At 61.0% G+C, this 55,307-nt stretch carries 62 protein-coding genes (2 of these 62 running past the window's edge); 9 read left to right on the top strand and 53 right to left on the bottom strand.

The window, feature by feature from the left end; translation table 11 throughout:
• The 25 genes from QMO82_RS26645 to QMO82_RS26525 form a co-directional block, all read right to left on the bottom strand.
• On the bottom strand, nt 1-458 hold the beginning of the coding sequence (locus QMO82_RS26645; RefSeq protein ID WP_183605718.1) for a succinoglycan biosynthesis protein exop. 1,306 nt of this gene lie to the left of the window's left edge; 458 of the gene's 1,764 nt are visible here — the first part of the coding sequence; it begins with the start codon at nt 456-458; its stop codon lies beyond the left edge, outside the window.
• Nucleotides 459-678: 220 nt separating this feature from the next.
• Nucleotides 679-1,518, bottom strand: coding sequence for a WecB/TagA/CpsF family glycosyltransferase (locus QMO82_RS26640; protein WP_183605717.1), 840 nt, complete (start codon nt 1,516-1,518; stop codon nt 679-681).
• Nucleotides 1,519-1,805: 287 nt separating this feature from the next.
• Nucleotides 1,806-2,345: a hypothetical protein gene (locus QMO82_RS26635; protein ID WP_183605716.1), complete on the bottom strand. Its 540-nt coding sequence runs from the start codon at nt 2,343-2,345 to the stop codon at nt 1,806-1,808.
• The gene (locus tag QMO82_RS26630; protein WP_049733063.1) at nt 2,345-2,710 is read right to left on the bottom strand and encodes a hypothetical protein; all 366 of its coding nucleotides are present in this window, start codon (nt 2,708-2,710) and stop codon (nt 2,345-2,347) included. Before QMO82_RS26630 ends, QMO82_RS26635 begins: the two co-directional genes overlap by 1 nt.
• Nucleotides 2,711-2,835: 125 nt before the next feature.
• A complete protein-coding gene (locus tag QMO82_RS26625; protein ID WP_183605715.1) occupies nt 2,836-3,399 on the bottom strand; it encodes a rod-binding protein in 564 nt (187 codons plus the stop codon).
• Nucleotides 3,400-3,430: 31 nt separating this feature from the next.
• Nucleotides 3,431-3,844: a hypothetical protein gene (locus QMO82_RS26620; protein ID WP_183605714.1), complete on the bottom strand. Its 414-nt coding sequence runs from the start codon at nt 3,842-3,844 to the stop codon at nt 3,431-3,433.
• 7 nt (nt 3,845-3,851) lie between these two features.
• Nucleotides 3,852-4,604: a flagellar biosynthetic protein FliR gene (locus QMO82_RS26615; protein WP_183605713.1), complete on the bottom strand. Its 753-nt coding sequence runs from the start codon at nt 4,602-4,604 to the stop codon at nt 3,852-3,854.
• Nucleotides 4,601-6,688, bottom strand: coding sequence for a flagellar biosynthesis protein FlhA (gene flhA / locus QMO82_RS26610; RefSeq protein WP_183605712.1), 2,088 nt, complete (start codon nt 6,686-6,688; stop codon nt 4,601-4,603). Before flhA ends, QMO82_RS26615 begins: the two co-directional genes overlap by 4 nt.
• 190 nt (nt 6,689-6,878) lie before the next feature.
• Complete coding sequence (fliQ, locus tag QMO82_RS26605; RefSeq protein WP_003570287.1) at nt 6,879-7,145, bottom strand: flagellar biosynthesis protein FliQ; 267 nt, start codon at nt 7,143-7,145, stop codon at nt 6,879-6,881.
• 89 nt (nt 7,146-7,234) lie between these two features.
• A complete protein-coding gene (flgD, locus tag QMO82_RS26600) occupies nt 7,235-7,675 on the bottom strand; it encodes a flagellar hook assembly protein FlgD (RefSeq protein WP_183605711.1) in 441 nt (146 codons plus the stop codon).
• A complete protein-coding gene (gene flbT, locus QMO82_RS26595; protein ID WP_003570292.1) occupies nt 7,666-8,115 on the bottom strand; it encodes a flagellar biosynthesis repressor FlbT in 450 nt (149 codons plus the stop codon). The genes flgD and flbT overlap by 10 nt, the downstream gene beginning before the upstream one ends.
• Entirely contained in the window at nt 8,112-8,459 is a 348-nt protein-coding gene (gene flaF / locus QMO82_RS26590; protein ID WP_183605710.1) for a flagellar biosynthesis regulator FlaF, read from the bottom strand. The genes flbT and flaF overlap by 4 nt, the downstream gene beginning before the upstream one ends.
• Before the next feature lie 31 nt (nt 8,460-8,490).
• On the bottom strand, nt 8,491-9,537 hold the full coding sequence (locus tag QMO82_RS26585) for a flagellar hook-associated family protein (protein ID WP_183605709.1): 1,047 nt from the start codon (nt 9,535-9,537) through the stop codon (nt 8,491-8,493).
• 3 nt (nt 9,538-9,540) lie between these two features.
• On the bottom strand, nt 9,541-11,028 hold the full coding sequence (flgK, locus tag QMO82_RS26580) for a flagellar hook-associated protein FlgK (RefSeq protein WP_183605708.1): 1,488 nt from the start codon (nt 11,026-11,028) through the stop codon (nt 9,541-9,543).
• A gap of 19 nt (nt 11,029-11,047) precedes the next feature.
• Complete coding sequence (locus QMO82_RS26575) at nt 11,048-12,355, bottom strand: flagellar hook protein FlgE (RefSeq protein WP_126908745.1); 1,308 nt, start codon at nt 12,353-12,355, stop codon at nt 11,048-11,050.
• A gap of 125 nt (nt 12,356-12,480) precedes the next feature.
• Nucleotides 12,481-13,152 (bottom strand): transcriptional activator Rem, encoded by a 672-nt coding sequence (locus tag QMO82_RS26570; RefSeq protein ID WP_003584277.1) that lies wholly within the window; start codon nt 13,150-13,152, stop codon nt 12,481-12,483.
• Nucleotides 13,153-13,432: 280 nt separating this feature from the next.
• Nucleotides 13,433-13,990: a lytic transglycosylase domain-containing protein gene (locus tag QMO82_RS26565; RefSeq protein ID WP_183605707.1), complete on the bottom strand. Its 558-nt coding sequence runs from the start codon at nt 13,988-13,990 to the stop codon at nt 13,433-13,435.
• Complete coding sequence (locus tag QMO82_RS26560) at nt 13,938-15,365, bottom strand: flagellar hook-length control protein FliK (RefSeq protein ID WP_183605706.1); 1,428 nt, start codon at nt 15,363-15,365, stop codon at nt 13,938-13,940. Before QMO82_RS26560 ends, QMO82_RS26565 begins: the two co-directional genes overlap by 53 nt.
• Complete coding sequence (gene motC / locus QMO82_RS26555; protein ID WP_183605705.1) at nt 15,362-16,657, bottom strand: chemotaxis protein MotC; 1,296 nt, start codon at nt 16,655-16,657, stop codon at nt 15,362-15,364. Before motC ends, QMO82_RS26560 begins: the two co-directional genes overlap by 4 nt.
• A 4-nt stretch (nt 16,658-16,661) precedes the next feature.
• Nucleotides 16,662-18,005 carry a MotB family protein gene (locus QMO82_RS26550; RefSeq protein ID WP_183605704.1) on the bottom strand — a complete coding sequence of 448 codons (1,344 nt, stop codon included), beginning with the start codon at nt 18,003-18,005 and terminating at the stop codon, nt 16,662-16,664.
• A complete protein-coding gene (locus QMO82_RS26545) occupies nt 18,002-18,631 on the bottom strand; it encodes a hypothetical protein (RefSeq protein ID WP_183605703.1) in 630 nt (209 codons plus the stop codon). The genes QMO82_RS26550 and QMO82_RS26545 overlap by 4 nt, the downstream gene beginning before the upstream one ends.
• 198 nt (nt 18,632-18,829) lie before the next feature.
• On the bottom strand, nt 18,830-19,792 hold the full coding sequence (locus QMO82_RS26540; protein WP_183605702.1) for a flagellin: 963 nt from the start codon (nt 19,790-19,792) through the stop codon (nt 18,830-18,832).
• A 299-nt stretch (nt 19,793-20,091) separates the two neighbouring features.
• Nucleotides 20,092-21,003, bottom strand: coding sequence for a flagellin (locus QMO82_RS26535; RefSeq protein ID WP_183605701.1), 912 nt, complete (start codon nt 21,001-21,003; stop codon nt 20,092-20,094).
• A 247-nt stretch (nt 21,004-21,250) separates the two neighbouring features.
• The gene (locus tag QMO82_RS26530; protein WP_183605700.1) at nt 21,251-22,159 is read right to left on the bottom strand and encodes a flagellin; all 909 of its coding nucleotides are present in this window, start codon (nt 22,157-22,159) and stop codon (nt 21,251-21,253) included.
• Nucleotides 22,160-22,440: 281 nt separating this feature from the next.
• Nucleotides 22,441-23,346 (bottom strand): flagellin, encoded by a 906-nt coding sequence (locus tag QMO82_RS26525; RefSeq protein ID WP_183605699.1) that lies wholly within the window; start codon nt 23,344-23,346, stop codon nt 22,441-22,443.
• A gap of 448 nt (nt 23,347-23,794) precedes the next feature.
• Here QMO82_RS26525 and QMO82_RS26520 point away from each other — a divergent pair, with 448 nt between their 5' ends.
• Entirely contained in the window at nt 23,795-25,711 is a 1,917-nt protein-coding gene (locus tag QMO82_RS26520) for a glycosyl transferase (protein WP_183605698.1), read from the top strand.
• An 81-nt stretch (nt 25,712-25,792) separates the two neighbouring features.
• On the opposite strand, the gene fliP is transcribed toward QMO82_RS26520, so the two are convergent.
• The 14 genes from fliP to flgF all read right to left on the bottom strand — a co-directional run bounded on the left by fliP (nt 25,793) and on the right by flgF (nt 34,830).
• A complete protein-coding gene (fliP, locus tag QMO82_RS26515) occupies nt 25,793-26,530 on the bottom strand; it encodes a flagellar type III secretion system pore protein FliP (protein ID WP_097619906.1) in 738 nt (245 codons plus the stop codon).
• Nucleotides 26,527-27,030 carry a flagellar basal body-associated FliL family protein gene (locus tag QMO82_RS26510; protein ID WP_183605697.1) on the bottom strand — a complete coding sequence of 168 codons (504 nt, stop codon included), beginning with the start codon at nt 27,028-27,030 and terminating at the stop codon, nt 26,527-26,529. Before QMO82_RS26510 ends, fliP begins: the two co-directional genes overlap by 4 nt.
• A gap of 12 nt (nt 27,031-27,042) precedes the next feature.
• Nucleotides 27,043-27,759 carry a flagellar basal body L-ring protein FlgH gene (gene flgH, locus QMO82_RS26505; protein WP_097619908.1) on the bottom strand — a complete coding sequence of 239 codons (717 nt, stop codon included), beginning with the start codon at nt 27,757-27,759 and terminating at the stop codon, nt 27,043-27,045.
• Nucleotides 27,756-28,298: a MotE family protein gene (locus QMO82_RS26500; RefSeq protein WP_097619909.1), complete on the bottom strand. Its 543-nt coding sequence runs from the start codon at nt 28,296-28,298 to the stop codon at nt 27,756-27,758. The genes flgH and QMO82_RS26500 overlap by 4 nt, the downstream gene beginning before the upstream one ends.
• Nucleotides 28,295-29,416: a flagellar basal body P-ring protein FlgI gene (locus tag QMO82_RS26495; protein WP_183605696.1), complete on the bottom strand. Its 1,122-nt coding sequence runs from the start codon at nt 29,414-29,416 to the stop codon at nt 28,295-28,297. Before QMO82_RS26495 ends, QMO82_RS26500 begins: the two co-directional genes overlap by 4 nt.
• The gene (gene flgA / locus QMO82_RS26490; protein WP_183605695.1) at nt 29,413-29,895 is read right to left on the bottom strand and encodes a flagellar basal body P-ring formation chaperone FlgA; all 483 of its coding nucleotides are present in this window, start codon (nt 29,893-29,895) and stop codon (nt 29,413-29,415) included. Before flgA ends, QMO82_RS26495 begins: the two co-directional genes overlap by 4 nt.
• 16 nt (nt 29,896-29,911) lie before the next feature.
• Nucleotides 29,912-30,700, bottom strand: coding sequence for a flagellar basal-body rod protein FlgG (gene flgG, locus QMO82_RS26485; protein WP_183605694.1), 789 nt, complete (start codon nt 30,698-30,700; stop codon nt 29,912-29,914).
• 19 nt (nt 30,701-30,719) lie between these two features.
• Entirely contained in the window at nt 30,720-31,061 is a 342-nt protein-coding gene (locus tag QMO82_RS26480) for a flagellar hook-basal body complex protein FliE (RefSeq protein WP_183605693.1), read from the bottom strand.
• 2 nt (nt 31,062-31,063) lie between these two features.
• Complete coding sequence (flgC, locus tag QMO82_RS26475; protein WP_183605692.1) at nt 31,064-31,480, bottom strand: flagellar basal body rod protein FlgC; 417 nt, start codon at nt 31,478-31,480, stop codon at nt 31,064-31,066.
• A gap of 5 nt (nt 31,481-31,485) precedes the next feature.
• Nucleotides 31,486-31,878, bottom strand: coding sequence for a flagellar basal body rod protein FlgB (gene flgB / locus QMO82_RS26470; protein WP_183605691.1), 393 nt, complete (start codon nt 31,876-31,878; stop codon nt 31,486-31,488).
• A gap of 71 nt (nt 31,879-31,949) precedes the next feature.
• Nucleotides 31,950-32,087, bottom strand: coding sequence for a hypothetical protein (locus tag QMO82_RS26465; protein WP_183606685.1), 138 nt, complete (start codon nt 32,085-32,087; stop codon nt 31,950-31,952).
• Between the two features lie 63 nt (nt 32,088-32,150).
• The gene (locus QMO82_RS26460) at nt 32,151-32,693 is read right to left on the bottom strand and encodes a flagellar protein (protein WP_183605690.1); all 543 of its coding nucleotides are present in this window, start codon (nt 32,691-32,693) and stop codon (nt 32,151-32,153) included.
• A 2-nt stretch (nt 32,694-32,695) separates the two neighbouring features.
• Entirely contained in the window at nt 32,696-34,093 is a 1,398-nt protein-coding gene (fliI, locus tag QMO82_RS26455; protein WP_183605689.1) for a flagellar protein export ATPase FliI, read from the bottom strand.
• A 2-nt stretch (nt 34,094-34,095) separates the two neighbouring features.
• The gene (gene flgF / locus QMO82_RS26450; protein WP_183605688.1) at nt 34,096-34,830 is read right to left on the bottom strand and encodes a flagellar basal-body rod protein FlgF; all 735 of its coding nucleotides are present in this window, start codon (nt 34,828-34,830) and stop codon (nt 34,096-34,098) included.
• 253 nt (nt 34,831-35,083) lie between these two features.
• Here flgF and motA point away from each other — a divergent pair, with 253 nt between their 5' ends.
• From motA to QMO82_RS26420, 6 genes are all read left to right on the top strand, one after another.
• Entirely contained in the window at nt 35,084-35,956 is an 873-nt protein-coding gene (gene motA, locus QMO82_RS26445) for a flagellar motor stator protein MotA (RefSeq protein WP_183605687.1), read from the top strand.
• Entirely contained in the window at nt 35,957-36,907 is a 951-nt protein-coding gene (locus QMO82_RS26440) for a FliM/FliN family flagellar motor switch protein (protein ID WP_183605686.1), read from the top strand.
• 65 nt (nt 36,908-36,972) lie between these two features.
• Nucleotides 36,973-37,560: a flagellar motor switch protein FliN gene (gene fliN, locus QMO82_RS26435; protein ID WP_183605685.1), complete on the top strand. Its 588-nt coding sequence runs from the start codon at nt 36,973-36,975 to the stop codon at nt 37,558-37,560.
• Between the two features lie 28 nt (nt 37,561-37,588).
• Entirely contained in the window at nt 37,589-38,629 is a 1,041-nt protein-coding gene (gene fliG / locus QMO82_RS26430; protein WP_183605684.1) for a flagellar motor switch protein FliG, read from the top strand.
• Between the two features lie 231 nt (nt 38,630-38,860).
• On the top strand, nt 38,861-39,940 hold the full coding sequence (gene flhB / locus QMO82_RS26425; RefSeq protein WP_183605683.1) for a flagellar biosynthesis protein FlhB: 1,080 nt from the start codon (nt 38,861-38,863) through the stop codon (nt 39,938-39,940).
• 5 nt (nt 39,941-39,945) lie between these two features.
• Nucleotides 39,946-40,389 (top strand): hypothetical protein, encoded by a 444-nt coding sequence (locus QMO82_RS26420; protein WP_183605682.1) that lies wholly within the window; start codon nt 39,946-39,948, stop codon nt 40,387-40,389.
• 37 nt (nt 40,390-40,426) lie between these two features.
• Here the strand turns inward: QMO82_RS26420 and QMO82_RS26415 are convergent, their stop codons facing one another.
• The 13 genes from QMO82_RS26415 to QMO82_RS26355 form a co-directional block, all read right to left on the bottom strand.
• Nucleotides 40,427-41,173 carry a transcriptional regulator VisR gene (locus tag QMO82_RS26415; RefSeq protein WP_183605681.1) on the bottom strand — a complete coding sequence of 249 codons (747 nt, stop codon included), beginning with the start codon at nt 41,171-41,173 and terminating at the stop codon, nt 40,427-40,429.
• An 8-nt stretch (nt 41,174-41,181) separates the two neighbouring features.
• Nucleotides 41,182-41,928, bottom strand: a complete 747-nt coding sequence (locus QMO82_RS26410) for a transcriptional regulator VisN (RefSeq protein ID WP_183605680.1) — start codon at nt 41,926-41,928, stop codon at nt 41,182-41,184.
• A gap of 364 nt (nt 41,929-42,292) precedes the next feature.
• On the bottom strand, nt 42,293-43,984 hold the full coding sequence (gene fliF, locus QMO82_RS26405) for a flagellar basal-body MS-ring/collar protein FliF (RefSeq protein WP_183605679.1): 1,692 nt from the start codon (nt 43,982-43,984) through the stop codon (nt 42,293-42,295).
• Between the two features lie 167 nt (nt 43,985-44,151).
• Nucleotides 44,152-44,541 carry a hypothetical protein gene (locus QMO82_RS26400; RefSeq protein ID WP_183605678.1) on the bottom strand — a complete coding sequence of 130 codons (390 nt, stop codon included), beginning with the start codon at nt 44,539-44,541 and terminating at the stop codon, nt 44,152-44,154.
• A gap of 16 nt (nt 44,542-44,557) precedes the next feature.
• Nucleotides 44,558-45,112, bottom strand: a complete 555-nt coding sequence (gene cheD, locus QMO82_RS26395; protein WP_003570356.1) for a chemoreceptor glutamine deamidase CheD — start codon at nt 45,110-45,112, stop codon at nt 44,558-44,560.
• Nucleotides 45,109-45,498: a response regulator gene (locus QMO82_RS26390; RefSeq protein ID WP_003556488.1), complete on the bottom strand. Its 390-nt coding sequence runs from the start codon at nt 45,496-45,498 to the stop codon at nt 45,109-45,111. Before QMO82_RS26390 ends, cheD begins: the two co-directional genes overlap by 4 nt.
• Complete coding sequence (cheB, locus tag QMO82_RS26385; protein ID WP_183605677.1) at nt 45,499-46,542, bottom strand: protein-glutamate O-methylesterase CheB; 1,044 nt, start codon at nt 46,540-46,542, stop codon at nt 45,499-45,501.
• A complete protein-coding gene (cheR, locus tag QMO82_RS26380) occupies nt 46,539-47,447 on the bottom strand; it encodes a protein-glutamate O-methyltransferase CheR (protein WP_097619928.1) in 909 nt (302 codons plus the stop codon). Before cheR ends, cheB begins: the two co-directional genes overlap by 4 nt.
• Nucleotides 47,444-47,911: a chemotaxis protein CheW gene (locus QMO82_RS26375; RefSeq protein WP_164006521.1), complete on the bottom strand. Its 468-nt coding sequence runs from the start codon at nt 47,909-47,911 to the stop codon at nt 47,444-47,446. The genes cheR and QMO82_RS26375 overlap by 4 nt, the downstream gene beginning before the upstream one ends.
• Before the next feature lie 4 nt (nt 47,912-47,915).
• Nucleotides 47,916-50,216 carry a chemotaxis protein CheA gene (locus QMO82_RS26370; protein WP_183605676.1) on the bottom strand — a complete coding sequence of 767 codons (2,301 nt, stop codon included), beginning with the start codon at nt 50,214-50,216 and terminating at the stop codon, nt 47,916-47,918.
• A gap of 17 nt (nt 50,217-50,233) precedes the next feature.
• Complete coding sequence (gene cheY1 / locus QMO82_RS26365; RefSeq protein ID WP_003570362.1) at nt 50,234-50,599, bottom strand: chemotaxis response regulator CheY1; 366 nt, start codon at nt 50,597-50,599, stop codon at nt 50,234-50,236.
• Entirely contained in the window at nt 50,596-50,892 is a 297-nt protein-coding gene (locus tag QMO82_RS26360; RefSeq protein WP_003588585.1) for an STAS domain-containing protein, read from the bottom strand. Before QMO82_RS26360 ends, cheY1 begins: the two co-directional genes overlap by 4 nt.
• A gap of 63 nt (nt 50,893-50,955) precedes the next feature.
• A complete protein-coding gene (locus tag QMO82_RS26355) occupies nt 50,956-52,584 on the bottom strand; it encodes a globin-coupled sensor protein (RefSeq protein WP_183605675.1) in 1,629 nt (542 codons plus the stop codon).
• Nucleotides 52,585-53,204: 620 nt separating this feature from the next.
• Here QMO82_RS26355 and QMO82_RS26350 point away from each other — a divergent pair.
• Nucleotides 53,205-54,626, top strand: coding sequence for a glycosyltransferase family 39 protein (locus QMO82_RS26350; protein WP_183605674.1), 1,422 nt, complete (start codon nt 53,205-53,207; stop codon nt 54,624-54,626).
• A 6-nt stretch (nt 54,627-54,632) separates the two neighbouring features.
• On the opposite strand, the gene QMO82_RS26345 is transcribed toward QMO82_RS26350, so the two are convergent.
• Nucleotides 54,633-54,893, bottom strand: a complete 261-nt coding sequence (locus QMO82_RS26345; RefSeq protein ID WP_183605673.1) for a DNA-binding transcriptional regulator — start codon at nt 54,891-54,893, stop codon at nt 54,633-54,635.
• 79 nt (nt 54,894-54,972) lie between these two features.
• Between QMO82_RS26345 and ybaL the strand changes: the two genes are divergently transcribed.
• Nucleotides 54,973-55,307 carry the 5' end (the start) of a YbaL family putative K(+) efflux transporter gene (gene ybaL / locus QMO82_RS26340; protein WP_183605672.1) on the top strand. The gene runs 1,483 nt beyond the window's last position, so the window shows 335 of its 1,818 coding nt (coding positions 1-335); it begins with the start codon at nt 54,973-54,975; the stop codon falls past the right edge of the window.

Raw genomic sequence — 55,307 nt, 5'->3', positions numbered from 1 at the left:
GGCGAAGTCGGCATCAATGCCGGCAGGCCCGCGCCGATGATCGTCGCAGCCGCGACCATTGTCAGAAGACCAATGCCGCCGACGCGCCGCAGTGGCGCCGCCGGCAGGGTCTCGGCCGGTTCCTCACGAATCGCGGCCAGCGGTTCATGCAAGATCATCGGCTCGCTGGCCGGAGCGGCCAGCTGTTCATGACGCGCCCGTTCCCGAGGAAGCGGAAGGCCGACATCATTGGCGGCCCGCAGGCGATTGCCGAGGATGGTTTCGATGCGGTCGACCAGCGGCGGCGTGGGCGCCGCTTTTGCGCGCTGCTCTTCCAGCGCACGGCCGATGACGCGCAGCAGTTCGGCCTCCGGCGGGGCGATATCAGGCCGGTTCGGCCGAGGCGATCCATAGCGGTCGTCACGCAGCCCTGCGGCTGCGCGATCGTGGAAACTGCTTCTGGCCCTGATATCGTACATTTGCGCCACATCTCATGCACAGGATGGCCGAATTCGCTCATCCGCACGGGCGCAGATGATTAAACCAGTCTAAATATTCATGGCAAAGAAATGGTTAACCGCAGCGTGTAAGAACTATGCATCTATCGTTAAATCGGCATCAACTTAAGGACAGATCATACGCCATTCCAAGGGCTGCAACGTCCTTTGCGCGTCTGAAAAGACGCGCGGCGCTGTCGGCTCAGCTCGCCTTCTTATGCTCCGACCGCGGCTGCAGCGTGGTGGCGTGCTCTTCCGGATGGCTGAGGATCCTTTCGCGCCGGCGGAAGCGGTAGCGCAGGACATGGAAGAGGAAGACCGGAATGCCGATGATGTAACGGCGCCAGAGGCGCGTCGGCTCCTGCAGCAGGCGATAGGCCCATTCCAGGCGCATCATCCGCACCGTCTTCGGCGCACGCGGCACGGCGCCGGAGACAAAGTCGAAAAGAGCGCCGACCGTCAGCACCAGGCGCGCATGATCGGCACGGATATTGTCGTGAACCCATTTCTCCTGCAGCGGCGTTCCCATGCCGACGATCAGGATATCAACCTTCTGACGCTCAAGGTCCTCGGTGACGGCGGAGGAATCGACCTTGTCGAAATAACCGTCGGAAATGACGGTGAATTCATGCCAGGGCGTATGCCTGCGGAAATTTTCCGCCGCCGCCTCGACGACCGAACGCGTGCCGCCGATGAGGCCGATGCGACGCGGGGCTTCCATGAAGGTGAGGAAGGCTGGCACGAAATCGGTGCCGTTCAGATTGGCGGGAAACGGCGCACCATGGGCGATCTGCGATGCGATGTTGAGGCCGATGCCATCCGGCAGCACCAGATTGTGCGACATGATCCGATAATATTCGTCGTCGCGAAGCGCGGTCAGCATGTTGTGGGCATTGACGAAGCAAACCACGGTCTGGCCGACGGGAATGGAGGCCAGCTCGTTGATGAAAACGAGAGCGTCGTCCCAGCCGAGGTCGCAGACCGGCAGATCGAAGATCGTCCGCCGCGATGCGAGCACCGCGAAGTTTGCAATCAGATTCATTCCAACCTCCTGCCGAGGATGCTTCATCCGCCCGACATCCCGGAAAACAAGCCCAAACTTCCCGCATCGGCGCTCAAAAGGCCGGTCGCGTCCCGCCGGGACGGCGTCGCCCCGACCCCGGAAGCGGCCCATGCCAAGCTGTGGCACCTGATATAACAGGACGGTTTCAAACAACCCTTAGGAAAATTCCTTGAATTTCCATGCTCGTATAAGTGGTTTATTAACCACACGCGCCAACGACAAACGGCGCCCTGCGGCGCCGTTTGTCGTCGATGATTGGACGGTCTTTAGTGGGCGGCCGGTGCCGGCGTTTCGCCGGCCGGTGCGGTCTCGACGATCTTGACGGGCGTGCCCACCTTCTTCGGCTGGCCGGCGGAGCTTTGCTTGACATCGTCCTTGGAGAGATAGTCGAGCTGCTCCAGCATCACGTCGGCGACATATTCGCCGCCGAGGCGCTCGTTCATGCCATTCCTGATCTCTTCGCGGAAGGCCTTCGGATCGAAAGATTTGATATGGGCGATATCGACCATCTTGTTGCCGACGAGCAGGCTGAAAAGCTCGTCCGTCGTCATCTCGGCCAGCGGCAGCGTCACACCCTTCAACATTTCCTTGTTCATCATGAACGACACGCGGCCGAGGAAGTAACCGGTGATCGCGCCGTCACCGATGATCGGTACCGTGATCGTTTCACCCTTCACCAGTTCGAGCGCGCTCTGCTTGGAATCCGTTGCCGCGGGTGCCGGCGCGGTCGCCAGATACACCGAGAAATAGACCGATGCCAAGGTGATGGCGCAAACCCAGACACCGGTGAGGACGAGCTTGATCATCAGTTACCACGCGTGGCGAATTGTTCCTGGGAATAGGTGCCGTCGGCATCGGCGTCCTGAACGGCGTTCTTCAGCAGGTCGGCGACAGCGCGAACCGCTTCGAGATGCGCCTCGACCCGGCGGGCATTGAGAACCAGCTTCTTCTTCAGGCCGTGCAGCTGATCGAGATGGGCAGCCGCGAGCTCGGCCGGATCGGTGTCGCGGAAAAGCATCGACAGCTCGTAGAGGCAGCGACTCTTATGCGCATTGGAGACCTTGAGATCGAATTGCGGATCGCTGCCGATCCGGGTGTTCTCATTGTCGATGATCATTTCGAGGCGTCCGAGAACGGATTTGATCCTGTATTCGTTCGAAACTATTTCCATTGTACCCTCGGTTATGCGTCGCTTAGAGCATGATGCCGAAAAGTGTGCGCGGTTTTCGGACGGCAGCATGCTCTAACTCTTTCATTGAGAACAGGATTCAGATTTCAGGCCGCACGGGCCTGAGATCACCCTGTTCCATCGGACTTGGCGTCGGCGGTCGGCGTGCCGAATGTCTTGCGCTGGAAGTCGTCGATCATGCTGATCGCAGTGTTGCGGTCACGATCATCGGTCGAGGCATTGACGATTTTGCCTTCCTGCCGGTGCAGCTGCTCGCTGTACATCTGCTTGGCGATGCCGATGCCGTCACCCTTGGCCATGGTGTTGCCGAGCTGTTCGGCCATCATGCCTTTCCAGATATCGCCGGTCGCGCCCTTGCCGTAGACGTCTTCGCTTTCGCTCGGCAGCATGGACTTGACGAAATTCTGCAGAACCATGGCCTCGAATTTCCGGTAGCTCTCCGGCACTTCCTCGGCCTTGGTGCGGTTCTGAATGTTATTAAGGCCGCTCTTCTGGCCGACATGATCGAGAACATCGACCGTATTGGAGAAGCCCTTGCCGTTTTCGGCGAGGCTCGTTGCGGCAAAGGCCGCACGATTTGCCTTCAATTTTTCCTGGGCCGCCTGAACCTCCATGGGGTCGGCAGCTTTGACAACGTCCAGGACCAGATCACTGGGGGGCGAAATAGCCACGTTACAATCCTCTAAATTAAGATCGTAACGACTATGGGTTTTGAAGCTTGCTGGAGGCTGGCGTTGCGAATTGCTGATCGATGACATCGTAGACGGCATTGTCATCGGCCTCGCGGCGTTCGGCCTCGAGGGCGTTATTCATGCCCTCTTCGAAACGATCGCCCTTGGCGCGCTCGCGCGCCAGCCGCATCTCGTGGACCTCCTGCATGCCGGTCAGTTGCTTGTCCTTGATGGAAAGCCGGCCGAATCGGTCGGCGTAATTCTGCGAGAAGGCGTGGTGGACCGGGTCCATCGAGCCGAGGGCGAGGATGACGTCGTCCATCGCCGCATTGACCTCGACGCGCTGGCGGCTGGTTTCGGCCAGGTCGTTCTCGGCCATTCTTTCGATATGCCGCTGCACCAAGAGCAGTCGCTTGAGCTTCTGGGAGCGGTTCTTTTCGATCATATCAGCCTCATCGCCCGATATAGATCGAGCCGAAGGACTGGCCGAACTGGCTGACCATCGCCGCGATCGAGAAGTAGATCAGGAAGAGCCCGCCCATCAGCAGATAGGGCGTTGAGATGAAGTAGACGGGGATCTGCGGCGCCAGCTTGTTGATGAAGCCGATCGAGACGTTGAAGATCAGGCCGTAGATCAAAAACGGGCTCGACAGCCGCAGCATGATGTAGGTGGTCTGCTCCAGCGTATCGGTAAAGGAGATCAGCGTCGCGCGCATCTGCATCAGGCCGCCGAAGGGCATGGTGGTGTAGGAATCGATCAGCGCGCGGAAGACGATGTGATGGAAATCCATGATGAAGAGAATCATGATGCCGGCGAAGGTGACAAAGCCCGAAAGGCTGGTCTCCGGCGTGTCTTCGAGAATGTCGGCTGAACCCGGCTGGGTGTAGCCGACCATCGTGGCGAGGATCGAAGCGGCGAACTGCATGCCGAGCGTGTAGATTCGCGCCAGCATGCCGTACATCACGCCGATCAGCGATTCGCTGAAGATCAGGCCGATATAGGTGCCGGAGCCGGTGTGGACGGCGGGATAGACCGTGTCCCAGAGCAGCGGCATGACGGCGATCGAGAGCGCGCCGGCGATGAAGACGCGCAACTGCTCGGGCACACGCGCCGAGGAAAAACCCGGAAGAGCCAGCACACAGCCACCGATCCGGCAGAAAACCAGAAACAGCGCGAGAACGGTCCCTTGCGGGTCTGTTATCATGAAATAGAGCCCAAAATCTTTATCTCGATGCCCTTGGCCAGTTCGACATGCGACAGGACCGGCAGCGTGGCGAACAGCCGTTCGATGATCATGCGCACATAGGAGCGTGTTTCCGGCGACGTGACAAGGGCGAATGGCAGGCCGCGATCCATGAACTCACGGATAACTTGGGTGGCCTGTTCGCTGAACTCCTCAAGGCTGCGCGGATCGATGTCGAATTCGATCACCTCGCCCTTTGCGTCGCGCTTCAGCGCCTGGTGGAAGGCGAGATCCCATTTGCTGCCCAGTCTGAGCACGCGCAGCACGCCGTTGTCGGCGAGGTCGCCACAAAGCTGCTGGGCCATACGGATGCGGACATGCTCGACGATCTGCTCCGTCTTCCTGACATGCGGCGCTAGCTCGGCCACCGCTTCGAGAATGAGGTGCAGGTTGCGGATCGAGACGCGTTCGGCAAGCAGAAGCTTGAGCACCGCCTGCAGACCGGAATAGGACATGTGCGACGAGCAGATCTCGTCGGCGAGCTTCTTGTATTCTGGGTCGAGCCGGTCGATCAGCACCTTGACGTCCTTGTAGGACAGGAGCTGCGGCAGGTTGTTGCGGATGACCTCGCTCATATGGGTCAGCACGACGGACACGTTGTCGATCGGCTGGAAGCCCTCGCGCTTCAGATCGTCGGCGAAGTTTTCGAGGATCGAGACGGCAGGCATGCCGAAAGCAGGTTCGCGGATTTCGTCGCCCGGAATGCTCGGCCGGCGGCCGGCGCCGGTGACGACGAGGACTTCGCCGACGCGCAAGAGGTTGGAGGCGACCGTCGTGCCGTGGATGCGGATCTGGTAGGACTTTTCGGCGATGGCGATATCGTCCGTCACCTTGATCTCGGGCACGACGAAGCCGTATTGCGTGGCAAATTTCTTGCGCATCTTGCCGACGCGGAAGGCAAGCTCCTGGTGGGCGCCGAGCAGACGCGTCGAGACCATCTTGCCGAGCGCGAGCTCGATCTCCGAGGTGCGCAGCACCGACTTGACCGAATCCTTTTCCAGTTCCTTGTTCTGGACGACCTTCTTTTCCTCCTGCTCGCGACGAAGCTTGTTTTCAGCCTCGACCTGACGCGGGATGAACCATGCGCCGAAGGCAAGAAGACTGCCGAGGATCACGAAGGGGACAAACGGCAGGCCCGGCATGAGGGCGAGGACAAACATCAGCACGGCGGAAACGGACAGCGCGCGGGGATAGCCGCTCAGTTGATTGACGACCGCCTGGTCGGTGGAGCCGGTGGTGCCGCCGCGCGAGACGAGCAGGCCGGCGGCAAGCGAGACGATGAGGGCCGGCATCTGCGAGACGAGGCCGTCGCCGACGGACAGCTTGACGAAGACGTCGGCCGCTTCGCCGATCGGCATGCCGTGGCGGAAATAGCCGATGATGATGCCGCCGAAGACGTTGATGGCGGTGATAATGAGGCCGGCGACGGCATCGCCGCGCACGAATTTCGAGGCACCGTCCATCGCACCGAAGAAGGAACTTTCCTCTTCGAGCTCCCTGCGCCGGCGCTGGGCTTCCTTCTCGTCGATGATGCCGGCCGAAAGGTCGGCGTCGATCGACATCTGCTTGCCGGGGATGGCATCGAGAGTGAAACGCGCGCCGACTTCGGCGATACGCGTGGCGCCCTTGGTGATGACGATGAAGTTGATGGTGATGAGGATCAGGAAGACGATCAGACCGATGACGAAGTCGCCGGACATCACCAGGCTTGCGAAACCGGCAATGACGCCGCCGGCCGCGTCGTGACCTTCATTGCCGTGGGACAGGATGACGCGCGTCGTCGCGATGTTCAGCGCCAGCCGGGTCATCGTCGCGATCAGCAGAATGGTCGGGAAAGACGAGAAATCGAGCGGTTTCTGGATCCACAGCGCGACCATCAGGATCAGCACCGAGAAGGCGATCGAGAAGGCCAGTCCCATATCGATCAGGAATGGCGGGATCGGCAGGAAGAGAATGCAGATGATGCCGATGATGCCGAGGGCGAAACCGACATCGCGCAGACTCGGGACGACTTTCGGAAGGGGTATTGCAGGTGGTTGCGCCATAACGATTCCGTCTCTTCATGAGAGGAGCGGACATGAGGTCCGCCAATTCGGATCGAGAATTAAATGGCGAAGCTTGCGCGAAGGTGGCTCCGAGCGGTTCAGCTTTTCGCGGAAGCGTAGAACCGCTCTAATCTTTTGTTTTTACGCAATTCCGGACGGAAAACCGTTTCGCACTTTTCCTGGAATTGCTCTAGAAGCCGGACTGGATACGCGAGAAGACCAGATTGGTGAAAATCGAGATCTGCGAGCCGACGAAAGGCGCGGTAACGCCGACCACGACCAGCACGGCGACGATCTTCGGCACGAAGGTCAGTGTCGCTTCCTGCACCTGGGTCAAAGCCTGGATCAAGGCGATGACGAGACCCACCACCATCGCGGCAAGGACGGCGGGACCGGAGGCAATCAGCACGGTCCAGATCGCCGCCTGGAACAGATCCAATGCATCAGCTTCATTCATCGAAAGGCAACCTCATATCGCCTCGAAGCAGCCCCGCCGTGGCCGGGCCGCTGTTAATTGGTATCACTTGACGCGTCGGCGCCGCGGTATCAGGTATCGTTGCTGGTCGTCGTCGTGGTCGGCGCCTGGTTGGCAACAGTGATTCCCGCCTGCACGAGTATCTTACCGCCATCCTTGGTCGTCGCAATGATGCCGTCGGAATAAACTTTGACGGAATCGACGATGCCTTTGACGGTGCCGTCGGCGCTTTCCATGTATTTGCCGACATAGCTGCCGGCCTGGGTGAGGCTGGAGCTCGCCAGAAGCGTGTCCAGCTTGGTGTTGGTCTGGATCGTCTGCTCGACCTGCGAGAAGGTTGCAAGCTGTGCGACCTGTTCGCTGGCATCCATCGGATCGGTCGGATCCTGGTTCTTCATCTGCGCGATCAGCAGTTGAAGGAAATTGTCGTAGTTGAGCGTCGCCTTCTGGGAAGAACTCGACGTGCTCGTCGAGGTCGACTTGCTCACGCTTGATGTTGCATCTACCGCCATGGTGCAATCTCCCTGCGAATCTGCTCGACCATCGTCGGCGGCATTTCGTGGTTGTTGAGGATATTGTCTTCGATCGCGTAGAGGCCGCGGATCGCCTTCAGCGCGTCGAAAGCGCGGCCGGTCGACACGAGCGCATCGATGCGCTTCAGTTCGGCGAGGATTTCCTCGTTCTTGAAGCATGTGAGCAGCATGGTGATCGACTTGCGGAACATCGCCGTCGAATGGTCCTTGCCCTCGGGATTGATCAGGATCATCTGCGCGATGAAATAGAGCTGGCGCAGCGGCGTCGTGGCGCCTTCCGGCTGGAGGACGTGGTTTTCGAGAAGGAACGTCACATCATTCAGGAATTCCAGCGCGACCTTGCGGTCGACGCGCAGGACGGCGCCGTTGATGAAGATTCTTTCTCCGGCTTTCAGAGAAATGCGAAGTGTACTTTTCATTTAAGTCCATCCCTGATGATGGTGGTAACGTCGATGATGCCCTGGTAGTTATTAGACAGACGTTTTCGTATCCTGTCGCATTCCTTCAATATCCAGATCGCAATCGAGATGAGGTTGGCCCTCAGCTCGATCTCCAGCTGGTTGTCGGGATGTTTCAGATCCTCGATGAAGCTGATCCACACCCGGCGGGTATAAAACAGGGCTTCGATCGCTTCCCGGCCGTATTTTTCCTTTTCGCGCGCCAACGACAGCAGCTCTATGGACCGGTCAAGGACCTGCCATTCCCGCTCTTTCGCGTCGGCCACCGAGTCCTGCATGACTTCGGCATATGAGAACTGATACATTCATGCATCCTTCTTTGCGCGCCTTTGATCATCAAAGGTAGTTTACGAGACTCAACTGCTGGATCTTCGAAACGATCGTGTAAGCTGTTTCTAGCTGCGTTTCCAAAGTCTTGACGAGGGTCGACGCTTCGTAGGGATCGACGCCCTGGAGATCGACGAGCTTGTTCTTGATGATATTAGACTGGGCGTCGAGGGCGTCGTTGGACTTCTTGACGCGCTCCTGGGAAAGGCCGAGCTGGCTTGCCTGCGTCACGAGGCCGCTGGTCGCCTTCGTCGTGTAGCTGATCGCCTGCTTGGACACCGTGCTCATCGCATCGCTGCTGAGGCCCTGGCCGAGCAGCGCCGAGGTCATGACCGAGGCAAGCGCGAAGTAACGCATGCCTTCGGAATTGGCGTTGGTCGAGGATTCGATCACTTCCGAGTTGCTGATGCGGCTCGTCATGTTCTGGCTCGATGCCTGCGACCAGCCGGTCGTCGCATCGGTCCAGGCCGTCTCGCTGAACATCGGCTCGACGGTCGAGGTTATGAAGGTCTCCATTTCAGCGCCGGTCAAATCGCTGACCGGCTTGCCGAGGCCGGTCGCATAGGTGTTCAGCGCCGTGACGATGTCCGCGCTCGCGGCGGCCGTCTTGTCGGTCACCGGCTGTACATCGGTATTGATGCCGGAGAACAGATATTCGCCGTTCACCATGGTATTGGCCGTGTCCATCATGGTGGAGAGCGCGCTGGTCGCCGACTGGATGGCGACGGTAATGCTGCCGGGATCGTGGCTGCCCTGGAGCGCCGTCAGCTTCGAAACGAGGCCGTCGCCGACGTCCTTCATCTTGGAAAGACCGAGCTGCGAGGATTCCATGCGCGCGGTGACCAGCGAATTGCTCGATTTGATCGAATCGATCCTGTCGACCTCGCGGCTGAAATCCACGCTTCTCGCGGCATTGCCGCCGAGCGAGACACCGATATCCGCATAGACTCCCGTCGTTGCTTCCATCGTCGCCTTCGTCATCTGGTTCTGCCCCTGACGAATCGTCAAGCGCATCGCATTCTGAATGGCCGAACTTGAAATAAATGAGCTCTTCATGGCTTAACTCGCAATATCCAGCAGTGACTTCAACATTTCGTCAACGGCGTTCAGGATTTTGGTCGCAGCCTTGTAGGACTGCTCGATGTCGAGGAGCAGCGTCAGTTCCTCGTCGAGGTTGACGCCGGTCTCGTTGGAATAGGCTTCGTCGGAGCGTGACAGCGCCGCCGAGGTGTTCTCCGCCGCCGTCGTGGCGTTGCTGCGGTACTGCTCGAGCCAGCCGAGGGAATTCGTGGCATATTCCATGATGCTGACGTTCGAATCGATGCCCGTCGCGTCGTCGAAACCGACCGTCGTTCCCGCTGCCGGGTCGAAATCCATGTCGGACCCCAAGGCATTATAGAGACGATCGAGGTCCGTCGTATAGCCGCTGAGGTGGGTAGGATTGTTGACCACGCCGTCGGCGTTGACGCCGCCATCGCGCAGGCGCATCGGGTCGCCGCCCTGCGAGGTGATGACGGTGCTGCTGACGGTGATGGTCGACGCCATGCCGGCAACCGCGCTGCTGCCGGCCTCGACCGTGCCGCCGCTCCAGGTGAAGAGACCGGGCACATAGGCCGGGGTGCCCGAAATGCTCTGCTCCTTGAAGAGCGAAACCAGGCCGCGGGCGATTTCATCGAGCTGCTTCTGGAAGTTGGGAGCGATCTCGTCACGGACCTGCAGGAGTGACTGAAGGCTCCCCTGCCCCGTCGCCGTCGATCCGCTGCCACGCGGAAGCGCGACACCGTCGATATAGACCGAATTGCCGGTGATGGTGGCGTTATAGGCATCCTTCGCCTGGAACGTCACCGTACGCGGGATCGTCTCGAAGAGAATCGTCCCGTCAGAGGTGCTCAGCACCATGTCGTTGTTGTCGCGCGTCGTCGCGTTGACGCCGACGATCTGCGAAATCTGCTTGAGGGCCTTCTCGCGCTCGTCAAGAGCGCCGGATGCATCCGCACCCGAGGCCGTGGCGGTCTTCACCGCATTGTTGGCCTTCTCGAACTGGCTCAGCAGCGTATTCAGCGTATCGACATCGGTGGCGACCTGCTTGTCGGCGTTGGCGCGAACGTCCTGAACGGATTGCGAGGAATTGTTCAGCGAGTTGGCGACGTCCTGGGCGGCGGTGATGGCGCCCTGGGCGGCGACGGTGCTGCCCGGCGTCGTGCGGAAGGCCTGAAGCTTCTGCTGGAAAACACCGAGATAGGTGGATGGCGACGTTTCGTAGTCGTTGCCACCGACGATCGACTTGAGGTCCTCGAGACCGCTGAGCAGGGTCTGCTGGGCGCTGTCCTGAGAGGACGACTTCAGATATTGGCGCAGCAGGGCATCTTCCTGCGCCCGGTCGATCTTGACGACCTGTGCGCCGTTCAGTGACGTGGTGAGCATTGCCTGCCGGCGCACGTAATCTTTGTTGCCGGCATTCGAAATATTGTTCGATACGACACTGCTCTGGGTGCCGGTATTGTTGAATATTCCCTGCGCGGAATTCAGTGCTGACGTGAGCGACATGGCTTACCCGTTACCCTGCTTATCTCTTGAGGTTGACGAGAACGTCCATGATGTCGGACCCCGTCTGGAATACCTTGGAATTGGCGGTATAGCTGCGCTGCGCCTCGATCATTTCGGTCAGTTCACCGGCAAGGTCGACGTTCGAACCTTCGAGAGCGCCTGCCTTGATCGTGCCGAGGCCGTTGGTCTGCGGGAAGCCGGTGACGGTGACGCCCGACTGGCCGTTGGCGCTGTAGACGTTGCCGCTCATCAGCGTCAGCTTGTCCGGGCTCGCGACGTTGGCGAGCGGAATGCGATAGAGCGGCTTGGTGCTGCCGTCTTCAAACTTGGCGTAGACGATGCCGTCGCCGTCGATCGTGACGTCCTTGACCGGGCTTGCGGCCTGGCCATTGGGCGTGCCGGTGCCGGCAAAGGCGGCGCCGAGCTGCGTGAAACCGGAGAGGTCCATGGCGATCGTCTGGCCTGTCACCGGATCGACGATGTTAACGGAGCCTGTCGAGTTGGTTATTTTGCCGTTGGCATCGAAATCGAGCTGGGTCTGGCCAACGGTGCCGCCGGTGTAAGGGAAGGAAGTCGTGCCACCTACCGCCGCATCGGCGTTGCGGAAGATCGCAACTTCCCAGCTGCTGGCGGTCGCAGGAGTTGCCGGCGGCGGTGTCGTGACCGCGGTCTTCGTGAAGTAGAAGTCGTACATCACCTTGTTGCCGAGAGTATCAAAGGCGACCATCGAGAACTTCTTGGTGTCGGTTGTCGGGGTGCCGGTAGCGCCGTTGTCGCTCGGGAGCGTCGCAGGAGCGACCGGAGCGATCTTGGCGCCGGAATCGAGGTTGCCCTTGAAGACACCCGATGTCGAAGCGATGGCGGTCAGCCCTTCCTGGTTGACATTGACGGGAACGAGACCGTCGAAACCATTGACGACGACGGCGGGAGAGCCGGCGTCGAAGGAGTAACCCATCAGCTGGAAGCCGGCGGCATTGACGAGATTGCCTTCATCGTCCTTTTGGAAGTCGCCGGCGCGGGTCAGAACCGGCGTGCCGTCCGCACCCTGGACGATGAAGAAGCCGTCGCCCGAAATCGCAAGGTCGGTGGTCGAGGTGGTGAAGGAAATATCGCCCTGGTCGGAGACGGCCTGGCGGACGGAGGTCTGAACGCCGCCGGAATTGTAATTGCCGCCTGAGGAGGGCAGAACCAGCGACGAGAAGCTCGTCGACACAGCCTTGTAACCGGTCGTGTTAACGTTGGCGATGTTATCGGAGACGGTGCTGAGGCGGTTCGCCTGCGCATTCATTCCCGATACTGCCGTCTTCATGCTGCCGAAAATGCTCATCTGAAAACCTCTTTTTACCTGTTAAGCTCGAGAGTATTTGTCGGGCCTTGCGTGAAGCTGTCTGCCATGCAGGCTGCGAGGCCAATATCGAGGTTCAGCCGGGCGCCGCCGCCCGGCCAAAAAAATCAGGCCCAATCAATGCAGTAACCAAGGAAGCGCTTGGAATCGACCGGATCGACACCGAGCTTCTTGCGCAGCTTCTTGCGCAGCTTCGAGATGTGGCTTTCAACGACGTTCTCCTCGACCTCTTCATCGAAGATGCCGTAGATGGCGTTGAAGATCTGGGTCTTGGTGACCCGGCGACCGCGATTGGCGATCAAATATTCGAGGATGCGGCGCTCGCGCCTGGGAAGCGCGAAGACTTCACCGTTGATCTCGGGGTCACGGCCATCCGAGAAGACGCGGATCCCGCCGATCTCGGTGTAATTGGCGATCGCCTTCAGCCGGCGCCGGATCGCAGCCGCCCTTGCGAGGATTTCGCGGGGATGCACCGGTTTGCGCACCACATCGTCGACGCCGCAATCGAACAGCGCAAGGGTGTTTTCGAGCGAGTGCTGGTCGCTGACCGCAATCACCGGCGCCATCGAGCGATCCCGGATCGCCCGGGGCAGTTCGTAGTTGCGCTGGCCCTGACCGATCAGGAACGCCTCGACTGCCGCAATATCGGAATCGGCGGCGGTTTGCACCCACTCGCCGAATTCGGTTGGATCAAAGCCGGTGGAGGGAATGCCCTCACGGCCGAACAGAGATGTATATCCATCTTTCACGAGCTCACGCTCATCAACCACGACGATCATTCGTCCGCCTCCGAATCAGTGTGGCACTTCAATGATCTATGGGTACGAATCGTGCGAATCGGCGACAACTCGTTAAAGTTAATGGCAGAAACTAATAATTGATTAAGATCCGGGTGGCGATTTGATCTATATCTAGTAGGCGCGGCTGTTTATGCACACAAAAAATTCGTGGAAAAGTTAACAGTCCCTTAATTATGACTTGCGCGGGGGATTCATGCCGGATTCCTGCCATATTGTGACACAGTTTCGTCACAATATGCATATTCTATCTTTGGTTGAATCAATTTTGGCAAAAGTTACTCGCATTGGGAGTCCACTTGCCGTAGCCCGTGGCGACCAGATTGGCGATAACGCGGCAGACATATTGCTTCTGCGCGGGGTCGTTGTTAGGCCCTGCATGGTATCTGGCTACCGCCATCGTCCATGTCTCGTGACGGTCGTGCAGGTTGCGGAGGAATTTTGCCGCATACTCCACATTGCGATGCGGGTCGAACATGTCCTCGGCCGAGGCGAAATTTTCGCCATGATAATAGTGGTTGATCTGCATGCAGCCGATGTCGATGAGCTTGGCGCCGCTGCTGCGGGCGACATCGAACTGCCTCATCGCGTCCTGCTCGGAGGGCGGGAAGATCGCCTTGCCTTCGACGTTCATGGCATAGGGATAGAGCGAACCCTTGCGGCCGGTCTCCGTCAGACCGACCGAATAGAGGATGCCGACCGGGATGCCGTATTTGGCAGCTGCCGACTGGATTTCGCGTTCGCAGGCCCCGGTAGAGGCCATAGCCTCAGAGGTAAACGCCGCCAGTGCCGCCGCTGCGGCCAGCAGAAACGTCTTCAATACCGGTCTCGCCTGCGCCATTGAAGCCTCCACCCGTCCGCTGTGCCGTCTGATTGTGGCGCTCACGCGCCTCGCCGCCCTGGCCCTGCTGGGGGAGCGACTGCTGCTGGGAGGCCTGGCCCTGGCTGCCTGCCTGGTTGCCGGAGTCGGTACGCGCGACCGGCGCCATGCTGATGGTGACGTTGTCGACGGCGTAGCCCTGGCTGCGCAGAGCTTCAAGGATCTTGCCGTGATCTTCCTTCATCTGACGATAGGCCGTCCCGGTTTCGACCTTGAGGTCGACGTTCAGGGCGTCGCCGGACAGGCGCATGGTCGCCGTCACCAGGCCGAGATCGAGCGGGTTCATCTGGATCTTCAGCGTATTGACCACCTTGCCGGTGCTCGTCCATTCCGCCGCGTTTGATAGTGCCGAGCTCGGCTGCATGGCGGCTGCCCATTCGGAATCGCCCGAGAGAGCGGCGGTGACGGCAGCGGAGTTCGCATTCTGCATCAGGCCGATATAGCGGCGCGATTCGAGGACCGAGACGTTTTCGACATCGGTCTTCTTCGCGCCATCCTTTGGCCCTGCTTGGTCGGTGCCGAGGTGCACATCCATCGACACGCCGCGGCCATCGGCGCGGCTGATCCTGAACGTCCTGCCGTCGGCGGCATTCTCCGATCCAGGAACATCCGTCTTACCGCTTTCGACGTTGCCGCTGACGGCTGCCAGGGCGTCGGACGCGTGACCGCCTGTCTTGGCTTCGATACCGTCGATCTGCGTGTCGGCGGGCTTGACGTCATCGGCTTTGGTGGATGCATGATGCGCGCCGACCGCCGGCAGAGCCACCGCACCGTCGGCAGATTCCTGCTTCAGCAGGCCGAGGACATCGGAAATGCTGCCGTCATCTTCCTCGCCGTCCTTGTCCGTATCGGTTTTCAGCGCGTCAGCCTTGGCGTGCTTGCCGCCTTTGGCCGCCTGAACGATTTCGTCGGCCGAGCGGTCCTTGGCGTCGAGCTTGCCGAAGGCGAGATCCGTCGGCATTTTAACCTCGGCCTTTGCAGGCTTTGCCGCGGGTTTTTCGACATTGGCGATCTCAGGCTGCACGTCCGCCTGCGCCTTCAGCGCGGCGTCGCCGAGATCGATCAACGGCTTTGCGCCGCTGCGGCCGCGGATCGTCCGGGCCACTTTCTCGGCGCGGCCATCGGCTACGAGGCCCTGATCCGGTTGCGCATCGTCGGACTCGTCACCGACGGCATTGCCGCTTGCTTTGGCAAGCAGGTCGGAGAAGCCGTTTTTTTGGCCGGCGGCATGGTCTTTCCCGGCGGGCCGCGCGGATTTCGCAACGGCGGCGGACTCCGCACCCGCGGCTCCGCCCGAGACGCTCATATCCATCATTGTTCGTTGCCTTCCTGCGCCAGAAGACCGTCGATCTCGTCGAGCTTGGACCGATTGGTCGTCACAAATGCGTTGAATGAGGGGTCGGTACCCTGGCTCTGGCCAGTCGATGCCACACCTCCCGGAACAGGCTCCGGAAGCACGCCTGGCGCTCCCGGTTGCGGAGCTATAGCCGCAGCCTTTTCAGAAGTGATTTCTTGATGGTCAGTGTTAGGGTTCGAGGCTTGCGTCAGGCTTGCCGGATCGGGAGCGCGCAGGATCTGGTCGGCAACCGATCGCGCCGCTTCCTGCAGTGCCTGATCGCGCGGCGATAGCGCGTCGCCGGCGATCCCGCTGACATTCTTCGCCGCCCGGTCGATATCCTCGGTGGGGAGGCCGGCCATGCCGCCATAGAAATCCGCCAGCGGACCGAAGGCATTGTCGGTGCCGGCTCCAAGCGACTGCACACGCTCGACCGCCATGTGCGCCAACTCCGGCTTGCCTGATATCGCAGCGGCCCGGGCGATGCGCAGATAGACCTCGCGCTGGCGCGGTGCGTCCATGAAGGAGAGGATGTCGATGACATCCTGCGGTTTCACGTCGTGATCGTGGCCAACGACGAGCGTGACGAAAAGGTCGGCAAACTGGCTGGCATAGGGCGAATGCAGAAAGCGCCTGATATAACGCTGCGAATAGGCCATCCCCCTGTCGAGCATGCCCTTGTCGACGCAGATGGCGACGGAGCGGCGCAACGCCGCTTCCTCGACGATCGTACCGGGTGCGGCGAGGCGCGCCTGGTCGTAGAGATCCAGCGCCTCTGTCGGCTTCGTCGCGATCAGCACGTTGCCGCCGATCAACGCAAGGTAAGGGCCGATCTTCTTGTCGCGGTATTCCCTGGCCGTCTCCTCCAGCGTCTTGGCGACGAGCAGCCCCTTGCCGCTCAGATATTTTCTGAGCACATCGGTGACGCGGTTATCGAAATAGCCGTTGACGTCGTGGGCGATCAGATATTCGAGCGTCTGTGGATTGCCGCCGCTCATCGTGTAGATCAGCGCTGCGTCGACATTGCGGTCGTCATCGAAGACCGACGTGTCGACGGTGCGCAGCCGCTCGTCGATCGTGCCCAGCATGAAGCGCTGCATCTCACCGGCCGAATGATCGCCGGCGACAACGGAATCCTGCACGAATTGCAGCGATCGCAGCATCTTGTACGGCGCAAGATCGTCCGGATCCTGCGCCTTGCCTGCGGCCGGCGAAAGCATCGCCAGGCCGAGAGCCACAAATCCGATATAGCGATGCTGCCGACGCGCCATCCGACTATCCCTCATCCGCCTGCACCAGAATCTCGATCCGGCGGTTGGTCGCGTTGAACGGGTCGTCCGGCAATTTCAGCCGACGGTCGGCAAAGCCGGAGACCTGGGAGATGCGCTTCTCGTCGAGCCCGCCGCGCACCAGCATGTAGTAGGCGCTCTGGGCTCGGTCCATCGAAAGCCGCCAATTCTCGTTCTGCGCGCCCTTATATTGGCGCCCGTCGGTGTGGCCGCGGATGGCGACCGCGCCACCCCTCTCCTTCAGGATCGCACCGATCTTTTGCATCGCGAGCACCATCTCCTGGCGCGGAACCGCGGAACCGACATTGAACATCGAATCGTCGCTCTGATCGGAGATGCTGACCAGCAATCCGCCTTCGGATGCCGTCACGGTCAGACCTTCGGCAAGCTTGCCGGCAACGCCGCCGATCTGCTGGGCGATCTCAGCCTGCAGCTGCTCGGCGTCCTTCTGCTGCCGCTCGGTCTCATCAGCGCTCCTGTCCGCATCCTTCTGATGCTCGGCGTCCTTTTGCGCCTCGGCCTTCTCGTCCTCAGCCTTCTTGCCGTCGGCCTTCTTATCCTCCGGCGCCTTGCCGTCCTTGGCCCCGACCGCGCCCTTGGTTTCCTTAGTTTCCTTGGTTTCCGAGGTGGCCTTCTGGTCGGTGGTCAGCGGTATCGGCTTCATATCCTCGACCTTGGCGATCTCGGTTGTGCCGTTCTCAGCCGCCTGCTGGTCGCTCTTGCCCGGAGGCGCGGACTTGCCGGCTGTCGTGACCTCGACCTGCTTCGTCCAGAAATCCGGATCGAAGGGATCACGATAGGCCTCGCCGCCATCGGCGCCGGTGGCCGGGCCGGAATCGGCGGCGCCGCCATCGCCCTTGGCGCTGACATTGGCCTGCTGGCCGACTTCCTGGGCGATCTCGGCGAGAACCGAGTAAGGATTTTCAAAGAAATCGGCCTCGGAATAATTGGTCTGGTCGCCTGATGTCGATGTCTGGTCGTCACCATCCGCCGAGGCCTTGCCGTCGTTCGGATTTTCTTCCTTCTGCTTCGACTTCTCCTGCTTCTCCTCGCCCTCGGCGTTGTCGACGGGCTTCTTCAGCCCCTTTTCGGTCGGCTTTTCGTCGGAGAGCTTGATCGGATTGAAATAGGTCGCGACCGAGGCCTTGGTCTCCTCGTTGGCGGCATTGACCAGCCACATGACCAGGAAGAACGCCATCATCGCCGTCATGAAGTCGGCATAGGCAATTTTCCACGCGCCGCCATGGGCGCCGTCGTGATCGCCGCCGCCATGCCTCTTGACGATGATGATCTCGTTCTTGCCGTGGTGATGGTTTTCGCCTTCGCTCATTCGAGAACTTTCTTCAAGCTGGTCGCCCAGGCGGACATACGGGTGACAATAACGGATTCACCGAATTCGACGGCGAGATCGATATCGTCGGTCTCAAAGTGGCGAACCGCCTCGGCATGCTCGCCGAGTCCGGCCTTCAATACCTCGAAGAGTCGGGCCGGTCCCTTGACAACGATCGGTCCGGCCGCACCTTCAAGGATCGCGTCGCGCAGCAGGACGGCGAGGTTTTCGGCAGCCCTGGCGGCGAGCGCTTCCGTCATGACCGGGGCGATTGCCACGGCGGCGGCGGCGCTGACCATCTGCGCGACCTCTTCGGCGATATCGCGGATGCGGGAGGCAATGATCGCCGCCGCCTCGACTTCGTAACGAAGCTTCAGTTCCTCGAGCTGGCGCGCATGGGTCTCAGCCAGCGTCCGCGCCTCCCGTTCGTATGTCTCGATCAAATCAGCCGTCGCTGCGGCATGACCTTGCGCATAGGCATCGCGGCGCTCCGCCTCGACGTCGATCGCCGGTTCGCTCGGTATTTCGGCGAAACCATCGCTGGCGAAATCATCCATGTCGATGATCGGCGCTGACGGTTCCGGTTCACCGAAATCCTTCAAATACCGGGAAAGCGTAATGCTCATAAAAACCCATCCCATTCGGGAGGCGGCAGCATACTCGCTCCGCTCAAAATGACCTTGCGCGCCGGCATGTCCCGTTCGAAGCGGGCAAGGGCTTGACCTTGCGCCGGCACGGATTCGGACGATGCCCTCATGCCGGAAACTAGGAAGTCAAACTTGCGCGAGGATGAATGGGGCCGCCATCCGCGATCGCGCCCAGCTCTATTCAAGCAGGATCAGAATCTTGCTCGAAGCCGTGTTGAGGATCGAGATCGCTTCGACGGCCATCTGCTTCTGGGTTTCGATCGCCTTCTGCCGGATCGAAGCCTCGTCCATGTCGGTGTCGACGAGCGCGCCGACGCTCTTGTCGATCGAATCGGAGAGATCGGCGGTATAATCTATCTGATCGTCGATACGCGTCTTCATCACGCCGATGGAAGCGGCCGTCGTCGTCAGCGAGGAGAGCAGCGAGTCGGTCACATCGAGCATGTCGGTGAGTTGCGCATCGGTCGTGTTCTTGTCGATCGCAACCTCCGTACCCGTCGCCGGCGTGGTCGAGTTGGCGTTCAGCAGGTAATAATTGCGCGGCGTCGTCCCGCTGTTATTGATCGCGTTGGCATCGACCGCCTTGGTGAACAGACCGCCGCTCGCATCGTTCTTGTCGATGAGAATGGTCTGCGACGATGGGAAATCGATGCTCTGGGCCTGATACTCGCCGGTTGGGGCGCGCACGAAGCCCGAGATGACCGACCAGGTCGGCGGCGCGGCGGAATCGCCGTTCAACAGCCAGTTCTCACCTGCAAACGACGTCGATTCGACAACGGTCTGCAGCTGTTGCTTGTATTCGCTGATCTCAGCGTTGATCTTGTCCTTGTCGGTACCAGGCTCTTTTGCCGAAACTAGCTTGGCGCGGATCTGGCCGATGAGATCGATCGCCGAGGTCATCGACGTGTAGGTTGCATCGACCTTGGCAGCGCCGAGACCGAGCGCATCTCCGATCGTTCCGAGATTGGTGCTGTCCGAGCGCATGACGGTCGCAACCGACCAGTAGGACGCATCGTCGGCGGCCGTCTCGATACGAAATCCCGAGGAAACTTGCTGCTGGGTCTGACTGGCTTCTTTGTTGATGCTGCGCAGCACCGCAAGCGCATTCACCGCGGCCGCGCTGGTAATCTTAACGGTCATCGACAGGTCTCGGAATAAGGTGAAAGGGCAGGCCGGATTGCCGGCGGCGACTGAAGTGGCGTCATGCCTACGGCAGGGTTTCCGCCGGTGTGTCGCAAAAGCAAATCAACTCGAGGCAAAGGTAACTCGATATCAACCTATTCGGCAAGAGCGCAGCGGCGAGCGCGGACCGCCGACTGCAGTTCAAATTAACTCATTGATATAAAATAGAGAACCGCGCCGTTTCGGGCGCGGTTCGGGAGGTCTTCCGCTTGCGGCCGGACGGTGGCGCAAGATTCGGTCCAGCTTCAGCGCCTGGCTTAGCTGCGGAACAGCGTGAGGATGTTCTGAGCGCTGGAGTTGGCGATCGACAGCGACTGTATGGCCAGTTGCTGCTGGGTTTGCAACGCCGTCAGCTTACTCGATTCCTCTTCCATGTCGGCATCGACGAGGCGGCCGACACCCGAGTCGATCGAATCACTGAGCGCTCCGACGAAGTTTTCCTGCAGGTCGATGCGGGTGGAAATCGAGCCGAGTTGCGATGCAGCCTTGGTCATCGCATTCAGGCCGGCCTCGATCGACGTCAGGGCCATGGAGATATCAGCCTGCCCGAAGCTGCTGATGTCCATCGCGAAGATCGAACCGATCGTCCCGCTTGATGTGCCGATAATGCCCGAACTCGTCTCGATGGCGCCGGCCGCGTCCATGCCGAAGAGAACGTTGCCGGCGGAGCTCGTGTCCAGAAGGTAGTCCGTCGTCTTAACCGAGACGTTGCCGTTGCCGTCGCGGACGAAGGTGGAAACGACGCTCTTGGTGCCGTCAGCGCCGGCAACCCAGTTTTCACCGGAGAAGGAAGCCGACTGGGCGATGCTGAGCAGCTGCTGCTGCAGCTGGCCGATTTCCTCCTGGACCTTGGTCTTGTCGACACCGTTTTCGGTCGCGGCGACGATCTTCGCCTTGATTTCGCTGATGACGTCGATGGCGCTGGACATGGCGGAGTAAGCGGTGTCGACCTTGGCAGCCCCGAGGCCGAGAGCGTCGGAAACGGCGGAAAGCGCCTTGTTGTCCGAACGCATGGTCGTTGCGATCGACCAATAGGCGGCGTTGTCGGACGCCTTTTCAACACGGTAGCCCGACGATACGCGGTTCTGCGTATCCTCGAGGCCGTCATTGATTCCGCGGAGTGTCTGAAGGGCGGCCATCGCCGCGACGTTCGTCAAAATGCTGGTCATGAAATGATTGCCCCTTATTGGCAGGTGGAAAAAAGGGACATTCCGGAAAGCTACCGGGAACGGGGACCAGCCTCATGCCTGTTAACCGGTTCTTAAATTTGGTTAACCCGCCGTCTCGTTGAGCTGAGAAAACAGCATTATGGTTAATCGATCGTTAACAGACATAAAAAAAGCCGCGCTCCATCGAAGCGCGGCTCGATTTTTGGATGCCCGCCGGAGACCGGCGGGCGATGTTTCCGTGGATTTATTAGCCGCGGAACAGCGTGAGGATGGTCTGCGAAGAGGAGTTCGCGATCGACAGCGACTGGACAGCCAGCTGCTGCTGGGTCTGCAGGGCGCTGAGCTTGGAGGATTCCTCTTCCATGTCGGCGTCGACGAGACGGCCGACACCGGAGTCGATCGAGTCGCTGAGTGCGGACACGAAGTTCTCCTGCAACTCGATGCGCTTGGAGACCGAGCCGAGAGCGGCGCCGGCGCTGGTCATGGACTTCAGAGCCGATTCAACGTTGGTCAGAGCCGTCTGGATGTCGCCGAGGGTGAAGTTGGTGATGTCCATTGCAAAGACAGAACCGGTCGCACCATTCGAAGTACCGAGGATACCCGTGGAGGTTTCAACTGCGCCGCCGCTCATGCCGAACAGAACGTTGCCCGCGGAGCCGTCGTCGAGAACGTAGTCGGTCATCACGACCGAAACGGCGTTGGAGCCGTCACGGACGAAGGAGGCAACGACGTTCTTGGTGCCGGCAGCGCCAGCAACCCAGTTTTCGCCGGAGAAGGAAGCCGACTGAGCGACGCTCAGGAGTTGCTGCTGCAGCTGGCTGATTTCTTCCTGGACCTTGGACTTGTCGACGCCGTTTTCAGTCGCGGCAACCAGCTTGGCCTTGATGTCACCGACGACGTCGATGGCGCTATCCATGGCGGAGTAAGCGGTGTCGACCTTGGCGGCGCCGAGACCGAGAGCGTCGGAAACGGCCGAGAGTGCCTTGTTGTCCGAACGCATGGTCGTTGCGATCGACCAGTAAGCAGCGTTGTCAGAAGCCTTGCCGACGCGATAGCCGGATGAAACGTGGGCCTGCGTTGTCTGGAGACCCTGGTTGATGCCACGCAGAGTCTGGAGGGCTGCCATTGCAGCGTTATTGGTGTTGATGCTCGTCATAGTTTTCTTGCCCCTTATCGGCAGATTTTAAGAAGGGACATTCCGGATTTCGTCCGGCCCACAGCGGTCAGCATCATGCCTGTTAACCATCTCTGTTAGGGTTAACTCGCCGTTTCGATGGGCCTAGAAAACAGCAAGATGGTTAAGGAAGGCTAAACTCGAATTGGAAATACCGTAAAAATATCTGACACTTAGAAGGATTTTCATTAACCTTATCTTAAAACATTTCGCGGCCGGGGATGACCCGGCCGCGAAACTTGAAAACCTGATGTCGCCCGCTCTTAGCGGAAGAGCGACAGGATGTTCTGCGAAGAGGAGTTCGCGATCGATAGCGACTGGATCGCCAGCTGTTGCTGGGTCTGCAGGGCACTGAGCCTGGACGATTCCTCTTCCATGTCGGCGTCGACGAGACGTCCCACACCGGAGTCGATCGAGTCGCTGAGTGCGTTGACGAAGTCGTCCTGGCTGTCGATACGCTTTGAGAGCGAGCCGAGAGCGGCGCCGGCGCTGGTCATGGACTTCAGAGCCGATTCAACGTTGGTCAGAGCTGTCGAGAGATCGCCCGAGGTGAAGTTGGTGATGTCCATCCCGAAGATCGAGCCGGTCGCGCCATTCGAAGTGCCGAGGATACCCGTCGAGGTTTCGACCGAACCGCCGCTCATGCCGAACAGAACGTTGCCCGCGGAACTGTCGTCGAGAACATAGTCGGTCGTGGTAACCGAAACGGCGTTGGAGCCGTCGCGAACGAAGGACGAAACGACGCTCTTGGTGCCGGCGGCGCCAGCAACCCAGTTTTCGCCGTTGAACGAAGCCGACTGAGCGATGCTCTTCAGCTGTTCCTGCAGCTGACCGATTTCTTCCTGAACCTTAGCCTTGTCGACGCCGCTTTCAGTCGCGGCAACCAGCTTGGCCTTGATGTCGCCGACGACGTCGATGGCGCTGTCCATGGCGGTGTATGCGGTGTCGACCTTGGCAGCGCCTACGCCGAGCGCGTCGGAGACAGCCGAGAGAGCCTTGTTGTCCGAACGCATAGTCGTCGCGATCGACCAGTAAGCAGCGTTGTCGGAAGCCTTTTCAACGCGGTAACCCGAAGAAACGTGGTTCTGCGTGCTGTTGAGGTTCTGGTTGACGCTACGCAGCGTCTGGAGAGCGGCCTGTGCGGAAGAATTCGTGTTAATGCTTGTCATAAATCTGTCCCCTGGAAACTAGATACAAAAAGGAGGACATACCGGACTATAGTACCGGCGATGACGGACCAGCTTCATGCTACTCGGCGCCTTTTTTGTATGGCCCAAACCCGTCATGTCCAGGGCAATCTCGCAGCCAATGCTTGCCAACTTCTTAAAAATGGAGGCCCCGTGCCCGCTCCTTACATCCCATAGTTAATGCCGGCTGAATCTATTTCTTTGCATTCGAATTTACTCAGAAAAACAGGGCCTTTCCGGGGGAAGCAGGCACTCTCCCGGAGAGCCGCATTTGTCGAGGCGCACCGGTTTCAAGCAAGCTTCGCATGGCAATGTGGCAGGCGCCTGGATAGCACCGTCGGATCAATCCCCTGTTCTCGGGAAGGATGGACTGTGCATGCGCCGGCAATCGACAGCCATGCCAGAACATTTCCTTCACGGAGTTGGGTTTTTGAACAGCAAAGTTTCGTTCTCTGCGGCATCCAGGGATTACCAGATGGGCCGCTACACACAGTCCTTGGCGACGCTCAACCAGCTGATGGATATCCAGCAGGACGCCAAGACCTATGCGCTGCTGGCCAAGAATCTCGTGCAGCTCGGCTTCAAGGCCGATGCCGCGAAAGCCTACGTCCTGGCCGGCAACTGCGAAGGGCCTAACGCCTACGAATATCACAAACAGGCTGCCAAGCTGCATTACGAGATCGGCAACGAGGACGAAGCTCTGCTGATCGCCATGCGCAACCTCACCAAGGCGCAGGATGATGCCGAACTCGCCTTCATCATCACCGCCATCTATCTGAAGCGCCAGCAGCGGGATATCATCCGCCCATTCAAGACGGTGCTGTCGGAAAGCATGAACCCCGATCACATGCGCCTGGCGGCCCTGCTGCTCAGCGACGATCTCAACGACGCAACCAACCAGAAGCTTGCGCGCAACCTCTTCAAGCGTTTTCCGGGCAATCACGCCTTCCGCTTTCTCTACCTGGTTTTCGCCCGCGAATTCAACGAGTTCGAAGAGGCCGCCAAGCATCAGCTGCCGATCGACGCTGCACTCGCAAAGGGCGACCTTGAGATCCTGCGCAAGGATAACCCGTTTTATCATCTGCACTGGTGCGGCAACGAAGACCACAACCGGTATGCGACAATCGGCACCACCCCCCTCAATCCGGAACGGGTGGCCTTCCGCCGCAACCAGCCGCACAGCTGGTCGGACAAGATCCGGATCGGCTACATGTCATCGGACTTCTGGGATCGCCATGCGACGATGAAGCTGCTGCAACGCATCCTGGAACTGCACGACAAGGACCGGTTCGAGGTGACGCTCTTCTGCCATACCGGCCCGGAATACCTGAAGCACAACGTTACCGACCGCAGCCGCTGGGGCCGGATCGTCGACGTTCACGGCTTCTCCGACCACGCGGTGCTGCAGGTGGTGCGCGAGCATAATATCGACATCATGGTCGACCTGAAGGGCCATACTTCGGGCAGCCGCGCGTCGGCCTTCAATTTGCCGCTGGCGCCGGTGCATGTCGGCTGGCTCGGTTTCCCCGGCAGCACGGTCAATATCGACCTCGACTATGTCATCGGGGACCATTCGGTATTGCCCGAGGTGGCCAAGCCCTTCTACCATGAGAAATTCTGCCGGCTGCCGGAAAGCTACCAGCCGAACGACCCGATGCATCGGCCGAAGCCGCGCGCCGTTACCCGCGAGCAGCTCGGCCTGCCGGAAGACGCCTTCATCTTCGCGTCCTTCAACGGCAACCGCAAGATTACGCCTGAGGTAATCCATAGCTGGTGCCGTATTCTCAAGCGCGCGCCGAACAGCGTGCTCTGGCTGATGGCGAACACGCCGCGCAACCAGGCAAATCTCTTGAAGCAATTCCAGGCGGCGGGCATTTCGCCGAAGCGGATCATCTTCTGCCCGCGCGCACCCTATGAACAGCACATCGACCGCCAGCAGGCGGCCGATATCGGCATCGATACCTTCCCGGTCAACGGCCATACGACCACGTCGGAGCAGCTCTGGGGCGGCCTGCCGGTGCTGACCGTCAAAGGCACCAACTTCGCCTCACGCGTCAGCGAGAGCTTGCTCAGAGCCATTGACCTGCCCGAGCTCGTCGCAAACGACCTGCAGGCCTATGAGGATCTCGCCGTCGAACTGGCCGAGAATCCCGGGCGGATCGCCGAATACAAGGCACACCTCAAGGAGAAGCGCTATATCGCGCCGCTCTTCGATGCCGAACGCTTCTGCCACCATCTGGAGCAGGCCTATGAAATCATGGCCGAGCGCGCCAAGCAGGGTCTCGTACCCGACCATATGGACATTGCGGCGCTGCCGCCGCGCACGGCGCCGTTCGCGGCCGAGTGAGGCTTGCACAACCGCCACGAAAAACCCGCCGGAGCAGATCCGGCGGGTTTTCTATTGGAAAAGGCGGGAGGCCGCAGCCGGTCAGTGGAAGGAGCGCACCAAGCTGCCGACGAGCAGGTTCCAGCCGTCGATCAGCACGAAGAAGAGAATTTTGAACGGCAGGGAGATCGACGTCGGCGGCAGCATCATCATGCCCATCGCCATGGTGATGGTGGCGACGATCAAGTCGATGACGAGGAACGGCAGCACGACGAGGAAGCCGATCTCGAAGCCGCGGCGAATCTCGGAAATCATGAAGGCCGGGATCAGCACGCGGTAGTCGATCGGATCGGTCGTCTGGATATTCTGTCCGCGTTCGCGCGCCAGATCGACAAAAAGCGCCAAATCCTTGTCGCGGGTATTGGCCGCCATGAAGGTGCGGAAGGGTTCGGCGATACGCTGGACCGCCTCGGTCTCGTTGATCTGGTTGGCAAGCAGCGGCTGCACGCCGTTCTGCCAGGCCTGATCGAAGGTCGGCGACATGACGTAGAAGGTCATGAACAGCGACAGCGAAAGCAGGATCATGTTGGAGGGTGTCGAGGAGAGGCCCATGCCTGAACGCAGGATCGAGAAGGCGATGATGAAGCGCGGGAAGCTCGTCACCATGATCAGGATGCCCGGCGCGACCGAAAGAATGGTCAGCAGGCCGAATGTGCGGATGATCCAGGCGGCGACGGAGCCATCGACCGGCACGTTCAACAAGTCAGTCGGCAGTTGCTGTGCCACCGCCAGTTCCGGCACCGCCATCATGGCGGCAAGGAAAACTATGAGACGAATCATTCGATGACAAATGTCCTGAACATGACCTTCGATACCCGCCCTTGCGAGCGAAGGTCAACACGTTCCTGTATGTCATCCTTGAGATATTGAAAGCCCCGCGGCCCCTCGATCTGCTGCAGGGAAACGGTCCTGATATAGGCGAGGATATCCTGATGAATATCCTCGGAAACCTTGACATCCGGCGGCCCGTTGAACAGCAGCGCGACCTCGAGTCGCACCCAGTTTTCCGAGGGGTAGGCGAGGTTCGAGGTGATCGGCTCGAGCTGGACGATGTTATTGGCCTCGGTCGAAATGCGGGCCAGGCCTTCCTCGGCCTTTTTCTTGGCCTCGGCGTCCTTGGCCTGCTCGGCCTCCTTGGCTCCCTTGATGTTGGGCGCGACGATCGTGCCGACCGCCCAGCCGCCGCCGGCGCCGAGGAGCGTCAGAACGGCGATGCCGATAATCGTCATCAACGACCCGGATTTCTTCGGTTGACCTGCGCTTGCATCTGGCTCTGCCATCGTCGTTCAGCCTCAAAGCGGCGAGAAAAGATCGACGGCCTGCTGGCCGCGCGGGGGCTGCTGCACTTCCATCAGGCGACCGCGGCCACCGTAGGAGATGCGGGCTTCGGCGATCTTGTCGTAGGAGATCTGGTTGTCGGAATTGACATCCTGCGGACGAACGATACCGGCGACGTTCAGAATGCGCAGTTCCTGGTTCAGACGGACTTCCTGCGAGCCCGAGATGACGAGGTTGCCGTTTTCGAGAATGCCGGTGACGACGGCGGCGACCATAAGATTGATCTTGTCGGTGCGCTCGATCTTGCCCTTGCCGTCGGTGCTGGTGTCGGAGCCATAGGTCAGGTCGGTTTTGGACTCCGGCGTCCAGCCGAAGATCTGGGCGTTGACGTCCCAGGCCATGCCGCTCGAATTCTTGCGGCTGCGGTTGGTCTCGTTGTCGAAGGAGGCCTTGTCGTTGATCTGGATGTCGACGGTCAGGATGTCGCCGACGTTGAGCGCGCGCGCATCCTTGAAGAGGGCGGCCTGCGAATCGCTCCACAGCGAATAACCCTGCGCCACGGCGCGCGGCTGCTTCGGATAGAGCGCCATCTGCGGTGTCTGGCCGTAGGCAAGCCCGCTGCCGATCGGGCTCATGGCGGGCGCACGGCCGATCTCGCTGACCGCCGTCGGAGACTGGCAACCTGCAAGGAGTGCGAGCGCGGCGATCGCGGCCTGAAAACGCATATTCATGAAGGATCCTTCGACGTATTGGGATCGGACGCACTGGCGATGACGCTGGCGATGGCCGCGGCCTTCTTGGCGTCCATCTCGTTCAGGATGAGGCTCGACTGACGCGGTCCGAGCCGCATGATCACGGCGGACGCCACCTCGATATTCATCTCCTGCAGCTGCAGTGCGGCCACATCCGGCTTCATCTTCTTGTAGATGTCGGTGAGGCCAGCTTCCGCCTGTTTCAGGAAATCGTCGCGCCGCTTCAGCCAGTCCTGGTATTCGGCCTTGCGCCTGTCCATCTCGGCCACGCGGGCGTCGATGTCGGCGCGAAGCTTTTCCAGTTCCTGCTTCTGCAGCAGGTAACGCTGGTCGCGGGCGGGGTCGGCGATGTTGGTGCAGAACTGCTTGATCTCGTCCTGGGAGGTGATGTCGCCCGCCGGCGCATGCTCCTGCGCGAAGGCGCCCGGGATCGACAAAAGGACGAGGCCTGCCGCCGGCAGCGCCAGCCGGCGCAGCAGCTGCAGGACCGTCATGTCGGGATTCAGGATCGTCTTCATTGCAGCACAAGCTCCGCCTGCAGGGCGCCCGCCGACTTGATGCCCTGGAGAATGGCGATGATGCCATCCGGTTTCACACCGATATTGTTGAGGCCGGCGACGAGGGTTCTGAGGTCGGGACCGTCGATGATGGCGACGCGCCCGCCGGTCTGCTCAGCCGCGATGTCGGTCTGCGGCTGGACCGCGGTCCGGCCGCGCGAGAAGGGTTCGGGCTGGATGATCTGCGGCGTCTCGGTGACCTGAACCGTCAGGGTGCCGTAGCTGACGGCAACCGGCGAGACGCGGACATCCGAGCCGATGACGATCGTTCCGGTGCGCTCGTTGATCACGACCTTGGCCGGCGTATCGGTTTCGACGATGAGATTTTCGATGTCGGCCATCAGTCGGGTGAGATCGGCGGTGCGCGGCTTCTGGATCACCACCTCCTGCGAGTCCTTGGCTTCGGCGACCGGACCGCCGAAGCGCGCCGAGGCATAACCGTTGACGATGTCGGCGATACGGATCGCCGTCGAGAAATCGGGGTTGCGCAGCTGCAGGACGAGATTGACCGAATCCTTGAAGCGGGACGGCAGTTCGCGTTCGATGATGGCGCCGCCCGGCACACGGCCGGCCGTGGTGACGCCTTCGGTCACGGTGGCCGCCTGGCCCTGGGCCTGAAAACCGGAAACGATGGCGGCACCTTGCGCGACGGCATAGATCTGGCCGTCGGCACCGGAAAGCGAGGTCATCACGAGCGTGCCGCCGCGCAGCGACGTTGCGTCGCCGAGCGAGCTCACCGTGACGTCGATACGGCTGCCGGGACTTGCGAAGGGCGGCAGGTTGGCGGTGACCATCACCGCCGCCGTGTTCTTGGCGTTGGACTGGCTGCCCTGCGTCGAGATGCCGAGATTTTGCAGCATCGCCCGCATCGACTGCTCGGTGAAGGGGGAGGAACGGAAGCCGTCGCCGGTTCCCTGCAGGCCGACGATCAGGCCGTAACCGATCAACTGGTTGTCGCGGCCGGCCTGAAGCGAGGCGATGTCCTTGATGCGGGAGGTCAGCGCAAAGGCGGGCGCGACGTCGGCCAGGCTCATGGCGAGAACCGCGATAAGGGTTAAGAAACGGAAGAACAATTTCATTTTGCCCTCACATGGACCGTGCCGTCCGCAAGCACCGTGCCGCTGACGATGACGCCGGAATCCATATTGCGGGCGCGCACGACCTGCCCCGTCGAGCCGTCTTCGAGCGGCGTGCCGGCGGCCGAGATCGTCATCGCGCCGAGCGAAAAGACCAGGCGGATCGTAGAACCGCGGGTCACCGTATAGGCTTCGCGCAGGCCGGAAACCGAAATCGTCCGGCCCGGCAGCAGCGTGCGCTTGGAGACCATGCCTTCGACCTGGGAAATGGATTTGGCAAAATCGCCGGCGAGGTTGGGGTTGGTGACCTCGACCTCCTGAAGCTGGCTGGCCGACAGTGTGTCGCCGGGGTAGATGATCGTCGTCGGGACGACGGCATAACCCATGCCGGCATCCACCTTCGCGGGCAAGAAAATGCCCGCGACTGCGATCGTGGCTGCCGCCACCCATCCTGAGATGTGTCCTGCCCGGCAAAACATCATGTTTCGGCCCTTCCCTTTACTTCAGGTTCTTGCTGACGATGGAGGCCATTTCGTCAGCGGTGGTGATCACCTTGGAATTCATCTCGTAAGCGCGCTGGGCCGAGATCAGCTCGGTGATTTCCTTCACCGGGTCGACGTTCGACGATTCCAGGTAACCCTGCTTCATGTAGGCGAAGCCTTCCTCATCCGGATTGCCGACGACGGCCTGACCGGATGCCGGCGTTTCCTGGAAGAGGTTGTCGCCGATCGGCTGCAGGCCGGCCTCGTTGACGAAGTCGGCAAGCGTCAGCTGGCCGAGGGTCGTCGGGGCGGTCTGGCCGGGCAGCTTGGCGGACACTTGACCGGAGCGGCTGATCGTCAGTTCGGTCGAGCCCGTCGGAATGGTGATGCCGGGAAGGACCTCGTAGCCGTCGATGGTGACGAGCTGGCCCTGGTCGTTCTTGTTGAAGGCGCCGGCGCGGCTATAAAGCGTCGTACCGTCGGTCGACTGGATCTGGAAGAAACCCTTGCCGATCAGCGCCACGTCGAGGTCGTTGCCGGTCTGGGTCAGTTCGCCCTGGAGATGCAGGTTGCGGACCGCCGAGGTCTGGACGCCGAGGCCGATATTGGCGCCCTCCGGAACCACGGCCTGGTTGGCGCGGTTGGCGACACCCTTGGCGCGTTCGGTCTGGTAGAGAAGATCGGAGAATTCGGCGCGGGCGCGCTTGAAACCGGTCGTATTGATGTTGGCGATGTTGTTCGCGATGACTTCCAGATTGGTCTGCTGGGCATCCATGCCCGTTGCTGCGATGGCGAGCGCTCTCATGTGTTCGTCCTCAAATCAGTTACATCTGCATCTTGGTGACTTCGAGAAAGGCCGAGACGACCTTGTCGCGGATGGCGATCGCGGTCTGTAGCGTCTGCTCGGCCTGGAGCATGGAATCGACGACCTCTCGCGTCGTCGCCGTACCCTTGATACCGGCAAAGGACATGCTTTCCGCACCCTTCAGGCTGTTGACCGCGTCGCTCGCCATGTTGCCCATGACGGAGGCGAAGCTCATGCCGTTGGTCGCACCTGCGGTGCCCGGCATGGTGGCGGCAGACGACGAGGCGGAATTTTCGGTGTCGACGGCGCCGAGCGCACGGGTCATCGAAAGATTGCTGACATTCTGGACGCTGCTGATCATTATTATTGGCTCTTCAGGAGATCGATCGTGGAGGAGATGAGATCGCGGGTCTGCTTGATCGTCTGCAGATTGGCGTCATAGGAACGGTTGGCTTCGCGCATGTCGGCCATCTCGACCAGGATGTTGACGTTCGGCAGCTTGACGACGCCCTTCTGGTCCGCAGCCGGATTGCTGGGGTCGAATTCGGTGCTGAAATCGCCCTCGTCGACGCCGACCTTCTTGACGTCGACCGTCTCGACGCCGGTGGCACGATCCATCTGCTGGCCGAAGGTGATCGTCTTGCGGCGATAGGGGTCGGCTCCGGGCGTGTCGCCGGTCGAGCGGGCGTTGGCGATGTTTTCCGAAACGATGCGCAGGCGCGTCGACTGCGCCTCGAGCCCGGAACCGGCGATTTTCATTGCTGCTGAAAGCGGATCCATGAGTTTTACTTCCTGACGGTCATCAACATCATGCGGTTGAAGGAACTGACCAGCGAGGTGTTCAGATCGTACTGGCGCTTGATATCGCCCGACTTGGAGAGCTCCTCGGCCAAACCGACCGTGTTGCCGGATTCCTGGACGCCGATTTCCTGGTCGAGTGCGGCCTCCTTGACGTCGATATCGCCGCTGTCGCTGAAATCGTTGCCGTTGAGATGGGCCGGATTGGTGCGCGCCATGGTGATGTCGGACTTATCAAGTACGGCGTCGAAGGGCGTGACGTCCTTGGCGTGGAATTTCGGGGTATTGGCATTCGCGATGTTGCCGGCAACAACCTGCTGACGGATCGTCAGCCATTCCGCCTGCCGCGAAGCCAAGTCGAAAAGTTGGATCGGTTGCATGAGAACTCTCCGTTTTTACTGTCCCGAACCTAGTGCGGTAATCTTGCGTGGGACTTACGGGAATTCAGGCTTCAAGATGCTTTTTCGGCGAAGGCTGCCGCCAAAGCATTTCCGTTTTTCTTCGAGTCACGAAAATGCTCTATCTCTTTGTTTTCACGCAATTCCGAACGCAGAACCGCTGCACATTTTTGCTGGAATTGCTCTGTCAAAAGAACAAGGCTCCGGCCGGTTGGCGGCGGAGCCCCTGTTGCCTTCGGCGTTGGCCGGCCGGTTCAATTGTTCTGGTAGGTATCGCCCTTGGAGGTGACGATCACCCATTTCCCGTCGCGCTGCTCGAGTGCCGCAAGGCGGCTCTCGTCGGGCAGGATCGAGCCGATGCGTACCATATACATGCCCGAGGGATCCTCGATCAGCGCCCGGCCGTTGGAGACGTGCAGCAGGCGGAAGGAAGACCTGCCGGGGAAAGGCTGATCTTCCAGCAAGGGCTTGCCATTGCGCTCCTTGCCGAGATCGGAAACCGTCGCCGTCGTCAGCGGATCGATCGGCGAGGCCTTCTTGTCTCCCTCGTTCTTGTTGACCATGGCAAGCGGCGAGACGCTGAAGACGTTGCGGGCCGGCCAATCCGGCAGGTCGCGCGAATTGCCGCTGGCGGCGACGTTGATGCCGAATTTGTCCTCGTTGAAGAACACATACCAGGGAAAGAAGGCGGCGGCGCCGGCCAGCGCCAGGCCGGTGAAGGTCAGAAACCGATCCAGGATGACGGTCTTCCTGCGCTGCTTCAGGGAAGCGATGCGTTCGTCGTCGAATTCAGCCACGTCTATCTCCTCTGGATCTGTGCGCCCTGATTGCCCATGCCGGCTGCAGCCTTGAGCGCGCCGGCGAGATCGGCAAAGGCATCGGGCGATTCACGGTCGCCCGGCGACTGCTTCAGGACGTCGTAAATGATGGGCACCTGCTTGACCGCCATGTCGAGATCGGGATCGGCGCCCTGGCGATAACCGCCGATCAGGCGCAGGTCGCGCGTCTCCTCGAAGCGGTGGATCAGCACTTTCAGCCGCAACACCAGCTTTTCCTGGTCCGGCGTCCAGGCCTTGCGGGCGAGACGCGAGATCGAGGCCAGCGGATCGATCGGCGGATAACGCCCCTCTTCGGCGAGGCTGCGCTGCAGGACGATGTGACCGTCGAGGATGCCGCGCGTCGAATCGGCGATCGGGTCGTTGTGGTTGTCGCCGTCGACGAGGATCGAGATGATTGCCGTGATGGTGCCGGCACCCTCGGGGCCGGGACCGGCGCGTTCCAGCAGGCGCGGCAGCTCGGTGAAGACGGAAGCGGGATAACCGCGCGCAATCGGCGGCTCGCCGGAGGCGGTCGCCACCTCGCGGATCGCATGGGCGAAACGCGTGACGCTGTCGACGATGAAGAGGACGTTCTCGCCCTTGTCGCGGAAATGCTCGGCAATGGTGACCGCCGTCAGCGGCGCCATCTTGCGCAGCATCGGGCTCTCGTCGCTGGTGGCAACGACAGCGATTGCCTTCTTCATATTGCTGCCGAGCGTATCCTCGATGAATTCGCGCACCTCGCGGCCGCGTTCGCCGACAAGCGCAATGACGACCTTGTCGAAGGCATCGGCGCGGGCGAGCATGGACAGCAGCGTCGACTTGCCGACGCCGGAGCCGGCGAAGATGCCGAGACGCTGCCCGAGGCAGAGCGGCGAGAAGATGTCGATCGCGCGCACGCCGGTCTTGAAGCCGGTTTCCACACGTTTGCGGGTCATCGAGGGCGGCGCGGTATTGGAGATCGAACGGCGATCGAGGCCTTCAATGATTGGACCCAGCCCGTCGATCGGCTCGCAGAGCGAGTTGACGGTGCGCCCGCACCAGCTGTCCGACGGCGAGATGCGGAAGGCGCCCTTGCGGATCACGGTATCGTGGATGCCGATCGGCTCGCCCGGTTCGATCGGGCAGACGTAGATCAGATCCGGCTCGACGCGAACGACTTCGCCGAGATGGATGCCGGTCGCCGATTTATGGGCGACGAACTCACCGAGGCGCACATGGCGGGAGAGCCCGCGAACCGTGTAGTGGCCGGCGGCGATGGTCTGCACGCGACCGCCATGGGCGACGGCGAAGTCCGGCGATACGTATCGCTCGACGAGATCCGCCAGATGCGCCAGCTTCGGGGAAAGGCCGTCCTCGGACAGGAGCGTGGTGTTCATGCTCAGCGGCTGCCTCCAAGCGTCTGCACGGCTTCCTTGAACGAATCCTCACTGTCGCGCATCAGCGACGAGACGCTTTCGAAGGCGCGGTTGACTTCGATCAGCTGGGTGATCTCGCGCATGGCGTTGACGTTGGAATTTTCGAGATAACCCTGCTCGACACCGACATTGAAGCGGTCGACAACCGCGCGCGGCTGGTCGGTGGTCATGATGCCGCTGTTTTCGTAGCGCAGATACCCCTTGCTGATATCGGCCTCGAACAGGCCGAGCGAAGCGACCTGGCGTTTGTCCTGATAGATGATGCCGTCGGTGCCGACGGCCGGCTCGCCGCCTTTGGTGTTGAGCTGGATCGGTGCACCGCCGGCGTCGAGAACCGGATATCCCCGGATCGAGACCAGTTCGCCGGTATCCTTGAGCGTGAAGCGGCCGTCCCGCGTCAGAACCCGGCCGGCCGGCGTGTCGAGCGCAAACCAGGCATCGCCCTTGACGGCGAAATCGAGCATGTTGCCGGTGTGCTGCAACTCGCCATTGCTTTCGTTCAGATAGTCGTTGCCCTGGGAAACGAAGGCGACCTTGGTGTTCAGCTTGTTCTTGGTCGCCGCCACCATCTCGTCGAACTTCACCTCGGTGGCGCGAAAGCCGGTCGTGTTCACGTTCGCCATGTTGTCTGCGATGGTGTTCAGGCGCTTTTCGAGGGCCATCTGCGACGACAGAGAAACATAAAGACCGGATTGCATGTCGGTAAGCTCCAAGCATTGGCGATGAACGGAACGAAAAGCCGGGCGTCGTCTGTCTGGTTCGGCCGGGATTTCGCTGAGGCGGCATCTCAGAAACGGGTGCAGGCACCCATTCGTCCCCTTTAGACTGACGACAGATGCTTGCGCGAAGCTGGCACACGGAAATGCCTTGCGGGCAGCCCTTTCATCAGCCTCACGCAAGGCAGAAACCCTATCCGTCCTAGAGAAAAGTAACGTTCAGATTGGGCTGACGATGAACATCATTATCGGATTTATAGTGACTTGCGGCTGTGTCATCGGCAGCTTCATGGCGATGGGCGGCCATGTGGACGCGCTGTTCCAGCCCTTTGAATTCGTGATCATCGGCGGCGCCGGCCTCGGCAGCTTCATCATGGCGAACCCGATGAAGGTGGTAAAGGATTCCGGCAAGGCGCTCGGCGAAGCCTTCAAGCACGCCGTGCCGAAGGAACGCAATTATCTCGATACGCTCGGCGTGCTCTATTCGCTGATGCGCGACTTGCGCACCAAGTCGCGCAACGAAATCGAAGCCCATATCGACAATCCGGCAGAATCGACGATCTTCCAACAGGCTCCGACCGTTCTGAAGAACAAGGAACTGACGGCGTTCATCTGCGACTACGTGCGCCTGATCATTATCGGCAACGCCCGCAGCCACGAGATCGAGGCGCTGATGGACGAAGAACTCAACACCATCATGCACGACAAGATGAAGCCCTACCACGCGATCCAGATCATGGGCGATTCCTTCCCGGCGATCGGTATCGTCGCGGCCGTTCTCGGTGTCATCAAGGCGATGGCCCACATCAACGATTCGCCTGAGGTGCTCGGTCACCTGATCGGCTCAGCGCTCGTCGGCACCTTCCTCGGCATTCTCTTGTCCTACTGCGTCTGCTCGCCGCTGGTCTCCCAGATCAAGATCGTGCGCAACAAGCAGCACCGCCTCTACGTCATCGTCAAGCAGACACTGCTTGCCTACATGAACGGCTCGGTGCCGCAGGTCGCTCTAGAATACGGCCGCAAGACGATCTCGGCTTACGAGCGTCCATCCATCGATGCGGTCGAACAGGAAATGATGAACCCAGGCGGCGAAACCAAGGCGGCTTAAATGACTATGAGCAATGCTTCGCATGACAAACCGGCAATGGATCCTGCCCTTCTCGCCAAGCTCACAGGCGGGCTTGGCGACAGAGGCAGGGTTGCCAAGATCTGCAGCTCCTTCGGGGAAATCTACAGCGAATTCTTCCCCGACGTCATCAAGAGCGAGACCGGTCTCGACGTGACGGTCAACTATCTCGGCTGCGAGATCGGCTATAAGAACCATCTGGTCGACGACCTGAGCGCGAACATGACCCTCGTCGACGTGACGCTGCGCAACTGGTCGCAGAACATCACGATTGCCTGCGGCAATGGATTCGTCATCACGCTGATGGAGCACCTGCTCGGCGCCACCGCCGATACGATCGAGGAGCCGGCCGACCGGCTGCTGTCGATCATCGAAATCGACCTGGCGGTGATGGTTTTCGACAAGATCGCCAAGGTGCTGCGCTCGGCCGTCAACGCGCCGGGCGGTTTCGAACCGAGCCTTTCGGCCCCGCACGCCCTTGAGATGCGCGCCCGGCCGCCGGAGGAGCGCCCGGACGAATTCGCCGCCGCCATCAACATGTCGATCACGCTTGCCGGCATCGTTTCGGAATTTTCGTTGATGGTTCCGCAAACGGCGCTGCTCAAGACCAAGGTGACGCCACCGAAGCCGAAGCGCCAGGCGACCGGCAATTCGCCGGAATGGACCGAACAGCTCGGCGACCAGGTCCGCCGCTCGCATGTCACGCTCGAGGCCAAGATCAGGCTGCAGGACCTGACGCTGCGCACGATATCGAAGCTGATGGTCGGCGACGTCATTCCGTTCCGCGACGGCGGCGACGTGCGCGTCGAGGTCAGCGCCAACAGCAAGGAATTGTATGTGTGCGAGTTCGGGCGTTCAGGTGAAAACTACATGGTCCGCGTCAAGGATACGATGAACTCGGATGACGAACTCATCCGTCATTTAATGAATTAATCGGTTCTCTGGCTCTTGGGCTGCAAAGGCAGTTTGAGGCAAGTTTCAACTGGAATAGTGATTTCATGGCAACGAAGAAAACACAGCAGAACAGCGACCTCTCCCTGGATCTTCCGGGCAGCGAAGCGGATCTCGACCAGGCGATCGACGATCTGCGCGGCGTGCTGAAGCAGGATGCCGATGGCGACCTGTCGCAGTTTGGCGGCGACCTGCAGGACGACCCCTTTGCAACCGGAACGGACCTGGCGGCTTTCGGCGGTGAGGTTTCGGAAACGCCATTCGGGGGCGACGATTTCGGCGGCGATTTCGGCGCTGGCAGTGCCGGCCCGGCGGCGGGTATGGATTTCGGCAGCAGCTCCTCCTTCGAGGCCTCTCCGGCTCCGCTCGGCAGCGCCTTGAATTCCAATTTCGAGCTGATCATGGACATCCCGATCGACGTCCAGATCATGCTCGGCACCAGCCGCATGCAGGTTTCCGGCCTGATGAACCTCAATGAAGGGGCAACGATCGCCCTCGACAAGAAAATCGGCGAACCGGTCGAGATTATGGTGAACGGTCGCAGGATTGCCCGCGGCGAAATTACGGTACTGGAAAACGACGACACGCGATTCGGTGTAAAACTGATAGAAGTTTTGAGCACGAAAAAAGCCTGATCCCTGTGTGGGACGGAGAGGTTAGACCATGATGGACTTTGACGATTTCGGCGGCGCGCTAGCCGGGAAACCGTTGACCCAGGCTGAAAAGGCGGCGGCTGTCCTTCTCGCTATGGGAAAGGGAGTCGCCGGCCGGCTGTTGAAATATTTCACCCAGGCCGAACTGCAGACCATTATCGCCTCCGCTCAGTCGTTGCGCGCCATTCCGCCGGACGAGCTGCTGATGCTCGTCGCCGAATTCGAAGACCTCTTCACCGAGGGCGCCGGACTGATGGATAACGCCAAGGCGATCGAGGCCATTCTGGAAGAAGGCCTGACACCCGACGAGGTGGACAGCCTGCTCGGCCGCCGCACTGCATTCCAGGCCTACGAAACCTCGATCTGGGATCGCCTCAGCGAGGCGGAGCCGACATTCGTCGCCCAGTTCCTGCTGCGCGAACATCCGCAGACCGTCGCCTATATTCTTTCGATGATGCCTTCCAACTTCGGCGCCAAGGTGCTGCTGCAGCTTCCCGACAACCGCCGCGCCGACATCATGAACCGCACGGTCAACATGAAGACCGTCAGCCCGAAGGCTGCGCAGATCATCGAGAACCAGGTGATGACGCTGCTTGCCGAGGTCGAGGCAGAGCGCAATGCCGCCGGCTCGACGAAGGTCGCCGACCTCATGAACGAACTCGACAAGCCGCAGGTCGACACGCTGCTTACCTCGCTGGAATCGATCAGCCGCGAGTCGGTCAACAAGGTCCGCCCGAAGATCTTCCTGTTCGAAGACCTCATGTACATGCCGCAGCGCAGCCGCGTCATGCTGCTCAACGACATCTCGACGGATGTGCTCACCGTCGCGTTGCGCGGCTCGCCCGCCGAGATCCGCGAATCGGTTCTCTCCGCCATCAGCCCGCGCCAGCGCCGCATGATCGAATCGGATCTGCAGAGCGGCACGGGCGGCGTCAATCCGCGCGAGATCGCCATTGCTCGGCGCGCAGTGGCGCAGGAAGCGATTCGCCTGGCCAACTCAGGTCAGATCGAGCTCAAGGAGAAGGAAGGCGACGCTTCGGCAGCCGCCTAACTCTTCGAGACTGTTGACAAATCCGGCATGCCGCAAGGCGGCTGTTGATCGCCGCCGCACAGGCGACTACCTTCTGATAGCAGGCTGCGCTCTAAAGCGCGTCGGAGGAACCCGGTTCCTGCGACGCGCTTTAGGTCTTTGTTTTGATGCATGTCGTCATCCCAAGACCGCTGCACAGTTTCGGGCGACATGCATTGGCTGCGGCCTGTTTCTTTTAGGGAGGGCCGCGACTTGGCAGATGATGACAAGGACAGCAAAACAGAAGCCCCGACCGCGAAAAAGCAAAGCGATGCCGCGGAAAAAGGCAACGTGCCGTCTTCGCGCGAGCTGTCGATCTTCGCCACCATTCTCGCCACCTACATCTATCTGGTGTTCTTCCTCCCCGACAGCGTTGGGCGCATGACGGAAACGCTGCGCGACATCTTCGAGCAGCCCGACCAATGGAAGATCGAGACAGGGCCGGATATCCTGTCGTTGTTCGTCCGGATCGGCTGGGCCAGTGCGGCGCTGCTGGCGCCAGCCTTCATCCTGGTCATGGTGTTCGGCATCGCCTCCTCCGTCTTCCAGAACCTGCCGACGCTGGTGCTCGAACGCATCCGGCCGCAAGGCTCGCGCATCTCGCCGATCAAGGGCTGGGAACGGCTGTTCAGCCTGCCCGGCCTCATCGAATTCGGAAAATCGCTGTTCAAGGTCGTCGTCGTCGGGGTGATTCTGTTTTTCGTGCTCCGGAGCGAATATTTCAGCTCGATCGACGCGATGTTCTCCGACCCGCAAACGATCCTCGTGCGGATCACGACGGCGATGCGCAAGATCATCATCGTCATGCTGATCGCCACCGCGATCGTGGCGATCGCCGACGTTTTCTGGACGCGCCATCACTGGTTCACCGAGCTGAGGATGACGCGGCACGAGGTCAAGGAAGAAAACAAGCAGGCGCAGGGCGACCCCTTCGTCAAGAGCCGGCAGCGCTCGCTGATGCGCGACCGCGCGCGCCGGCGCATGATCGCCGATGTGCAGCGCGCAACGCTCGTCATCGCCAACCCGACGCACTATGCGGTAGCGCTGCGTTACGCGCGTGAAGAGAACGACGCACCGGTGGTGCTGGCCAAGGGCCAGGACCTCATCGCACTCAAGATCAGGGAGATCGCCGAGCAAAACGGCATCCCGGTGTTCGAAGATCCACCGCTTGCACGCTCCATGTTTGCGCAAGTCTCGGTCGATAGTGTCATACCGTCAGTCTTCTATAAGGCCGTTGCGGAGCTGATCCACCGGGTCTACGCCGCAGACGCCAAGAACAAACGGGTAAGATAAGTCGAATGAAAAAATGCCCTCACTCTACCCAGCGTGAAAAAATCCTGGCAGAAGCGATCAGCCCGGTCGCCACGGAACTGCGCCTTCTGGATGCTTCTGACCTTATTTCACTGCTGCGCTTCGAGTATTATGGCAATCTTTCCGATCTCGTCGCCTCGGCAGCCGAGCTTTTCTTTCATCCCGGCACGGTGAATTTCGGCCTGGGCGGCAACTATACGCTGGAATGGGGCGGCAAGCCCGAAGTCGTGCTCGATCTGGAAATCAAGCCGCGCGGCGTCACCGTCTACGCCCAGCTCACCCTTGCCGAAGACCATGCCGGCATCGAGATCAACCATATCGCTTTCCAGGATCCCTCGGCCGATCCCGACGAGAACACTATCTTCCTGAAAAGGAGCCTTCGGGAATCGCGTTACAACGTGAACCAGCCGCCACGGGCGCTGGCCAGCTGACGTCTCCGAGGATAATTGAATCCGGTGGTTTGTCCCCTCAGCTGATGTAGCCGAGCCGGATCGCCTTGGCGATCGCCTGGATGCGATTGACGGAATCGAGCTTGATGGTCGCCGAGCCGAGATAGGCGTTCACGGTGTGCACGGACAGGCCGAGCTTGTCGGCGATCTCTTCGCTGATGCGGCCGTCGCCGGCGAGCTGGAGACAGGCGATCTCGCGTTCGCTGAGCGCTTCGGCGGCAGCCGTGCGGCGTTCGTCGAGCGAGAGCAGATCCATCATGATATGGCAGCAGCGACCGTGCAGCTCGACGATGGTATCGCTCGAGGGATCAATGTCATCGCCGGTGAAAAGGATGAAACCGTTGCCGACGGCGCCAAGCCGCACCGGAAAGGCAAGGCCTGAGAAAGGCAGGATACCGTCCTGCAGCCGGGTCATGAACGGCGCGAAGTCCGCCGGTCCGGGTGCCGCACGGTCGTAACCGCCCGCCCATGAGAGCGGCAGCAGCGACTTTTCGATATGGTCGAGAAGGATATCGCCGTAGGCATCCGTGAAGGCCTTGCCGAAACCGGCATTGGAAGAGCCCCAGTTCTCGAGCTCGCACACCAGGCGCTGCTTTGCCGGAAGACCCGAGCCGCTGACGCGGAAGATCGCGAACCCTTGCGCATCGGCGAGCTTCTGCATCGCAATCAGCCGCGGAAAGAGATCGGACCGGCTGGAAATCCTATTCACACGCACCATGCGCAGTTGCTCGGCGCCGCTCATCGTCCTGGCTGATGGGTGCCCCATAGATCCCCCTATACGAGATTGTTGCGGACGGCGAAGGCAATGGCCTCGGACCGGGTCTTGGTCGCCGTCTTGCGCATCACGCTGGTGATGTAGTTGTTGATGGTATTGCGGGAGATTCCGAGGATCATCGCGATCTCGTCGCTGGTCTTGCCCTCGGCGATCCAGAACAGGCATTCCAGCTCGCGGTCCGTCAAATCGAAATCGCGGTCGACCCTGGTGCCGCCGCAGCGCAGGAAACTCGCGACATAACCGGCAAGCAGGCCGACATCCCGCAGGCGCTCCGGCGACAGGATGAACCCCTCACCGAACAGGAACATCAGGGCCAGCCGCGACCGGCCGACATTAAAGGTCACCGAACAATATTGGCGGCTGGCGCCAGCCGGGACGTCGGCGCTGTCAGGCATGAGGGCAAAATTCGGCTGGAAGACCTGCATGCATTTTTCCAGCTCCGTCGAACGGGCATAGCCGCGCACCAGATCATTGGCGATATCCCTGACCAGGTCGAAGGGCCAATCCGACGAAACAATGAAATCGAGGCCGCTTTCCTGGAGGAGATCGCAGCGCGCCAGAAGATAGTGGGAAGCACCGACGTACTCCGTCAGCGCGCGCAGACCAGACTGCAACCTGCCAGTGTTGGCGACGCCGTGCAGGCGCTGGAGCAGTTCATCACGCGGCAACAGATCCGGCACCACAGCGCTCGCGAAATTCGACATTTGCCTCTCGCCTTTGCTCGCCTGAATTACGTCCATATCCATTGGCAATGTCCTGCGGCTGAGAAACCATCAAACTCGGTGCAACAGCAATTTTTCTGTAAGGGATTCAATTCGAGTCCCGCTCGAATCCCATTTCGAATCACCCAAGGGTAAGCCAGCCGGTGCAAATCACCATCTCCGACTTCTAGGGATTTACATCCGCTGCCGCCCATGCACTGATTCGACGATCAATTCCAGCCCTCAAGATATGGGGGAAGGCTACGGTGATTCTGGCTGTGCCGCAACTTCATTCGCGTTTTACGCGAGTAGCGCCTTTATCAAGTTTCCCTACAGCGGCAACAATTCCGTTACAGCAAATGAAGCTTCGGCACCGACATGAAAAAGGCCGGTTGCCCGGCCTTTTTTCTTATGCTGCCTCGTCGATCGCCCATTTCCGGAGGATTTTCGCGGCGCGTTCCTCGTTGATCTCGACCATGCGGGAGAGCTTGCGTTCCGGGCCTTCCTTGACGCGGCGGTTGAAGTTGCCGTCGTCGTCGCCGAGGCTGAGCAGATCTTCAGTGCTGTCGAAGCCGAAGTCGGAGCCGAAGCCGTCCATGAGAGCGCCGCCCGAGGCGCCCGCCGCCGGCGCGAAGTCCGGAAGCTCGAGGCCGGCCGCTTCCGGCGTGGCGTCGCCGAGAACCGAGCTGGAGCTATTGCCGCTGACGCTGCGCACCAGAGGCCGCAGGCCCATCCAGACCACCACGAAGGCGACCGCGACAAAGGCCAGTGAGTTGATGATGCCGGCAAGGTTGCGGCTCAGCATGTCCATGACGCGGACACCGCCGGTGGCGTCTTCGAGCAGCTGGTTCTCAAGGAAGTCCATGGCCGTGACGGTGACGACGTCGCCGCGGTTGGCGTCGATGCCGGCTGCCGAAGCGACGATGCTCTTCATCTCGGCAATATAGGCGTCCATCTTGGCCTGATCGGCGGGCTCGCCGACCATCTTGGCGATACGGCCCTTGTTGACCACCACAGCGATCGAAAGCTTCTCGACCTTGTAGCTGTTGCGGGTCGTCGCCGTCGTCTTGCTGTTGATTTCGTAATTGGTCTGCTCTTCGCGCTTGTCGGATTTGTCCTCCGATTGAGGGCCGGCGGAACCACCGGCCTCGGGAGCGGCCTGCGGAATGTTCTGCTCGACCGTCGTCGCGCTATCGGACTGCTTCTGCTGCGACTGCTGCGCTTCCTTCGTCGAGCGGACCGAGCGTTCGACCTTGGATTCGGGATCGTAGGTCGTTTCCTGGATTTGCTGGGCGTCCGTGTTGAGATCGGCGGTGACGCTGGAGCGGAAGTTGTCCATGCCGAGGAAGGGTGCCAGCGCCTTGTCGATGTTGGATTCGACTTCCTGCTGAACGTTCTGGACGATGTTGAGCGAGCGGTTCAGCGAGCTGTTGCTCGCTTCGTCGCCGGATGCAAGCAGCTGACCGGCGGAATCGAGGATCGTCACGTCATCGACGTCAAGCCCCGGCACGGCCGAGGCGACGAGGTGGCGGATCGAGGTGGCGGCACTGCGCCCGGTGGCAGCGCTGGCGCGAATCATGACGGAGGCGGTCGGCTTCTGCTCCTGCTTCCGGAAGTTTCCGACCTCCGGCATGACGATATGCACGCGCGCGGCGGTTATACCCGAGATCGACTGGATGGTGCGGGCGATTTCGCCTTCCAACGCGCGAACTCGCGTCACCTCCTGCATGAAGGAGGTCAGGCCGAGCGAGCCGACATTGTCGAAGAGTTCGTAACCGGCATTGGCGCTGTTCGGCAGGCCGCGCTCGGCAAGCATCAGGCGGGCCTTGCCCGTCATCCCCGCGGGGACGCTAATGCTGGAGCCGTCGGTGCCGACCTGGAAATTGATGTTGGCTTCGGCAAGGGCCATGCTGATCTGGTTGAGATCCGGCGAGTCCAGACCGACATAAAGCGTTTCCTGTGCCGGCTTGTTGACGAAAAGGGCGGCCGCAAGGACGATTGCGATGGAGACGGCACCGACGCCTCCGAGAATCATCAGGCGTGTTCGGCCAAGGGAACCGAAGTTCTTAAAGATCTGAACTAATTGATTTAACAGATTCATTCTGTTCTCGCACAATCCGTCAAAGACAAAGCAGGCTTATTGCCTCATCTGACGAATAATCGGCGAAACTTGTGCGAGCGTTTCGTGAAGCGCGTGCGGGAGCGAAAGGCTCCTTGTTCATGCATGTCGTCATCCCGGATCAGCGGCACGCCGCCGGGCGACATGCATCAGAAGAAGTCGAAGTCGCCGGCTGCCTTGCTCAGCGGCTGGGAGTGGCCGTGGCGTGTGGCGCCGCCCAGCGCCTTTTGCATCTCCGCCAGCTTGACGAGGCTGAGCGCAGTCGCGACGTCGACTGCCCAACCGTGCGGGATTTCGCCGGTGATGGTGTCGATGAACTCGGCAAGGCCGCGCGATTTCTGCACGGCAAGATCGATGCCCTGCATGACCTTCATGGCGTCAGGCGAATTCAGGATTGCGGCGCCGCCGAGGTCGAGAAGCTGCGGCTCGATACGCTCGATGAGGTAGGCAACATCGTGCAGTTCGGAAACGATGCGCATCAGGATGTCGCTCAGCGCTTCCACAGGCGCAGGCGGCTCCATCACCGGGTTAAATGTCATAAGAAAATCCTCGCCATCAAAAAAATTCGATACTGGTTTCGACGGGCTTCGGCGGAGCGGCGGGCCGCTGCTCGAGAGCGACGGTTCTCTGCGTTTCGGCGCCGGTCAGGGGGTATTGCCGGGCACGACCGGACACCGGCCAGTATTCGAGCTTGCGTCCATGGTCTCCGCCTGTGGAGGAACCGACCACCGGAATGCCTTCATCCCTCAGGAACTGCATGGCGAAGGCCGCGTTCTGCTCACCGACATTGGAGAATGTCGAGATCGTCTTCGCGCCGCCGAAGATCTTTGCCTCCAGCCGGTCGCGCCGGGCGCCCTGCTTCAGGAGACCGTTGATCAGCAGTTCCATCAGATGCACGCCGTAACGCGTGGCATCGCCGCCTGATGTCGGCGACGTCGCCGAACCGGGCAGCAAGAAGTGGTTCATGCCGCCGATACCGGCGACAGGATCTCTGAGGCACGCAGCCACGCACGAGCCGAGAATGGTCGAGAGGACCGCATTCGGATCGCTCAGAACCTTGTACTCGCCCTGAATGATGTGCACGCGGCGGGCTGCCCCCTCAGTCATCATTTCAGGGCTCCAAACACGGCTTCGATGGCCGCTTTCATCTTCTCGATCGTGAACGGCTTGGCGAGCACGTTGTTGGCGCCGAGCTGGGCTGCCTTCTGCACCAGTGCGCGGTCGCCCTGGGCGGTCAGGATGATGAAAGCCGCCTTCTTGGTGTTCGGGTTGGTGCGCACGGCCTGAAGGAAGCCGATGCCATCCATCTTCGGCATGTTGAAGTCCGAGATCACCAGGTGGTGCGGCTGCTCGGCCATGATCTTCATGCCCTGCTCGCCGTCGCCTGCGGACGTGATCTGCTTGAAACCGAGCTGGGTCAGCGCGTCGCTGAGCAGCAACCGGCTCGTTACCTGATCGTCGACGATCAGAACTTTGATTTTCTCCGCGATCGACATTTATTCGGTCCCTTCCTTTCGGGCGGCTGTCATTTTCAATATTTCCTCACCGATGGCAGACAGCGGCAGCTGCTGCTCAACGGCGCCAAGTTCGTGAGCAACCCTTGGCATTCCGTAAACGACACAGGTTTTTTCGTTCTGGCCGAGTGTTCTGGCGCCAGCGTGGCGCATTTTCAACAATCCGGCGGCGCCATCGCGGCCCATTCCGGTCAAAATCACGCCGACAGCATTGCGGCCTGCCAGTTCCGCCACCGAATCGAACAGCACGTCGACCGATGGGCGATGACCGTTGACCGGCGCCCGGTCGACAAGACGGCAGCACGGCGCCGAGGCACCGCTGACCTGGAGGTGACGCTCGCCGCCCGGCGCCAGATAGATCTTGCCGATTTCGAGACGGGCACCATCGGTCGCTTCCTGCACCACCGGCGCACAGAGGCGATTCAGCCGTTCGGCGAAACTCTTGGTGAAGGTCGGCGGCATATGCTGGGTGATGACGGTCGGCGGGCAGTTGGCCGGAAACTTCTGCAGCACGGCAATCAGCGCCTCGACGCCGCCGGTCGACGAGCCGATGGCGACGATCTTGCGGCCGACGCGGAAATCGGCGACCGAGGGCGGTGGGGCAACGGCAGCAACCGGCTGGGAGAACTGGCGCTGCGTGCGCGCGGCCGCCTTGACCTTCTCGGCGAGGTCGCCGAAGGGTCTGAGTTCGCCTGGCCCCGGCTTGCCGACGCAATCGAATGCACCGATCTCCAGTGCGGCAAGCGTCGCCTCGGCGCCGCGATGGGTCATGGTGGAGACCATGATGACCGGCATCGGGCGCAGCGTCATGATCTTTTCGAGGAAGTCGAGACCGTTCATGTTCGGCATCTCGATGTCGAGCGTCACGACGTCGGGGTTCAGCCGCTTGATCGCCTCGCGCGCTTCCAGGGCGTCGCCGGCCTGGCCGATGACGTTGACCTCGGGGTCGGAGCTCAGGACGGCAGTGATCAGCCCGCGCATCGTCGGCGAGTCGTCAACAACGAGAACCCTTGCCGGCGCGCTCATGCCTTCCTCCCGAGACCTTTGGTCGTATAGCGATAGGTCGTGATGCCGATATTGTCGAAGACGTGTTTCGCCTCGCCCGACACACGCTCGGAATGACCGATATAGAGGTGGCCGCCCTCCGGCAGCAGGCCGGCAAAACGCTGCCAGATCTTCATCTGCGTCGGCTCGTCGAAATAGATGACGACGTTACGGCAGAAGATGACGTCGAACTTGCCCTTGAACGGCCATTGCGCCATCAGGTTCAGCTCGTTGTAGGTAATCAGCCGCTTGACGCGGTCGTCGACCTGGAACTTCCTGCGGCCCTGGACCTCGACTTCGCTGAACCATTGCTTGCGCATGGCAGGCGACACGGTTTCGAGCGCGTTCTCATCATAGGCGCCGGCCCGGGCGATCGCCAGGATCTTCGGGTCGATGTCGGTCGCCAGGATCTTGAAGTCGTAATCGGCGACATTCGGCATCAGCGACAACACGGTGAGCGCGATCGAATAGGGTTCCTGCCCGTCGGAGGAGGCGGCCGACCAGATGCGCACCCTGCCGCCCGATCTCGCCCGCTGCAGCAGTTCCGGCAGGACATGGTCGCGCAGGTGGTCGAAATGATGGTTCTCGCGGAAGAAGCGGGTGAAATTGGTCGTCAGATGCGACAGCATTTCGCGGCGCGGCGCAGCGCCCGCCGGCGAAGCGACGAGGTCGCAATATTCCCGGAAGCCGGAGAGACCGAGACTGCGGATGTGCTTCGACAGGCGCGAATAGACGAGCGACGCCTTCGTCTCGTTGAGGAAGATGCCGGCATCGGAATAGATCATCGCGGCGATCTCGGTGAGGTCGCGGCGCGTCAGCGGATATTCTCCGCTTGCCAAGACCTCGTCGGATCCCTGCCTCTGATCTTTTGCGCCCATTACACTCATGCGGCTTCGCTTTCGGTCTCGGGAAAGAGGGCTTCAAGTTCGATCAGGCAGATCATGCGCTTGTCGATGGCGAGAATGCCGCGGGCAAATTGGCGCTCGAGCTCGGAGGAGATCTCGGGCGTCGGCTGGACGGTTTCGTCGGTCACCGTCAGAATATCGGAAACGGCGTCGACCAGGAGGCCGACGACCTTACGCCGGACCTGGGCGACGATGATGACATGACGGGCGGTCGGATCGGCCGGCTTCATGCCAAGCCGGGCCGCCAGATCGATGATGGGCAGCACCGCGCCGCGCAGGTTGATGACACCCAGCATATAGGCAGGCGAATGCGGCATCGCGGTCGCCGGGGTCCAGCCCCGGATCTCACGAACCGACATGATGTTCACGCAAAATTCCTGATCCCCGATGCGGAACGCGATCAGCTCGCGGTCCCCCTCGTTCAGATTTTTTACGGCGTACGACATTCCCTTACCCTACCGCTGCTAACGACATTTCTGCTTTGAGCGACTGGCCGCGCGAGGCGCCGACAACCGCGTCGACATCGAGGATGAGAGCGACGCGCCCGTCACCGAGAATGGTGGCGGCGGCAATGCCCGGCACATGGGTGTAGTTGGCTTCCAGGCTCTTGATGACCACCTGGCGCTGACCCTGGATGGCGTCGACCATCAGGGCGCGCTGGCCGCCGCCTTCGGATTCCACCAGAAGCGCCACGCCCTCGACCGGGTTCGCCTGGGTCGCGCGGAAGTTCAGGATGCGGCCGACATCGACGAGCGGGCAGAACGAGTTGCGGATCGAGATCAGCCGGTGGTTTGCGCCGAAGGAATGGATCGCGGCCGCTTCCGGCTGCAGGGTTTCGACGATTGCCGTCAGCGGCACGACCAGCGTCTGGCCGGCAACGGTGACCACCATGCCGTCGAGGACGGCGAGCGTCAGCGGCAGGCTCATGGTGAAGACCGAGCCGTGGCCCGGCTTCGAGGTGATGTTGATACGGCCGCCGAGCGCCTGGATCGAACGCTTGACGACGTCCATGCCGACACCGCGGCCTGAAATGTCGGAGATCTTGTCGGCCGTCGAGAAGCCCGGCAGGAAGATCAGGTTGTCGATTTCCTCGTCCGACAGGTTGGCATCGGCCGGGATGAGATCGTTGTCGATCGCCTTCTGGCGGACCTTCTCGCGGTTGATGCCGGCGCCGTCATCGGCCAGCTCGATCAGGATGCGTCCCGAACGATGCTTGGCGGTCAGGCGGACCGTGCCTTCGGTGTTCTTGCCGGCGGCTGCCCGCTTTTCAGGCGTCTCGATGCCGTGGTCGACCGCATTGCGGATCATGTGGGTCAGCGGCTCGGCCAGCTTGTCGATAACCGTCTTGTCGACTTCGGTATTTTCACCTTCGGTGATCAGACGGATCGATTTGCCGGTCATGTCGGCGATTTCGCGGACGATGCGCGACATGCGCTGGAACACCGGCTTCACCGGCTGCGCGCGGATCGCCATGACCGAGTCCTGGATCTCGCGGGTGAGCTGCTGCAGCTCCTCGAGACCCATATTGATCGAGGAGGTGCCGGTCGTGTCGTTCTCGATGACGCTCTGCGACAGCATCGCCTGGTTGATGACCAGTTCGCCGACGAGGTTGATCAGGCGGTCGACACGGTCGAGATCGACGCGGATCGTCTGGCCGGCGCCGGCGGCATTGTTCTGGGCGGCGGCACTTGCGGCGGCCGCTGCGGCGGCTGCCGATTCCTTCTTCTCGACGCGGGCAGCGGCTGCAGCCATCTGCGTGACATTGGAGGCAGTCTCGGCCGCGGCAACGGCGGCGGCGGTCTCGGCGGCGACAGCGCCGGACACTTCTTCCACTGCGCCCGATTCGTCCAGGATCGACAGGTCGAAGGGAACCGGCACCATCGGCAGTTCCTCGTTGCTGGTCGCGCCGGCCCGTGCTTCCGCGACAGCCTTCACCGTCAGTTCGCAATCCCATTCGGCGAATTCGAAGACGGTGCGAATGGCGTCTTCGCCCTTGTCCGTCTTGATCGTGACGTTCCAGAAGAGATAAGCGCCTTCCGGATCGAGTTCCTCGAGGCCGGGCAGCTCATCCGTATTGCAATAGATGGTCATTTCGCCGAGGCGCGAGAGGTCGCGCAGCAGCAGCGTGGCGTCATTGCCCTTGGAATAGAGTTCGTAGCGCGGCTTGAAGGTGACTTCATAGGCCGGCAACCCGGCGCCCGCATCGCCCTCGCCGCCAAAATCGTCGAAGGAAAATGGGATCGGCTGGAAGCCGCTGTCGTCGGTCGGTTTGACGGCCGGAGCCGGAGCGGCCGGAACGGCCTTGGCCACGGGCTTTGCGGCGGCCTTGGGTGCCGGCGCCTCGGCCGATGCCGAGGGAGACGGCAACTCGCCGTTGGCCAGCGCCTCGAGTTCCTTGACCAGGCCGCGGCTGCGGCTTTCATCGACACTGCCGCCGTCGCGCGCAGCATTGGTCAGGTCGGCGAGCACGTCGGCCGACTTCAGCATCACCTTCAGGACGTCCTGATTCGGCTCCAGCTTGTTGGAACGAACGCAATCGAGAGTGGTCTCGAAAACATGGGCGAAGGCAACCAGATCATCAAGGCCGAAGGCGCCGGCGCCCCCCTTGATCGAATGCACGGCACGGAACACCGCATTGACGGTTTCCGGATCGCGATCGCCATCATTCATTTTCAGAAGACCGGATTCCAGCTCGGCGAGCTGTTCCTCGCACTCCTGGAAAAAGATCTCTTTGATTTCGTTCATATCCATAGGAGCAAATCCTGGGTTTAAGCGGTTACACGCTCAATGGCATCGATCAGCTTGGCCGGGTCGAAAGGCTTGACGATCCAGCCCGTGGCACCAGCCTGGCGGGCGCGGTTCTTCTTTTCCGCGTCGCTTTCGGTGGTCAGGACCAAGATCGGGATCGCCCGATACTTTTCGTTGCGGCGAACGCCTTCGATGAAGCCGAAACCGTCGAGACGCGGCATGTTGATGTCGGTCACGATGACGTCAGGATTGGACTCTTCGAGAACCTCGAGGCCCTCGACGCCGTCTTCCGCCTGAATCGTCTCGAAGCCGGCATTGTTCAGCGTCACGAGAAGCATGTTTCGGATGGTGCGGGAATCATCCACGGTAAGAACTTTTTTCTTCATTGCCGAATCTCCTTGGCAAGCAGGTGATCAATATTGACGCCCACCAGCTGCATGGTTTTCTGAAATGCGTCGGACACCTTGGAGAAGGTGAATGGCTGCTTGTCCTGTTCCCAGGTCTTCTCGGCGGACATCAGAACCTGGGCACAAAGAGCGCCGATCCGCTCGACGCCCGAGGCGTCGATCGAAAGACCGCTGCCGCGCAGCGAGAGGAGTTTATCGCGCAAGGCCGAGGCCTCGTTGAGGTCGAGCACCGCTGTCAAATCCAGCGTCTTGCCACTCTTCTTTGCTACCATCAGTTTTTCCTTGTCCCCTTGTCCCCGGCCCGAGCAGACGAGCTGAGGTGATAATCCGATAGGTTAGTAAACATTCCGCCCACCTCCGACGCTCGCGAGAGGTTGCGGAAGGCTAAAATCATCATTTTCGTATTCATCTTCGACAGGTGCCGGACGGGCGGCGGCCTCGAGGGCGCGCGGCGGCGTCACGCGCACCGGCGCCGGGCGCCCAGCATGGGCATTTTCCCGGGCGATGCGGAATTCGCGAATCGTCTGGCCGAGTTCGAGAATGACGGTGTGCAGGTGGTCGGCGCCTTCGGCGGAGCGCTCGGCAAGGCCGGCGCTGTCGGCCACCTCGCCGCCCAGGCTCTTGACGTCTGATGTCACGCTGTCGAGGCTTTCGGCATGTTCACCGGTTCGGGTGGCGATGCCTGATATGGCGGCGTTGATGTCGGTGACCTGGCGCACGATGCTGCCGATCGAATCCTGTGTACGGCCAACCATCTGCACGCCGGCGTCGACCTGTGCCTTGGTTGTCGTCACCAGCGTCTTGATCTCGCGGGCGGCTTCGGCTGAGCGCTGTGCCAGAGCGCGGACTTCCTGGGCGACGACGGCAAAACCGCGGCCGGAATCACCGGCGCGGGCGGCCTCGATGCCGGCATTCAGCGCCAGGAGATTGGTCTGGAAGGCGATCTCGTCGATCGCGCCGATGATCTGGCCGATCTTTTCGGCAGACTGCTCGATATCGGCCATGGCGCTGATCGCGCGGCCGACGACCTCGCCGCTTTCTTCGACGGCGGTGCGCGTCGAGGCGGCTGCCTGCTCGGCGGCGCGGCTGTCGGCAGCACCGTCGCGGACACTGCCGGCGATGCCGGCAAGGGCCGCGGCGGAAAGCTGCAGCCGCTCGGCCTGGCCGGAAGCCGTGCCGGCAAACTGCCTGGACAGGCCAGCAAGCGAGGCCGTCGCCGCTTCGGCCTTCAGCGTGCGATCGGTGATGGCTGTAAATTCGGCCTGGAGACCATCCAGCGCACCGTTCAGCGCGGCGGCGATCCCGGCATGATCGCCATCGACGGGCGCGCGCCGCGTCAGGTCGCGGGCGGCAAGACCTTCGATGACATCGCCGAAGATCCGGGCGATCTCGGCCTCATTGTCGGCGCGCTGATCGGCAAGCGCGCGGCTCTGGGCGGCGCGCAGCGCGTTGAAACGCAGCGAGACGGCGATTTCCACATCGACCATGACGATGCGGATGATCGCGGTCATCAGATCGGAAATTTCGCGGCTGCGGCGCTTGGCAGACGGCAGCAGCGGCCGGCCGGCAATATTCTCGGCGAGACCGGAAACGACATGCTCCAGCATAACGCCATGGCCGGCCACGTGCCAGCGCGGGTCGAGGCCGATCTTGCTTTCGGTATCGGAGAGAACCTTGACGCGCTCGGCATAGAGGCTGTCGAACCGCGCATCCGTCAGCACGTCCCAATGCGAGGACTGCAGATCATGCAGACGCTCGACCTGGCGCTCGCTCTCGAAATTGCGCGAAGCGTCGGGGAACGACTGGAACCTGTGGAAGAGATCCCTGAGACCTGCCTTCAGATGTGCTTCGAGGGCAGGCCGGTTGCGGCGCACCAGCTCGCACTGCTCGGCATCGAGACCGGCAAAACGCAGGCGGTCGCGCAAGCTGCCTGCCTGCGCTCCACGAGCCTGATCTGATGGCATGTCCTGCCTCAACGCCTGTCCCCAACCACGTTCCGAGCGAAGGCCCGGCCAAAAACTTTTGCAGCATCCGATAAACGCCAAGCGTGGAGACGGTCCTTGCCACCGGTTACAACCGGCGGGTCGAGCCCCCTGATCAGCTATGTTTCGGAGCTGTCTGAAGAGATGGATACCGGATCAACCCGGTACGGCGGGACGGCGTCATGCCTGGTGGGAACGAGTGCATCTTCCCATTCCGACGTGTAAAGCAATGTTTATGGTTAATTCCTTGCCTGAAGGTTAATAAGCCTTTTCGCAGTGCCGGCTTTTGAAGCAATTCAAGGCCGTTGGCAAAAAATACTGCTGCGGAGTTGCACGGCTGCTACAAGGCACACGCAAGCTCCGTGTTATAGGCCGGTCGATAGCCAAGACATGACGTCGACAAGGACAGAGCAATGATTGTTCTCGGATTGGGTTCCTGCTTGATTGCAATGACGCTGCTTGCCGCCGTCGCCCGCCTCGATTCTCTCGCCGCAAACCGCGACATCCGCGGACTTCGGGTGTTCTAGACCTTTCCCGTTGGCAGTCCGGCGCCTTTGGTGTAATCGCACTCGCGCCTTTCATGTCAGCGGAACAGTCGGTTCATGTCCCCCAGATCAGGTCTCCTCATCGTTCTTGGCTTCACGCTCTGGCGCGTCGTCACGCTGCATTTCGATGCGACCGACCTTTTCGTCGACGAGGCGCAGTACTGGTTCTGGTCGCAGAATCTCGATCTCGGCTATTATTCGAAGCCGCCGATGATTGCCTGGGTGATCCGGGCGATGACCGAATTCTCCGGTTCCGACGCCATCTACTGGATCAGGCTCGCCGGACCGCCGATCCATATGGCGGCGGCGCTGGTGCTGATGAAGGTAGCGAAGCGTTTCGTCGGGCCGGAGATCGAAGGCTGGACGGGCGCCACCTATATCACCCTCCCGGGCGTCGCGCTGTCTTCGGTATTCTTTTCGACCGACGTGATCCTGCTGTTCTTCATCGCGATCGTCTTGCTTGCCTATTTCGGCCTGACACAGCGGCGCTCGGTCGGGCTGGCGCTCATCATGGGCCTCGGCGTCGGCCTCGCCTTCCTGACGAAATATGCCGTGCTGTTCGTGCTTCCCGGCGGCGCGCTTGCTCTCCTCCTCATTCCGGCCGCACGCATCGCCATCCGGGATTTCATCATCGCGGTCGCGGTCGCGATTGTTGTCGCCTTGCCGAACCTCTGGTGGAACCTGCAGCACGACAATACGACGGTGCGGCATACGCAGGACATCGCCCATTGGAGCGAACTCGGCATCAATCTCCGTCGCGGGCTGGAATTCTTCTCCGCCCAATTCGGCGTCGTCGGGCCGATCATCTTCTTTGCGATGCTCTGGGCGGTCTATCGCATGATCAAGGGCAGGAGCGACGACCGGGAAAAGATGCTGGTCTGGCTGTCGATGCCGGTGGTGGTGCTGATCACGCTGCAGGCAACGGTCGCCAAGGCCTATGCCAACTGGGCCGTGACCGCCTATGTCGCTGGCACCATCCTTGCCGTCTGGCTGCTCTATCGGTTATGGCCGAAAGGGCTCAGGCTGTCGCTCGCCATCAACGGCGTCGCCAGCCTGCTCTTTCCGCTGGCGACAATCTTTCCGCAACAGTTGCTTTTGCCGAACGGCGACGAGGTGATGAAGCGCTATCTCGGCCGCGCCGAGGTCAGCCGCCAAGCCGCAGCACTTGCCGGCCAGGCCGGCACCGACATCATCGTCACCAATGATCGCGACATGGTCGCCGATCTTTTCTATACGCTGCGCGGCAGCTCCTACAGGATCTATGCGCGCGCGCCGGCGGGCCTTCCCGAGAGCTATTACGAGCAGGAATTCGCCCTGCCGGCCGACATAACCGGCAAGGTGCTCTTCCTGACGGACGGTCCCTTCAGCTGCGCCACCGAGACGCCCGAGCTGCTGAAGAACTGGCAGCCGACGGCGGGCTATTACAAGGGCAAGGCGCTCTCCGTTTACAAGGTCTCTGCCGCCTGCCTGGCGCCCTGAACGGGTTCAGCCGGCTGGATTGGCCAGGCAGAGGCCGGTGCCCGCCCCTTCGATCTCGACGAATCTGACGCCGCCCTCCTCGAAGGCGAGGCGCAGCTGCGCCTCCGTCGCGCGGTGGATCTCGTGGTGGCGACCCTCATAATCGCGAATGGTGCTGCGCGAGACGGCTGCCCTTTCGGCAAGATCGGTCTGGGTCCAGTCGAGCAGGCCGCGCGCCGCGCGGCAGAGAGCCGGGGTGAGAATTGTTTCCCTTGCGCCTTGACCCATAATTCTAATTTACCCATATTGGTCGATATAGACCATATATGTCATATTACGAACGGGATTTCCAGATCGGGAGACAGCGATGCCACACGATACGCCCTTGATTTCGACAATCGTCGGCGGCCTCGTGCTGGCTTTCATCTTCGGCGCGTTTGCCCATCGGCTGCGGATGCCGCCGCTGGTGGGCTATCTGATCGCCGGCGTCCTGGTCGGGCCGCATACGCCAGGTTATGTGGCGGATCAGAGCCTGGCGCCGGAGCTGGCCGAAATCGGCGTCATCCTGCTGATGTTCGGTGTCGGACTGCATTTCTCCCTGAAAGACCTGCTGTCGGTGCGCGGCATCGCGGTGCCCGGCGCCATCGCGCAGATCGCCTTTGCGACCCTGCTCGGCTGGGGGCTTGGCGCCTTCATGGGCTG

The sequence above is a fragment of the Rhizobium sp. BT04 genome (genome assembly GCF_030053135.1).
Classification (GTDB): domain Bacteria; phylum Pseudomonadota; class Alphaproteobacteria; order Rhizobiales; family Rhizobiaceae; genus Rhizobium; species Rhizobium binxianense.
The sequence above is the reverse complement of the archived record's forward strand: the minus strand, read 5'-3'. Positions and strand labels throughout refer to the sequence as shown.

Excerpts from the sequence above, each read along its gene's own strand:
- QMO82_RS26545 (WP_183605703.1), bottom strand. The coding sequence starts at position 18,631 with ATGAGCATTACGCTTTCCCGGTATTTGAAGGATTTCGGTGAACCGGAA.
- flgK (WP_183605708.1), bottom strand. The coding sequence starts at position 11,028 with ATGTCGCTCACGTCAGCACTGAATTCCGCGCAGGGAATATTCAACAAT.
- QMO82_RS26560 (WP_183605706.1), bottom strand. The coding sequence starts at position 15,365 with ATGATGGATATGAGCGTCTCGGGCGGAGCCGCGGGTGCGGAGTCCGCC.
- QMO82_RS26415 (WP_183605681.1), bottom strand. The coding sequence starts at position 41,173 with ATGGGGCACCCATCAGCCAGGACGATGAGCGGCGCCGAGCAACTGCGC.
- QMO82_RS26410 (WP_183605680.1), bottom strand. The coding sequence starts at position 41,928 with ATGGATATGGACGTAATTCAGGCGAGCAAAGGCGAGAGGCAAATGTCG.
- QMO82_RS26550 (WP_183605704.1), bottom strand. The coding sequence starts at position 18,005 with ATGAGCGAAGGCGAAAACCATCACCACGGCAAGAACGAGATCATCATC.
- QMO82_RS26360 (WP_003588585.1), bottom strand. The coding sequence starts at position 50,892 with ATGGTAGCAAAGAAGAGTGGCAAGACGCTGGATTTGACAGCGGTGCTC.
- QMO82_RS26400 (WP_183605678.1), bottom strand. The coding sequence starts at position 44,541 with ATGACATTTAACCCGGTGATGGAGCCGCCTGCGCCTGTGGAAGCGCTG.
- flbT (WP_003570292.1), bottom strand. The coding sequence starts at position 8,115 with ATGAAAAGTACACTTCGCATTTCTCTGAAAGCCGGAGAAAGAATCTTC.
- QMO82_RS26390 (WP_003556488.1), bottom strand. The coding sequence starts at position 45,498 with ATGTCGATCGCGGAGAAAATCAAAGTTCTGATCGTCGACGATCAGGTA.
- QMO82_RS26480 (WP_183605693.1), bottom strand. The coding sequence starts at position 31,061 with ATGATCAGCAGCGTCCAGAATGTCAGCAATCTTTCGATGACCCGTGCG.
- flaF (WP_183605710.1), bottom strand. The coding sequence starts at position 8,459 with ATGTATCAGTTCTCATATGCCGAAGTCATGCAGGACTCGGTGGCCGAC.
- flhA (WP_183605712.1), bottom strand. The coding sequence starts at position 6,688 with ATGGCGCAACCACCTGCAATACCCCTTCCGAAAGTCGTCCCGAGTCTG.
- QMO82_RS26370 (WP_183605676.1), bottom strand. The coding sequence starts at position 50,216 with ATGGATATGAACGAAATCAAAGAGATCTTTTTCCAGGAGTGCGAGGAA.
- QMO82_RS26585 (WP_183605709.1), bottom strand. The coding sequence starts at position 9,537 with ATGAAGAGCTCATTTATTTCAAGTTCGGCCATTCAGAATGCGATGCGC.
- QMO82_RS26535 (WP_183605701.1), bottom strand. The coding sequence starts at position 21,003 with ATGACCAGCATTTTGACGAACGTCGCGGCGATGGCCGCCCTTCAGACA.
- QMO82_RS26345 (WP_183605673.1), bottom strand. The coding sequence starts at position 54,893 with ATGGGTCAAGGCGCAAGGGAAACAATTCTCACCCCGGCTCTCTGCCGC.
- flgF (WP_183605688.1), bottom strand. The coding sequence starts at position 34,830 with ATGCAATCCGGTCTTTATGTTTCTCTGTCGTCGCAGATGGCCCTCGAA.
- QMO82_RS26570 (WP_003584277.1), bottom strand. The coding sequence starts at position 13,152 with ATGATCGTCGTGGTTGATGAGCGTGAGCTCGTGAAAGATGGATATACA.
- QMO82_RS26615 (WP_183605713.1), bottom strand. The coding sequence starts at position 4,604 with ATGATAACAGACCCGCAAGGGACCGTTCTCGCGCTGTTTCTGGTTTTC.
- fliI (WP_183605689.1), bottom strand. The coding sequence starts at position 34,093 with ATGAACACCACGCTCCTGTCCGAGGACGGCCTTTCCCCGAAGCTGGCG.
- cheR (WP_097619928.1), bottom strand. The coding sequence starts at position 47,447 with ATGAGTGTAATGGGCGCAAAAGATCAGAGGCAGGGATCCGACGAGGTC.
- cheD (WP_003570356.1), bottom strand. The coding sequence starts at position 45,112 with ATGATGACTGAGGGGGCAGCCCGCCGCGTGCACATCATTCAGGGCGAG.
- QMO82_RS26640 (WP_183605717.1), bottom strand. The coding sequence starts at position 1,518 with ATGAATCTGATTGCAAACTTCGCGGTGCTCGCATCGCGGCGGACGATC.
- QMO82_RS26510 (WP_183605697.1), bottom strand. The coding sequence starts at position 27,030 with ATGGCAGAGCCAGATGCAAGCGCAGGTCAACCGAAGAAATCCGGGTCG.
- flgH (WP_097619908.1), bottom strand. The coding sequence starts at position 27,759 with ATGAATATGCGTTTTCAGGCCGCGATCGCCGCGCTCGCACTCCTTGCA.
- QMO82_RS26620 (WP_183605714.1), bottom strand. The coding sequence starts at position 3,844 with ATGATCGAAAAGAACCGCTCCCAGAAGCTCAAGCGACTGCTCTTGGTG.
- flgC (WP_183605692.1), bottom strand. The coding sequence starts at position 31,480 with ATGGATCCGCTTTCAGCAGCAATGAAAATCGCCGGTTCCGGGCTCGAG.
- cheY1 (WP_003570362.1), bottom strand. The coding sequence starts at position 50,599 with ATGAAGAAAAAAGTTCTTACCGTGGATGATTCCCGCACCATCCGAAAC.
- fliF (WP_183605679.1), bottom strand. The coding sequence starts at position 43,984 with ATGAATCTGTTAAATCAATTAGTTCAGATCTTTAAGAACTTCGGTTCC.
- fliP (WP_097619906.1), bottom strand. The coding sequence starts at position 26,530 with ATGATTCGTCTCATAGTTTTCCTTGCCGCCATGATGGCGGTGCCGGAA.
- QMO82_RS26530 (WP_183605700.1), bottom strand. The coding sequence starts at position 22,159 with ATGACGAGCATCAACACCAATAACGCTGCAATGGCAGCCCTCCAGACT.
- cheB (WP_183605677.1), bottom strand. The coding sequence starts at position 46,542 with ATGAGCGCGCCGGCAAGGGTTCTCGTTGTTGACGACTCGCCGACGATG.
- QMO82_RS26575 (WP_126908745.1), bottom strand. The coding sequence starts at position 12,355 with ATGAGCATTTTCGGCAGCATGAAGACGGCAGTATCGGGAATGAATGCG.
- QMO82_RS26540 (WP_183605702.1), bottom strand. The coding sequence starts at position 19,792 with ATGACCGTTAAGATTACCAGCGCGGCCGCGGTGAATGCGCTTGCGGTG.
- QMO82_RS26630 (WP_049733063.1), bottom strand. The coding sequence starts at position 2,710 with ATGGAAATAGTTTCGAACGAATACAGGATCAAATCCGTTCTCGGACGC.
- flgG (WP_183605694.1), bottom strand. The coding sequence starts at position 30,700 with ATGAGAGCGCTCGCCATCGCAGCAACGGGCATGGATGCCCAGCAGACC.
- QMO82_RS26500 (WP_097619909.1), bottom strand. The coding sequence starts at position 28,298 with ATGAAGACGATCCTGAATCCCGACATGACGGTCCTGCAGCTGCTGCGC.
- QMO82_RS26525 (WP_183605699.1), bottom strand. The coding sequence starts at position 23,346 with ATGACAAGCATTAACACGAATTCTTCCGCACAGGCCGCTCTCCAGACG.
- QMO82_RS26350 (WP_183605674.1), top strand. The coding sequence starts at position 53,205 with ATGTCCCCCAGATCAGGTCTCCTCATCGTTCTTGGCTTCACGCTCTGG.
- fliQ (WP_003570287.1), bottom strand. The coding sequence starts at position 7,145 with ATGAATGAAGCTGATGCATTGGATCTGTTCCAGGCGGCGATCTGGACC.
- QMO82_RS26440 (WP_183605686.1), top strand. The coding sequence starts at position 35,957 with ATGACTATGAGCAATGCTTCGCATGACAAACCGGCAATGGATCCTGCC.
- QMO82_RS26355 (WP_183605675.1), bottom strand. The coding sequence starts at position 52,584 with ATGCCATCAGATCAGGCTCGTGGAGCGCAGGCAGGCAGCTTGCGCGAC.
- QMO82_RS26375 (WP_164006521.1), bottom strand. The coding sequence starts at position 47,911 with ATGTCGTACGCCGTAAAAAATCTGAACGAGGGGGACCGCGAGCTGATC.
- motC (WP_183605705.1), bottom strand. The coding sequence starts at position 16,657 with ATGGCGCGTCGGCAGCATCGCTATATCGGATTTGTGGCTCTCGGCCTG.
- motA (WP_183605687.1), top strand. The coding sequence starts at position 35,084 with ATGAACATCATTATCGGATTTATAGTGACTTGCGGCTGTGTCATCGGC.
- fliG (WP_183605684.1), top strand. The coding sequence starts at position 37,589 with ATGATGGACTTTGACGATTTCGGCGGCGCGCTAGCCGGGAAACCGTTG.
- flgD (WP_183605711.1), bottom strand. The coding sequence starts at position 7,675 with ATGGCGGTAGATGCAACATCAAGCGTGAGCAAGTCGACCTCGACGAGC.
- QMO82_RS26635 (WP_183605716.1), bottom strand. The coding sequence starts at position 2,345 with ATGATCAAGCTCGTCCTCACCGGTGTCTGGGTTTGCGCCATCACCTTG.
- QMO82_RS26495 (WP_183605696.1), bottom strand. The coding sequence starts at position 29,416 with ATGAAATTGTTCTTCCGTTTCTTAACCCTTATCGCGGTTCTCGCCATG.
- flgB (WP_183605691.1), bottom strand. The coding sequence starts at position 31,878 with ATGCAACCGATCCAACTTTTCGACTTGGCTTCGCGGCAGGCGGAATGG.
- flgA (WP_183605695.1), bottom strand. The coding sequence starts at position 29,895 with ATGATGTTTTGCCGGGCAGGACACATCTCAGGATGGGTGGCGGCAGCC.
- QMO82_RS26420 (WP_183605682.1), top strand. The coding sequence starts at position 39,946 with ATGAAAAAATGCCCTCACTCTACCCAGCGTGAAAAAATCCTGGCAGAA.
- fliN (WP_183605685.1), top strand. The coding sequence starts at position 36,973 with ATGGCAACGAAGAAAACACAGCAGAACAGCGACCTCTCCCTGGATCTT.